This window comes from Pseudarthrobacter sp. PvP090, assembly GCF_040547365.1.
Lineage (GTDB): Bacteria > Actinomycetota > Actinomycetes > Actinomycetales > Micrococcaceae > Arthrobacter.
This window is the reverse complement of the sequence record NZ_JBEPPO010000018.1, coordinates 1-57,671: the sequence shown is the minus strand read 5'-3', so window position 1 is coordinate 57,671 and position 57,671 is coordinate 1. Positions and strand designations below refer to the sequence as shown.

The window sequence follows — 57,671 nt, the reverse complement described above, 5'->3', positions numbered from 1 at the left end:
GGTCAACCTTCCCAAAAGGGTCGTGCGCCGTTGCACTTGCAGTGGCTGGATCGCTGCAACGTTATCTAGGCTGGCCGGGCGGAGGTACACGGCGCCGGCCGCCGCTGCGTCCATGAGAAGTTGATGTCCCTGCTTTGTCCGGGCGATGGCTACAGAGCGTCCCTCCTGGTCTGCAAACACCGGATAGCCATTCTTGTCCGCGTCCCAGTAGTCACCCACCGCGACGTCTGCGTCTTCGCCAACACCGTCTGGGCACAACTTACATCGCCATTGAAGGGTGCGGCCCAGGTGTTGACCCCAGGACTCGTCGTAGGAGATGGACTCGGTGTTGCCGGCACGGTCTTTCACCGCGAAATTCCCGGGCCAGCCGTTGCCCCGGTAGCGCAATTCGGCCACTTCGTCCACCGGGGTACCTAGGGTTTGGGCGAGATGGTCGGTCGCCTTCTGGCTGGGCGTTCCGGCGCAGAAAAAGGACAACATGACAGGAATGGACTCGGCCGCCGCGCCTGTTGACTGTTGCAGCCTCCTCAGGGCGCTGATCTCGCAGGGCTTGCCCACCAAGACGACGTCGCCCTGCTCGTCGTTTATGGCCTGAATATTCGATACCGGCGCATAGCGGGAACCCGCGGAGGCCAGAAACTCCTTTCTGCTCATGATCCGCACGGGCACGGTCCGGGTGGGAGCATCGGGACTGCCCGCGCTGGAAATTGCGGCTTTGATCCTGCCGGACCGCACGAGCCACTCTCCAAGGGCGGTGAGCACCCCGCCGCTGCTGCCGGCGAACCTGATGTCCTCATCGCATGCCCACGCCTCCCAGACAGAGATATACGAGCCAAAGCTCGGATGGTGCTGCGGCCGGTCCGCGGGGCTCGGTGCCCTCAGACGGACGCCAGGACAGACTTCTCTGAAGAGAGAAGCCGCGGGGGAAGTGTCAGGCACATCCCCGGGGGCGTTAGCAAACTCCGGTCGCAAATAGCCTTCCTCGGACAGGACCATGGAGATTCGGTCGCTGATCAGAGCACACGCCCCGCAGCCGCTGCAGTTGTCGTTCGATAGGACTTTGGACACGGCCCGCAGCAGCGAATCCTCTTTCTTGTTCCTCTTCACACGACGCCTTTCCCGTTATTTACATTAGGCGTCGACGCCCGACTTCCACGCTTTCCGGTCGCACGGCGGCTGGGCCGGACCATCCGTCCCGCCAGGTCACGGATTTCCAAAAGGTCGCGTCGAAACGGCGGAATTACCACAGCAATGGCGGTGCAAACGACTAAGGCAGCTCCCACCGCGGCGAGGAGAGCAACCACAGCCGGGAGCTGTCCCAGCGCGGCCGACACACCATAGGAAGTGCCCAACGCCACGCCCGACACGAAGATGATTCGGAGGGCCCCTTGGTAGAGACTCCGCACCGGCAGGGGAGTGCAGCGGGAGAGCCACCAGAAGGACAATGGCCACGTGACGGCCGGGGCGATGGCGTAACCGGCAGCGACGCCGATCACGCCCCACTGGCTGCCCAGGACGATCAACACCACCCTGATAAGGGACGATACAACGGAGTAATGCACCAGGTTCCGGGTCAGTCCCCGGGTGACGTACACCCAGTAGCCAACAAACGCGAGCACTTGGAAGACCCCGGCTACGGCGAGGAGCGAAAGTATCGGAGCCACTCCGCTCCACTCACCTGCGCCCAGGAATACGGCTGTCAACGGGACACTGGCGCCGGCGCCGACGCCCAGCATGAAGCCCAGGCTGTGGCCAAGGGCACTTTGACCTCGGAGCAGGAAAGCTGAGTAGCGTTTCTCATCGTCTTGCAGCCTGGCAAGGATCGGAATCGCTATCCGAGTAGCCGGGGCGCGCACTTGATTCAAAGGGGTCATCAGCAGCTGGAAGGCGCGGTTGTAGTGGCCGAGCGGACCGACGCCGAAACGCAGCCCGATGATCACCGAGTCTGCATTGTTGCTGGCATAGTTGATCAACTGGGTTGCCACGATGTTCCAACCGAACCGGAGCATCCCGTCCATGGACGTCGATTTGGACGGCAGGCCGGGAAACCAGCCCGATCCGGCCGCCACTATAACGAGCATGACGACAAACTGGACCAGTTGCTGCGCCACAAGCGCCCAATAGCCGGCGCCTCCGGCAGCGAGAGCTGCCGCAACGCCGAGCGCAATGGCAGGGGCGATGACGTCTGCCGTTGCAAGCAGGGTAAACCGGAGGTTGCGGTTGAGGTCGGCACGATATTGAGTGGCCATGCCGTTCAGGAGGAAAGTCCATGCCAAGCTTTGCGCGATAGGCACCAAGGCGGGCTGGTGATACATCCAGGCGATCAGCGGGGCAGAAATCCAAACCAGGATGGAGAGCAACAAACCGATGGACGTGTTGATCCAGAACAGATTGTTGCGCTGGCTTCTGGAGAGGGTCTTGGCTTGGATGGCAGCCGTGGACAGGCCGAAATCACGGAAGATGTCCGCGACGCCAATAACTGCTGCGACCATGGCCAGAAGACCGTACTCCGCTGGTGAGAGCAGCCGCGCGAGAATGGCGACGGAGAGGACCTGGACTGCTATTCGTAGGGCTTGTCCGGACATCGTCACGAGGACGCCTCGTGCGGCTTGATTTCCCAGTGATGGCAGGACCTCAGCGTCACTCGTCATACGGTCACCGGGCCTTGTCCCGATGAAAGCTTTCCAGCGAGCGCTGTGCAACGACCAGCAGGTCCTCCGCCTTTGCCAGAACAGAGTCCACCTGCCGCTCGAGGCTGGGAGCGGCACAAGCGGCAAGCGCCACGGCCACGGGATCAGGGTGGCTGCGGAGGTCGACAGTATGGTTCCAACCGAGATCCTGGAACAAGGGAGCAAACTTGCGCGAGTAGGCCAAAGCGACCGCCGGAGTCCCGGATGAGAGCGCGTTCAGGCAGGCATGCATTCGCGATCCAACCACTACGTTTCCGCTAGCCACCAACGTCCTGACGTGAGTGAGCGACGTCGGAATCAGCACCTCGGCCCCGGGAGCGTGCGCGGCTGCAAATTCGCGGATTGCAGGAACGTCATTGTCGGCGACGGGGGAGTCCAGGACATGGGCTAGGAGGCTCACGCTTCTTCCCTCACGCAGCAGCTCCTGATATAGCGAAGCGACGGTCCTTCGGTAGTGGTCGGCGTCCATGTGGGGACCCGGTGCCCACAGGAGCCCCGAGATGTTGAGGATCACGTCACGCTGGGCCGTCCGGAGGGGCTGGGGCAACGCGAACACTACATCTGTGCTTCGCGCATCTACCGGCCGTCCCAGTATTTCAGCCTGGGCGGCACTCGCTGAGTCGCGGGACATGACGGCGGTGGCGGTATTGAGGCTGCGTCGTCCCAGTGCCCGTCCGGCCGTCGAAACAAAGGGGCCTATGGTCTGTGGCCCGAGAACAAGCGGCACGCCGGCTCGACGCACAAGTTCCGCTACCATGCCCATTCCGAAGAGACGCTCCACTCCGTACAGGTCGGCGAAGCTGTCCCCGGACCGAGTATCAATTGCAAGGTCAAAACTTTGTAGCCACTTTTTTAGTCCTCGGTTGCCCGTGACCCACTCCTTGGCAAGGGACTTAGGGCTGCTTAGCGGCATAGGCGCGGTGCCCTTGCCATAGTCCTGGAAGTGGATATCGCAGTCCGGCCATACTCGCTTGACCAAGGCAGCGGTTCCTTCTGCCAGTACGTGCAGCCCAAGGTTGGCAGAGCCTTGATGAGCCCATAGAACTAGGACTCTCATGGCGCAAGGCTCCCTGCCTGGTGAAGGAATGTCCGCCGAATGTCCAATTGTCCCCCTGGCTTAGCACGGCCGCATAAAGCATGGAAGCCGCTGACCGTCTATCAATCCGCACCGGGAATGGAAGACGCCGAGGTAAACCACAATGCTGGTTCAGCGCCCTTTGCCTTGATAAGTCAGCAGACTGCTGGGTCTAATGTAGTTTGTAACTGTGATTTTCACTACAGGTGACGTGGGGGCACTCCGATGTGCGGCCTGCCGGACTCGGGAGAGTGGTAATGACTGATCCGCCCAAGCAGGTATCGCGCCGGAACTTCCTGGCGCTTGCATCGGTTGGTTCACTCCTGTCGGCTTGTACACCCGGCACCGGAACCACAACTGCTCCGCAATCGATTTTCACCATTTCTGACCTGCTCAGTTCGGTCCCCTTCTATATCAGCCACCGCGGATCGGGCGACAACTGGCCCGAACACACCTTGGTTGCGTACGAGAAGTCTCGGGCGCTCGGAGTTGGAGCCCTTGAAATCTCTGTACACGCGACCAAAGACAACGTCTTTGTGTGCCACCACGACTCGAATACTGAGCGTCTCACCGGCGTAAACAGGGAGATCCGGGAGATGACGCTCGATGAGATCGGCCAGTTGCGCAACGATGCCCGGCAGTGGCTCGGTCCTTCCAGTGAGGGGCAGCCGGTTCCCCGGCTTGCGGACGCATTGGAACAGTTTGCCCCCAATTCCGTGATCTTTTTGGAGGATAAATCTGCTATTCATACCCAGCAGCTGCTGGACCTCATGGATTCCTTCCCGGACAGCACCAAGCACTTTGTGTGGAAGCAGCAGGCGACGTCGGACCGGTATAAGGAGGCAGCCGCTCGCGGCTACAAGACGTGGGGCTATTTTTCCCCTGACGACTTCGGCAGCTTCGCCTCACGGGCGGCTTTGTTTGACTATGTCGGCATATTCCACTCGGCCACGGACGAACAGTTTCGGGAGTTGGCCAGCTATGGTAAGCCAGTCGTCTGCTGGGAAGTCCACACCCGCAGGCAGCGGGACCGTTTGCTGGACCTAGGTGTGACGATAATGATGTGCTCGAATGCCCCCTACGTAATGACGGACAAGGCTGCGGCGACGGCGGATCAATTTGCAGGTGGCCTCCGGGCTAACGGCGACCTTCCGTGGACTACGGACCGGGGATGGGCGGCGCAACCTGCCATTTTGCCCGCGAGCCGCTCCCTGAGGCTCGAGGGCGGTGACAACCCCGCCTATCGGATGGGCTCGATGTGCCCCATCGGAGGCAACGCCTACAAACTTAGCTTTGAGATGAGGTGGCCCGACGCTCTGCCCGACGAGTCCCAGCATGCCGGTGTTGCCCTTGCCATGGACACAGACGAACCGTACCGCGTCCTGAGGAGTAGCGGCAGCGCAGGTTACCACGTCATTCTTCGCCGTTCCGGGGACATGGAACTCTTTGTGCGTGAAGCGAACGCGGTGACAGGGAATCAGTTGGCGCGGGTCCGCACGCCGGCGCCCCGGAGCGGGACGTGGATGAGCTTCGAACTTGAGGTTACGCCGGAGCGCCTGAAGCTTACACGAGTCGACGGCGACCCACGGACCCTGACTTCCGACAACCGCGCGCACCGCGGCGGGTACTTTTCCCTTAACAAGAATTACGGGGAGGGCCCGGCGGTGGAATTCCGGTCCATTTCCGTTGTCTCCCAGTCCTGACGCAGCGAGCGCGGACCGGTCCCTGCGGTGTCTGCCTCCCACGGACCTCGAACGCCACCGAAGGCCTGAACCTACTCAACTGTCTTCCTGAACGCCTCCTTGCCCGGTGCCGCCCCGGAAGCTTCGCCCTCTCAGCCGCGACGGGCTCGTGGTCACCGAGATGGAACACCACGCCAACCTGATCCCGTGGCAGCAGCTGGCGGAACGGACCGGCGCCACCCTGCGCCACAGTCCGGTCGACTACGCGGGCGCGCTGGACCTTGACGCCGCCGCCCGCATCGTCGGCAGCCGGACTCGCGACCTTGCCTTCACCCATGCCTCCGACGTCCTCGGCACCATCAACCCGGTGGCCGCACAGGGGCCCTCGCACCATGGGGCGGGCTGGCTTCCTGCCCAGCCCGCAGCGGTTCGAGGCCGGAACGCAGAAGATCTCGAAGGCGGCCGTCGCGCTCGCCGAGGCCGCGGGGGCCAGCGCCGGCGAATGCGCTGCCTATGGAGTGCCCAGAGAAGTGCCCAGAGGCAAAATTCGCGACTCCCAAAGTCCCCGGCGACGGCCAGCGCCGGGTAGCTTTGGTGAAAATGATCCTGGGGAAACTGAATGAGACACCATGCGTTCGGGTTGCAGCCATGACCGCCGCCCTGCTGACGCTAAGGGTGTTGACATCGTGCGGAGTTATGAAAACGGGCGGATCAGGGACGGCCGTACCCACGCCCAGCTCCGCTAGCTCGCTTCCTGATTCCAGTACCTCCCCGCTCACGGAAACATGTGCGGGTTACCTTCCGTCGAGCCCGTGCACGACATACACGGGCATTTCCGGAACGACAGACAGCAAATACCTCCCTTGGGTGGCCGCCGGCGGCATCAAGGCACAGCTGAACTCCGCGAACGGTCAACGTCTCCTGACCGTGACAACCAGATGCGGACCCCTGGGCGGGCCAGCGACAGCCAGCGGTAGCACGCTCACTGTCAGGGACATCGCGACCGGTGCGATGCGGTGCATCGGCGAGGGCGGCGACCAGCGGCTGTGGGTGCTGGCCTTCCTGAAACGGCCCATTGAACAGAGCTTCAGCCAAAGCACGCTCACCTGGAAGAGCGGAACAGACACACTCAGCAAAAGCGAGTGGATCCCTACGCGTCAGGGTTGGATGAGGCCAGCGGCTCATAGCAACTTCGCTTAATCTGTAGGGCGAGAATCAGGAACATCACCAATGTCTGTCTCCACGATTTCCCCGGTGCGGGAAGATGGGTCCTTGAGCAATTCTGGCCCCCGCGCCGGTGGGCCGTCCCCTCGAAGGTCGTTCACCCCGGCACAAAAGCTGGCCCATCTGAATGCGTATCAACAGGCCTGTGACGACGGCACCGGCGGCGGGGCATACCTGCGCCGCGAGGGCCTGTATTTATCCCAAATCACCGAGTGGCGCAAGCTCCGCGACGCCGGCGTCCTGGAGGGCAAGAAGGCCGGGGAAAAGATCGGCAAGCCCACTGCTGAACAGGCAGAAATCGGGCGTCTACGCCGGCAGCTGGAGGTGAGTGAACGCAAGCTGGCACGGACTGAAGCTGCGTTGTCGATTATGGAAAAAGCACGACTGCTTTTGGAGGATATCTCCGAAAGCGGGGAGCAGCAGCCCTGGTACAAGAAACCCTGATGTCCGCCTACACCGCCCTCACCGGCGCGGACATCTAAACCAGGGAAGTGGCCGTGATCGCGGGGGTCCCCCGGGCCACAGCGACCCGCAAAGTCCGGACCCCGGCGGAAGACCCGCTGCCTGCCCCGGCACCGGCAAACAAGCTCTCAGCGGCAGAGCGCGCCCACATCCTGGCGACCGTGAACTCGAAGGATTTCATCGACCTGCCGCCGGTGCAGATCTATGCCCGGCTCCTGGATGAAGGCATCTATCTGTGCTCAATCTCCACGTTCTACCGCGTCCTGGAGGAGAACCGGCAGGTCAAGGAACGCCGCCGACAGTCACGCCACCCGCCCCGGGCCATTCCCGAACTGGTTGCGTCCGGGCCCGGACAGGTTTACAGCTGTTATGCCGATGTTGGTCTGTGATCCCAGGTTCCAGGCGGTGGACGGGGTGAAAGGGTCGGCATAATCACAACATCGCGAGGAAGGCCAGGACGGTGTCGGTGGGCTGGTAGCGCACCCTAGCCGCGATGCCGGGTGGGGTGACTTTTGCGATCGCTTCCTCCTTCACGGTCATGTCGGCGTGGAGGTAGACGTTTGTCGTGCCGATCTGTTAGTGGCCGAGCCAGAGAGCGATGACGGTGGTATCGACGCCGGTGTGCAGCAGCCGCATCGCGGCGGTGTGGCGCAGCGTATGCATGGTCACGTGTTTTCCGACCAGCGAGGGGCAGGACGTTACAGCCGTGGTGATGGTGTGGTGGATGCGGTGCTCGATCGCGTCACGGCTGAGACGTCGGCCAGTGCTGGTGGTGAACAGCGCGGCATCGGAGGGGCCACTGTGTTCGGAGATCCATTCATTCATAACGGTGACGGTCGCTGGCAGCAGCGGTGCGGCGTTCTTTGCGGCCCTTGCCGAGGCAGTGGACGTGCGCGCCGACACCGGTGTGGACGTCTGCGATGGTGAGCCCGATGATCTCGCTGATGCGCAGCCCGGTCTGGATCGCCAGGGTGAACTTCGCATGGTCGCGGCGGCCGGTGCGGGTGTCCTGGTCGCAGGCGCGCAGCAGTGCATCGGCTTCGCTGGGGTCCAGCCAGGTGACGATGTTGCGGTGCATTCTCGCCGCCGGGATCGCCAGGACGCGTTGGATCACTTCGGCATGCTCGTGGTTGCGGAATGCGGCGTAACCGAACAAGGAGTGAATCGCGGCTAGGCGGGCGTTGCGGGTGCTGAGGCTGTTGCCCCGAACTTCCTCCAAATAGTGGAGGAACCCGGTGATGGTGTCGGCATCAGGATCGCTGGTTTCCACCAGTGAGGGCGTCTTGCCTTTCAGACCGCAGACGTAGCCGAGAAGCAACGTGAACGTATCGCGGTAGGCAGCGATTGTATTGCCGCTGGCCTGGCGCTGGGTGACCAGCCGGTCGGTGAAGAACGCTTGCAGCAGCGGGGCGAGACTGTTCATGATTCTGCCTGTTCCCGGGTGTTCGCGGCATCAAGGCGGGCGGCAGCGTGAGCGAGCAATTCGGGAACGGCGCTCAGATACCAGTAGGTATTCGCCGGATCGGAATGGCCCAGATGGATCGACAGGGCGGGCATCTTCGCGGCAACATCGGCCTCGTCGCGATACCAGCCCAGCAGCGTGTTCACCGCGAACGTATGCCGCAGGTCGTGCATCCGTGGCTGCCGCGCCGCAGTGCGTAGTCTTGCGGCAGTAGAAGCGTGCACCCAGTTATCGCGAACAGTTGCGTATTCCACCGTTCGCCGTCTGCGTCGGTGAAGAACGCTGGCCTCCGACCGTGGCGCTGGTCATCGCGCCCGTGTGCATAGCGTCGAGAGCGGCAGTGGCGGTCGGGTGGAGCGGAACCAGCCGTGGGTCGCGCCCCTTTCCCCGACTGATCAGCAGCACTCCGGCATCCAAATCGGCGCTGTCCCTGTCCAGTGCGAGGGCCTCCCCGACCCGTAGTCCTGTGGCCGCCAGCAGCGCAAACAACACCGGGTAAGTCTGTGTTCGCGGCCATGAAAAACTGCCCGTAGGCGGCCATAGAACTCGCCCATGGGCACAAACTATTGGCCATTGACATCCACCGCCTGGAACTTGGGATCATAGACCAACATCGGCATAATCACAACATCGGCATAACAGCTGTAGTGGGTATCCGGTTAGCTCAGGTTGTGACGTTCGGGTTCGAATCATGGGAGACGATTTGGCGGTAAGTGGCGGGAGCCTGCTGGGCCCCCAGACCGAGCAGAAACTGGAACGCCGCCATCGGGGTGCTCCGGCGGTTGTAACGGAACGTGAATTCGTCCAGGTAAACCTGCAGGTGCTCATTGCCCACAGAGCGGTGCGTACCCCGCAACCAGGTCTTGAAGTTGCTGATGGCGCGGTGCACGCGGGAAGGACCGGGTCCGTGTCGTCCGCCTTCTTGGCGGCCCGCTGGGAGCGTCGCCGGTGCTCGTAGCCGGCCTTGGCTAACGGGACGTATCCCATCCAGCCGTCGGTGTGGACGATGGCCCCCGCAGCTACGGTCTCCTTCACAAAAGTGCATAACGTCTCGCCGGATGCATTCGGGATGATCCTCATACGCACGCGTCCGGACCCCTGCCCGCGAACCTCTACCGCGACCACCACCTGCACGGCCTTTGCGGTGAGATTCTTGCCGCCACGGCGCCCGGTCTCGCGGCCTCCGACCTCGCATTCATCAACCTCGACCTCACCCGTCAGCAACGTGCGTTCGGGGTTCACCAGGGCGCGCCGCAGCTTGTGCAGCATGGTCCACGCCGTTTCATAGCGGCTCAGTCCGAGTTGGCGTTGCAACTGCCGCGCGGAGATCCCCGGTGTTCCAGTCGTCATCAGGTAAGCCGCCCAGAACCAAAGGTGTAGGGCGGTGTGCGTCTTGTGCAGCACCGTTCCGGCGGTCAGCGAGACCTGGTAATGGCAGGCAGCGCATTCCCAAAGCCCGCGTGTGGCGATCGGCCATGCCGATTGCCCCCTGCATCGGGACAGACATAGCCCTTAGGCCAGCGACAGTCGAACATGTAGTCCAGGCAAGCCTGTTCGTCGCCAAACCTCGCTTGAAACTCCAGGATCGTCCGCGGAAAGTCTGGTCTGGCCATGTTCCCAAGCTACCTGAGCTAACGGGATACCCACTACAGCCGTTATGCCGACGTCGGCATAACAGCTGGGACATCGCCAAATTAGCTGGCCCGATCAAGGGCAAATACTACGATTGCTACGTCATGATCGACATCTATTCGCGCTACATTGTCGGCGCCTACGTCCATGCCCACGAGTCCGGGGAACTGGCGGTGGAAATGATGAAGGAAATCTTCGGCATCCACGGCATCCCGCAGATCGTCCACGCCGACCGTGGCACCTCCATGATGTCCAAAACAGTCGCAGCCCTGCTCTCGGACCTGGAGGTCACCCGGTCCCATTCCCGGCCGCGGGGCAGCAACGATAATCCGTACAGTGAGGCCTGGTTCAAATCGCTGAAGTTCGCCCCGGCCTTCCCCGAACGCTTCGGTTCCCTGCCCGACGCGAGGGCCTTCAGGGGCTCCTTCGTCGACGGGTATAACCACACCCATTGCCACACCGGAATTGGACTCAACACACCGGCAGACGTGCACTACGCACTGGCCGCCTGCAAAGCCCTTGAACGCGCCAAAACCCTGGCCGCCGCACGGGCAAAACACCCGAACGATTCACCACCAACAACGACCCCAAGATCATCGCCATCCCCGACGCCGCCTGGATCAACAAACCAGCCGATAAAACCGACACAAAGCAGCAGCCTAACTCCCACTGGCCTCATTCACCTTGACAAATTCCGGATCCGTGGGCTAAGCCCATACTGGGGCTTGACTCAACTGCCAAGTTCATCAAAATCCCGATTTGACGCCGGACGGCATTGACGTCCAGGGCGCGCCGGAGACCTTCAGCGTGATGTTGCTTTGTCCGGGCATCCGGTCGGCCGTGATAGTGCGCACCGAGGCGGTGCTGAATGCGCGCCGGCCTGATCGCCGCCGACAAGCCGTCCCCGGGCAGCCGTTTTCCGGCACGGGTCCGTTGCGCCGGAACCAGGCCGGCAATTCCTCCTAAGTTCAAGCGGGACCCGCGTAACACCGGAGGCCCGGCAAGTAGAGACCACGCTGCCCGGGTACGGGGACCGCGTAGCCGGACCCTGCGCGAGCCAACGGGCGGCCGCCGTGGCAAGTACCTTCGATCCCGGTTCCTTTGCAAGCTCCCGCGAATTCGAGTACGGACTACCGGTGCGCGGGTGCCGTCCGGTTCGCTAAATTATATTCAGCACCAGAAACCACCGGACAAAGAATCCCGACGAGGTATCCCGACAAAAGGATCCTCACGAAGAACTTCAGACGGTGGAGCCATGCCAGCGACTGCGGCCCAGGCACCCGATGAAGCTGCCGGGACCGCCAGTGCGGTGAACAATGGTCGGCCCTGATGCAGCTAACAAAAAGATCACTTCCGAAAGGTCTCCCAAAATGGTTCCCGCCCCGTGCGTGAACCCCTTTGACGGAGCCGACGGCGTCGGAACCTTCTGAGACCGAGGTTCCTCCCCCCAGCCGCCGTCGGCTCCCTAAGCTTTCAGTGGCCCCAGTCCTGGCTCGGCCGCCCGGTGGACGGGCGGCCGTGCCAGACCTGTGACGGCGCGGACCAGGATCATGCCGCGATGCGGCAGCCCCCCGGCCTTCGGCCCGAACAACACACGCGTGGCAGGGCACCAGCCACTACGAATGCGGGACGAATCCGACTACTTGGTTTTGAACCCACAGCCACTCGCTAATCCTGAGTACACCTACGTAGCCCAGGTCCCGCAGCCACGACGGTAATCGAGTAGCAGTTACGCATCCAGAAATTTACCGCTGTCAATAAGTTGGACCTATCGGTAGTCATAACTTTGATTGCGAAGGTCTCTCTCATGTTTCAGCAAGAAGCCGGCCTGCCTGCGGGCAGCGGCAGAACAGATGTGATGTCAGCCGCCCAACATCCGGGGAAGGGGCGGCAAGAGAAGAACTATGCCCGGCAAAAAACCGTTGAGGACGTCGTCGCGGCGCTGACATCGGGATCGGGCTGCGGGGCAATAATTGTTGGGGAACACGGGGCTGGAAAGTCCTTTATTGCCCAACGGGCCCTCGAACAGCTGGGGGATGACTACTTGGTGGTTCAGGTCCGGGGCAGTTCCATTTCATCCAAACTCCCCTACGGGGCCCTGAGCGTACTGCTCAACGAACTCGATGCCTCCCACCTTGAGCACCCACTGATGGTGCTGCGGGGCTTGACCCAACTGCTGCACACCCGGGCCCAGGGCCGCAGCGTCGTGCTCTTTGTCGATAACGCCCATGACCTCGACGAGCTTTCCACCATGATGGTTGCCCAGCTCTGCGCCGGCGGACACGTCCTGCTGCTGGCGGCGTGCGTGGACCTGCCCAATCTCGGCAGCGACATCATGGGACTCTGGAAGGACGATCTGCTGCGCCGGGTGGACCTTGGCCCCTTCGATTTCCACGAAACGGCCGACAGCCTTGCCCAGGAGTACGGCGGACATTTCTCCCACACCGCGGCGCGCGCCCTCTGGAACGCCAGCGGCGGCAACGCCCTATTCCTGCACTCACTGGCACGGGAGCAGATCAAGCTCGGAATTATTGTCCGCCACGAGAATTCCTGGGTTTTGGGGGACAGGCCCGTGGCACTGGCCGGTGAAATCCGGGACGTGCTCAAGGCCCGCCTGAACCGGCTCAGCCCGGGCCAGCGCGATGTATTCGAGCTCCTGTCGCTCGCCGGAGCGTTGCCCCTTCAGACCCTGATGAGTGTGTCCCGGGCGCAGGACATCGACACACTGCAGGAGCGGGCGCTGATCCGCGTCAGCCATGACCACCCGCCCATGGTGAGCATCGCCAACCCGGTCACGGCCGGAATCGTTGCCAGCGTAGTCCCGCCGGGCCGCAGTGCGGAGCTTCGCCGCCGGTTGGGAGCGGTCCTCCAGGACCAGGACCTCAGCGACTTCACGGGGTCTACAGCCGTGGCGTGGGCGCTGGACTGCGGGGAAGAGGTGGAGCCCAGACTGGCACTGGCGGCGGCACGCCTCGCTAACAAGGCATCCGACCCGCAGTCCGCCCTGAGGTTTGCCCGGGAAATCGCGGGTGGAGGGACGCTGGCGGACGTAGCCGTCGAATCTGCCCGGGCATTCATCTCCCTGCACAATGACGAAGCAGCCCGACGCGTCCTGACTGACGTCGAGCAGCGGGCGGGTGACGGACTGGCACTGGATGAGTGGGCCTCGCTGCAGCTGCTTTGGGCTGAACTGGACCGACGCAGCCCCGCACCACCGGCGACCGCCCTGGCCAGGTTGCAGGAGATTGAACTGCGGCTCACGGTGTCCGGGGATTCCGTGGCGGGCCATGGTTCGGTGGCTGACAAGGTGCGCCTGGCCTATGCCGAGCTGGCCGCCTTCGAAGGCCGATATGGTGATGTCCTGCAAATGTTCGAGGACACGGACTCCGGCGACCTCGGCAGCGAATCGAAGATCATGGCCGCTAGTCTGCTGTGTGAGGCGAAGGCGGTCACTGGTGACGTCCTGGGCGCTGTAGGTCTCGGCAGGCAAGTCATTCTCGCCGCTGGCGCCCTCGATCTTTCCGACGGGTCGATTCGGGAAATCCGCGGCAGATTCCTGTTGCTCCTGCTGGTGTCGGCGAAGTTCCGGGAGGCAGCGGACTTCCTTGCCGACACCTCGGAATCCTGGGACGAGCAAGCCAGGCTGGGAGGCATGTTCGAGATCGGCCAGGGGGTCGTGGACCTCCATCGCGGTCACCTCACGGGGGCCATTCAGCGGCTGCAGTCCGGGGTATGGCAGCTCCGGGTGCATGATCCGGACGCCGTGGCCGGACTCGCGACCGCTGCCTGCGCTTATGCCTTCGCGCTTCAAGGCGATGAGGAGAAAGCCGGCGCCCTGCTCGTGGAAGTCGAGGTGCAGCAGCCCCGGGCGTCGTGGCTGGTGAAGCGGATGACTCGGTACTTTGAGCTGTCCGCCAAAGCGGAAATCGGCCAGAAGACCGAGGCCCTTCGCGCGCTGAAGCTGGAAGCCGACATAGATACGGACGCGTCGGCGCTTGCCACCGGCCTGCAGTTCCTGTCGGCCGTAGCCCGGCTGGGTGATCGTCAGGCAAGCCAGAAACTCAGTGATCTTGCGGATCAGGTCACGGGGCAATTCGCCAGCTTGTGCTCCCGGCTGGCGGAAGGGTTGGCGGATGCCGACAGCGAGGAGTTACTGGCCACGTCCAAGGATGCCGATGCAGCAGGCCATGCGGTTTTCGCCAGGGATGTGACGAGGAAAGCGGTCAGCTGCGCCAACGACGCCGGGAACCGCATCTCACTCCGGATGGCCCAGCGCACGCAGCAGTCCTTGGAGGACCGGTTCGGCAACCCCAGGAACGGCGTGCTCTCGCTGCTGACCTCGACCTTGACTGCCCGGGAATCTGAGGTAGCAGTCCGGGCGGCCGCGGGAACGTCCAACCGGAAAATCGCTGACGAGATGCACGTTTCCGTCCGTACGGTTGAGGGTCACCTTTATCAGGTGTACGCGAAACTCCACGTCGCGAGCAGGTCGGAACTCAAAGATGTCATCTCCGGTCCAGTGGAACACGCCCGCCTCGGCTAACCGACCCGGTGCCCCAACCTCCGTGTCGTCCGACCGGACCCGGCCTACTCATCTTCGGGCGGTCCGGGAGCCGCCGTGCTGCCGCAGGGAAGGCCGCTGGTGGAAAGCCTGACTGAGTCCGCCACCTTGGTTGGCCGGTCCGGCATCGTCAAGGACATCGTCAGATGCCTGCGCGACGGCGGGACCTCCGGCGCCCTCATCGTCGGCAACCCAGGCACCGGGAAGACCGCCGTTTCGCGGGCGGTTATCCGCGAGCTCCGGCCACACACGGCCGTTATCCGACTCGCAGCAACTCCGGCCCTGTCTGCTGTGCCTTTCGGCGCTCTCTCGCCTTATCTCGGCGAGCTGCCCGCCCACGATCTGGATTCATTTGCTGCCGTCGTCAAGGCCGTGACCGACGGGATCAAGTCCCAGCCCAGCAGGCCGCTCTTCGTGATCGATGACGCCCAGTGCCTGGACCGCGGGACGACGCAGCTTGTGGCGCAGGCCGTAGCGACCGGTGCTGCCAGCGTCCTGGCCACGTGCCGGCCGGGTTTGCTGATCCCCGAGGAATTCCTGGCGCTCTGGGACGACGGGATCCTGGCGAAGTTTGACCTTGAGCCGCTCAGCCGGGCCGAGGTGCACCAGCTCTGCGAGCAGGTGCTCCGTGCCGATGTCTCGCCCTGGGCCAGTGCGCTGTTGGCAGATGCTTCCGCCGGTAACCCGTTTATGCTGCTGTCCCTGATCGAACATGCACGGGACACGGGGACCCTGGCATTGCGCCACGGCACCTGGTTCCTCATCTCATCTCCCGCCCTGGCCGATATTCCGGTGGCCGACCTGATCGGTCACGAACTGCGGTCGATGTCACCCGAGGAAAGGACCGCCGCCGCGATTGTGGCCCTGGCGGGACCGTTGTCGCTGGGCCAGCTGCTGGGGTTCGGCGGACCGAAGGCAGTCGACGCCCTGGAAAGGGCCGGGATTATCAGCGTGTCACGAGGAGCCGACCGGACGGTCCGTCCCGCGAGCCCGCTGATAGGCGAGATCATTCGCCGTTGGGTTCCGGCGGGAAAGAGCGCCGGATTGCGGGCCAGCTTCGTGTCACTTCCTCCGGGTGGGTCAGTGCCCGCGGACGCATTCCTGAACCGGATCCGGTGGGCGCTGGACTGCGGCGCCGCCGTGCCGGCGGACGAGCTCCTCAAAGCGGCTTGTACCGCCAACGTCGCGCTCGACGCCCCGACCGCGTTGAGGACCGCGGAGGCGATCTCCGATGATGCGAAACTTCCCGAGGCCCGGGTGCAGATGGCCTACGCACGGTACCTGCAGGGCGACCGCCAGCACTCGGCACGGCTCCTGGCGCTCGCGGAACCCATTCCCAACGAAAACTCCCGCTATCTGGCGGCCCTGTTGTCCGCCCGGCTGGCGGGACGGACACGGTTGCCGGCGAACGGCGTTGCCTCCGCCCTCAGCCGTGGGGGCGCCGCCGGGCCGGGGCCATCGTGGCTGGACCTGGCCGCGGTTGCCCGGGCGGGAGGCACCGCAGCCAGCCCGCCGAACGGGACTCAGTGGAACGGCGGCCAGGAAGACCGTGAGGGCGGGCTCAGCCGGCTCGTGGTGGCCGCGGGGGAGCGGCAGGAAATTAGGATCCCGGCTGAGTCGCTGCTCGCCGAACTGCTCTGTGCCAAGGGCCGGGTGGTGGACGGTCTTGGGCTAGCCCGCGAGGCCTGGCAGGGTGCGCAAAGCGCCAGCCTGGCACTGCCGCTCGTGTACGAAGACCTCCTCGTGCGGTACAGCCTGAGCCTGAACTGGGCCGGGGAATGGGACGCGCTCGCCGCAGCCCTCGATGAGTACGAGGCTGACTATCCCTCGCGGCTGCTGCTCAGCGGTGGCATCCTGCACTTGATGAGGGGCCTGGCGCGGGTCCGTCAGGGACGCTTTCCCGAGGGAATTGCCGAACTCGTTCTTGGCGTCGAGGATCTCACCATTGCCGACCCCTGGGAATTGCTGCCCTTCGCCCATTCCGTCGCAGCATACGCCGCGTCCGTGGTGGGTCACACACGGGAGGCGGACGAGCACGCTGCCGCCTTCCGGCTGTCCCGCTACCGGGGGCCGGGGGCCATCCCGCTTCTCGCCGAAGCGTACTCGACCGCGGCCGGCGGAGCGCCTGGTGGTGTTTCCGAGGTCGGCAAGAGGCTCGCGGGCCTGGCGGAGGAGGCCAAACGGCAAGGTTTGCGGGGGATCGAGACGGACATCAGAAGGATTGCCGTGCGCCGCGGCGACACACAAGCGGCGGACGGCCTGGCCCGAAGCAGCCTCGCCGTTGAGGGGCGGGAAGCCGGCATGCTGCATGACTATGCGCTCGCGGTGCTTCACGCCGACGACGCCGAACTCGTCAGGATCAGCGACATGGCATTGCGCGCGGGCTATGTCTTGCTGGCGCTCGAAGCAGCGCAACAAGCGGAACGATGCCTCGCCGAAACCACGGACAAGCGGAAATTGCTGGCTGTCCAGCGCAAGATCCACAACCGGATGACGGCCGCCGGAATGTCCGCCCACATTGACCTGGTCCGGCCTGAACAGGATGCGGAACTTACCGCCAGGGAAGCCGAAATCCTGGACCTGGTGTCCGGCGGAGCCACAAATGCTGAGATAGCCCGGCGGCTCTGCGTGTCCCAGCGGACCGTGGAAGGACACCTCTACCGGGTGTTCGCCAAACTGGGCGTCAGCCGGCGCGTCGACCTCATCGATACCGGCGGCGATCCACACCGGCCCTGAGGCCCTCCCAGAGCGACAACACAGGGGGACAACACAGGGGGACAACACGGCGGGACAACACGGCGGGACAACACGGCGGGACAACACGGCGGGACAGCCCGGCGTACCCGCAGAACCGCCGGCAGAATCCGGTGCGCCGTTCCGTGGGATGATGGAAAGTAGTCCATTTCACCCGATCCGAGGAGGCCAGCGTGGCTTTTGTGCCGACGTCAGAGTCCCGGGCCCTGCTCTCGCCTGCCCTGACCGACGACGAGGTGTTGCGGATCCGCAATGACTTCCCCATCCTCGCCAGGCCCATGGGCGGTCACCCCCTGATCTATCTCGATTCCGGGGCGACCTCGCAGAACCCGATCAGTGTGATCGAGGCCGAGCAGGAGTTCTATGAGCAGCGGAACGCTGCCGTGCACCGCGGCGCGCACCTGCTGGCCGTCGAAGCCACGGAGTCCTTCGAGGACGCCCGCGAGACCCTGGCTGCCTTTGTGGGCGCGGGAGCCGAGGAGATCATCTGGACCTCCAACGCCACCGAAGGCCTGAACCTGCTCAGCTACGCGTTCCTGAACTCGTCCTTGCCGGGTGCCGCCGGACCGGCGGCACAATTCGCACTGGGAGCCGGCGACGAGATTGTCGTCACCGAGATGGAGCACCACGCGAACCTCATCCCGTGGCAGCAGCTCGCGGAGCGCACCGGGGCAACCCTTCGCTTCATCCCCGTCGACGACGCCGGTGGGCTGGATCTCGACGCTGCCGCGGCGCTTATCGGCCCCGCCACCAGGGTCCTCGCCTTCAGCCACGCCTCGAATGTCCTGGGCACCATCAACCCGGTCAAGACCCTGGTGGCGATGGCCCGCCAGTTCGGCGCCCTGACCGTGCTGGACGCGTGCCAGTCGGCTCCGCACCTGCCCCTTGACGTGAAGGACCTGGGCGTCGACTTCGCGGTCCTCTCGGGCCACAAGATGCTGGGGCCCACCGGCATCGGCGTGCTGTACGGCCGGTCCGAACTGCTGAACGCGCTGCCCCCGTTCCTCACCGGGGGGTCGATGATCACCACGGTGACGATGGAGCGCGCCGCCTTCCTCCCCGCCCCGCAGCGCTTCGAGGCGGGCACCCAGAAGGTCTCCCAGGCCATCGCACTCGCCGCTGCCGCGAACTACCTCACCGAGACGGGCATGGACCGAGTCCACGCCTGGGAATCCCTGCTCGGGCAGCGCCTCGTCGAAGGCCTCTCATCCATTCCCGGCATCCGGGTCCTCGGGCCGGCCCCCGGAGAGGAACGGATCGGCCTCGCTTCCTTCGACGTCGCCGGTGTGCACGCTCACGACGTCGGGCAGTTCCTGGACAGCAAGGGAATCGCCGTCCGGGTGGGCCACCACTGCGCACAACCGCTTCACCGGCGCCTGGGCCTGACGGCCAGCACCAGGGCCAGCACCTACCTGTACAACACAACGTCTGACGTGGACACGTTCCTCGCGGCTGTCGCCGGGGTCCGTGCCTACTTTGGAGCCTAAGGACTTTTCCGCATGAGCCTCGAACAGCTGTACCAGCAGATCATCCTGGAACACGCGAAACTGCGTACCGGCAGCGGACTGGCGGAGACGCCCGTTCCCGCGGGGGCATCGTCCGGGCAGTCCCACCAGCTCAATCCTGTCTGCGGGGATGAGATCACGGTCCGCGTGGCGGTGTCTGACGGGAAGGTCGCCCAGCTCCGCTGGGACGGCGAGGGTTGTTCGATTTCCATGGCCTCGGCCTCGGTGCTTGCCGAGCTCGCCGAAGGGATGGAGGTCGGCAGCTTCACGGCGGTCATCGACAACTTCCGGGACGTTCTGCGGTCGCGGGGGAAACTCGCCGCGGACCCCGAGGTCCTCGGCGACGCAGCTGCCTTTGAGGGCGTCTCAAAATACGCCGCCCGGGTGAAGTGCGCCATGATCTCCTGGGTTGCGGCCGAGGACGCCCTGGCGCAGGCGCTCGCGCCCAGCACCACGGCCCCTTAGGACCTCGGCCGCTGCCGGCAGGTCAAGCCGGGAGCATTGGCCGCGCACTTAGCCGAGCAGGCCGGCAATCCCGATGGCCGCCGTCGCCGCCCCGAGCAGCATGGAGACGCTGACCAGGACGACGTGAACAGTAAGGAAGCGGGTGGCTTTGCCGTTCGCGTCGCGGGACCGTGGATCCTTCATCACCCGGCGCAGGAATTGCGGCCAGACAGCGAGGGACCAGAGTCCGGCGACGATCAGGACGACGGCCAGGATTGCCGGCAGCTCCATGTACTAGTGGCTTTCGAGCCAGGCCTGGGCCTGGGTGGACTGGATTTTCAAGGCCTTGCCCACCATCGGTTCGGCCGCTTCGGCGATCTTCCCGCCGAGGAACGGCACCGAGGACGTGACGTTGCCCTCGAGCTCGATCCTGGTGCTGCCGCCGTCGGCCACGAGGCGCTGGACTGCGCTGACGTCGAGCGGTGCGCCGGAGACCTTAAGGGTGATGTTGCTGCGCCGGGAGCCGTCGGCGGCCGGGGCATCCCAACTCTCGAGCTGGGTCACCTTGAGGCTTTCGCCGACAAACTTCCGGGCCATCTCCGGCATCCTCGTGGTCGGGACGGTCCGCACGGTCGTCGTGCTGAAGGCTCCGGCCGTGTCGCCATCGACGGCGAAGGATTCAAGAGTGCCACCGACGAGTTCACTCGTGTGGCGCAGGAAGTCCTCATTCACGAAGACTTCGGTGACTCGGTCAACGCTGTGGGGAAGGTTGGTGGATGCGCTCAATGCCATTGGGGTCCTCCGTGGGGTGGAACTAGTCGTTTCGGGCTCCCAACATCTTACGCGGTGTGCCCGGCCGGCTTTGATTCCTGCTCTTGGAGGGTCTTCGCCGCGGCGGTGATATTCCGCGACATGGCAGGAAAGATCAGGCTGTGGAACGGCAGTACCGCCAGCCAGTACAAGCGGCCGCTGAGACCCTTGGGGAAGAAGATTGCCCGCTGGCGGTAGCGGCTGCCCGTTCCCTCCGGCTCCACCGACAGCTCCAGCCAGGCCCGGCCCGGCGCCCGCATTTCGGCTCGCAGCCGGAGCAGCCTGCCGCGATCGATCCGCTCCGCCCGCCACCAGTCCACCACTTCGCCTTCGGCCAGCAGGTGCGGGTGCCGCCGGCCGCGCAGCAGCCCGGCTCCGCCGGTCAGCTTGTCCAGCCAGCCGCGGACGCGCCAGGCCAGGGGCATGGAATACCAGCCGTTCTGCCCGCCAATCCCTTCGATAATGGTCCAGACGTGCTTGGGATCAACGTCGCTGGCGTAGCTGCGCTCGTCCAGGTAGACGAGGTGGCCGGCCCACTCCGGGTCGGAGGGAAGCGGATCGGCGTCCGCCCCGGCACTGGCCCACGTGGTTTCCACCTGGCCGTCGCGCTCCTTGCCCAGGGCGAGGGCGACTGCCCGGCGATACGGGGTGAGTCCTCCTTCGGGCGGGGGGATGTACGCGTCGATGTCGTGCTCCCGGGAGACAGCGTCGTGCTGGAGCGACTCCACAAGCGGCAGGGACATCGACAGCGGAATCGGCGTGGTCAGGGCGACCCACATGCCCGCGAGCTTGGGCGCGGGAATGGGAAGCGCCAGCACCACGCGGTGCGGGAGCCCGGCCTCCGCGGCGTATTCCTGCATCATGCCCGCGTAGCTGAGGACCTGGCGGCAGCCGATGTCGAAGGTGCGGTTGATCGGGCCTTCGAGCGCTGCCGCCCCGACGAGGTAGTGCAACACGTCGCGCACCGCGATCGCCTCGATCTTGTTGCGCACCCAGCTGGGGGCGGGCATCAGCGGCAGCGTCTCGGACAGGTGCCGGATCATTTCGAACGACGCCGAACCGGAGCCGATCACGACGCCGGCCTGGAAAACGATCGCGTCGACCGAACTGTCGAGGAAGACCTTGCCCACGGCTTCTCGCGACCTCATGTGGGTGGAGAGTTCGGCGCCGGCGGGGTGCAGTCCGCCCAGGTAGACGATCCTGTCCACGCCGGCGTCGGCCGCGGCCCGCGCCGCCGTCTCGGCCATCGCCTTTTCCTTGGATTCGAAGCCCGAGCCGGCCGCCATGGAATGGACCAGGTAGTAGAGCACGTCCACACCGTGAAGGGCCTCGCGCAGCGCCCCGCCGTCGTCGAGGCTGCTCTGGACAACCTCGACGTCGGGCAGCCACGGAACGCCGGCAATTTTGGCCGGCGTGCGGACCAGGACCTTCACTGTGTGTCCGGCCTCCAGCAGCCGGGGGACGAGCCTGCCGCCGATATAGCCGGTCGCGCCGGTGACGAGAACCGTCTTCGGCCTGCCGGTCGGTGCCGGGGCGGTTGGTGCGGATTCGGGGGTGCCGGTCATGGTGACTCCTTGTCGTCTATGAGGCATTCGGAGCGCCAGGCCGTTCGGACGGCCGCGTGTCCTGCCAGCCTAGCCCCGGGCCGCCCCGGCCGGGGGGTCCGCGGCCCCGGGGGGCGGACTGATCGCGGTGCGGACCCGTGTCCGGGCTGCGCGGTAGGCTTGGGGTACCCCGGGATTCCCACGAATTTCGGCTATTCGTGTTGCCTGCATCCCCGTGATCCCTTCAGGAGCGACAGCTATGAGCCTCAACGGCCCCTCTCTCACCGGTTTGCGCCGTGTCCTCGCCGAAGACCGGAACTACGCCCGCGTCCGGGCCGAAGCCGCCCGCGGTTTCGCCTCCCGCAGCGAGGACTACCAGATCAGCGCCCCCGCCGGATTGCGCTCGGCGCTGCTCGCGGAAATGGCCGATGGACTGATCGCCCTAGCGGACAACACCGCGACGGCAGCGGGCCGCGGCCCCGCGCCGGTCGTCCTGGCCATCACCGCGACCGGCCGGGAAGCCGAGGATCTCACCGAGGCGCTGCGCGCCTTCCTGCCGGCCGACGCCGTCGCCGAGTTCCCGAGCTGGGAAACGCTCCCTCACGAACGGCTCTCCCCGCGCTCGGACACCGTGGGCCGGCGCCTGTCGGTGCTGCGCCGGCTCGCGCACCCCGAAACCTCCGCGAGCGGGGCGCTGCGCGTTGTCGTGGCCCCGGTGCGCGCCGTCGTCCAGCCCATCGTGGCGGGACTGGGCGAACTGGTCCCGGTCACCCTGAAGGTGGGCCAGGAGGTCCCGTTCAGCAATGTCGTCCGGAGCCTCGCCGACGCCGCCTACGCCCGGGTGGACATGGTGACCCGGCGCGGAGAGTTCGCCGTCCGCGGCGGCATGCTGGACGTCTTCCCGCCCACCGAGGACCACCCCATCCGAGTGGAGTTCTTCGGCGATGAAGTGGACCAGATGCGCTGGTTCGCCGTCGCAGACCAGCGCTCGCTGACCGCGCCCGGGGTGCACCACCCCACCGAACTGCACGCCCCGCCGTGCCGCGAAATCCTGATCACGCCCTCGGTGATGTCCCGCGCGGCGACGCTGAAATCGCAGCTGCCGGCCGCCGCGGACATGCTTGAGAAGATCGCCGGCGGCATCGCCGTGGAAGGCATGGAGTCGCTGGCCCCGGTGCTGGTGGACGCCATGGTGCCGTTCCTGGACCAGTTCCCGGCCGGTTCGATGGCGGTCGTGATCGAACCCGAGAAGGTCCGGACCCGCGCCCATGACCTCGCCGCCACCAACGAGGAATTCCTCGAGGCGGCCTGGTCCACGGCGTCCGACGGCGGCACCGCGCCCCTGGACTTGAGCTCGGCGGCGTCGGCGGCCCTGCACTCGGCCAGCTTCCGTTCCCTCGCCGAAACCCGCGCCGCAGCCCTCGAGCACGAGGTGTCCTGGTGGTCGATCACCTCACTGGCCACCGACGAGGAACTGCTGCCCGACGTCGACGTCCTGAACCTGCACGCCCGCGAACCCCGCGGCTACCAGGGCGACGTCGCCGAAATGATGGCCTTCATCGGCTCGCACGTGCGCGAACAGTGGCGGATCGTCGTCGTCACGGAAGGTCCCGGCCCGGCCCAGCGGCTCGCCGAACTCTTCCACGACAACGACATCCCCTGCGCCCGGGTCGACTCCCTCGACGACGACCCGCAGGCCGGGCTGATCGAGGTGACGACGGCCGCCGTCGGACGCGGTTTTGTCCTGGAACCGCTCAAACTCGCCCTGCTGACCGAGGCTGACCTGCTGGGGCGGACCTCCGCCGGTTCCACCAAGGACATGCGCCGGATGCCGTCGAAGCGGCGGAACGCCGTGGATCCGCTGCAGCTCGTGGCCGGCGACTCCGTGGTCCACGAACAGCACGGCATCGGCCGGTTCGTGGAACTGATCCAGCGCAGGGTGGCAGGTGGCGGGGACGGGGTGCGCGAATACCTCGTGCTGGAGTACGCGCCGTCCAAGCGCGGCGCCCCGGGCGACCGGCTCTTTGTGCCCACCGACCAGCTGGACCAGGTCACCCGCTACGTCGGCGGGGACACCCCGGCGCTGAGCAAGATGGGCGGCGCGGACTGGGCCAGCACCAAGTCCAAGGCCCGCAAGGCCGTCAAGGAAATCGCCGGCGAGCTGATCCGGCTCTACTCGGCCCGGATGGCCTCCCGCGGCTACGCCTTCGGCCCGGACACCCCGTGGCAGCGCGAGCTCGAGGAAGCGTTCCCGTATGTGGAAACCCCGGACCAGCTGACCACCATCAACGAGGTCAAGGCGGACATGGAGCGGGAGATCCCGATGGACCGGCTGATCTCCGGCGACGTCGGCTACGGCAAGACCGAGATCGCCGTCCGGGCCGCGTTCAAGGCCGTCCAGGACGGCAAACAGGTCGCCGTGCTGGTGCCCACCACGCTGCTCGCCCAGCAGCACTACGAGACCTTCACCGAACGCTTCTCCGGCTTCCCGCTCGTGGTCAAGCCGCTGTCCCGCTTCCAGAGCGGCAAGGAGGCCAAGGAAACGGCCGACGGCGTGAAGGCTGGTTCCGTGGACGTCGTGATCGGCACGCACCGGCTGCTGTCCAAGGACTTCGGCTTCAAGGACCTCGGCCTCGTGATCGTGGACGAGGAGCAGCGCTTCGGCGTCGAGCACAAGGAAGCGCTCAAGAAGATGCGCACCAACGTGGACGTCCTGGCCATGAGCGCCACCCCGATTCCCCGGACCCTGGAAATGTCGCTCACCGGCATCCGCGAGACCTCCACGCTGGCCACCCCGCCGGAGGAGCGCCACCCGGTGCTGACCTATGTGGGCCCGTACACGGACAAGCAGACGTCCGCGGCGATCCGCCGTGAACTTATGCGCGAGGGCCAGGTGTTCTTCGTGCACAACCGGGTGTCCACGATCGACCGCACCGCGGCGAAGATCCGCGAACTGGTCCCGGAGGCCCGGGTGGAGGTGGCGCACGGGCAGATGTCCGAGAGCCGGCTCGAGCAGATCATCGTGGATTTCTGGGAGAAGCGCTTCGACGTGCTGGTCTGCACCACCATCATTGAGACGGGCCTGGACATCTCCAACGCGAACACGCTGATCGTGGACGGGGCGGACAAGTACGGGCTGTCCCAGCTGCACCAGCTGCGCGGACGCGTGGGCCGCGGCCGCGAACGCGCCTACGCGTACTTCCTGTACCCCTCGGAGAAGCCACTGGGCGAGGTGGCGCTGGAACGGCTCAAGGCCGTCGCCACCCACAACGAGCTCGGCGCCGGCATGCAGCTGGCCATGAAGGACCTTGAGATCCGCGGCGCCGGCAACCTGCTCGGCGGGGAACAGTCCGGCCACATCCAGGGCGTCGGCTTCGACCTTTACATTCGCCTGGTCGGCGAGGCCGTCGCGGAATACCGCGGCGAGGCCGAGGAGAAGGCCGCGGAGATGAAGATCGAGCTGCCGGTCAACGCGCACCTGCCGCACGACTACGTGCCGGGCGAACGGCTGCGCCTCGAGGCCTACCGCAAGCTCGCCTCGGCCATCACCTACGAGGCGATCGACGAGGTGCTCGCGGAGCTAGTGGACCGCTACGGCGAGCTTCCGCTGCCGGCCAAGAACCTCATCGACGTCGCCCGCTTCCGGGTGGGCGCCCGCGAGGCCGGGCTCAGCGACGTTGCCCTGCAGGGCAACTTCATCAAGTTCTCCCCGGCGCAGCTGCCGGAGTCCAAGCTGATGCGGCTCACCCGGATGTACCCCGGTGCGCAGTCCAAGCCGGCCCTGGTCGCGGTGCTCATCCCGAAGCCCAAGACCGCCCGGATCGGCGGCCGGGACCTGCAGGACGCCGAAATCCTCGAGTGGGCCAACGGCGTCATCCGCAATATCTTCTCCGACGCCCCGCTCACAGTGGCTTAGCCGGTGATGGGAGGACACCACGCCGCGTCGGGGGCCGCGGCGTGGGTGGCTATTGCCTCGACGGGGCCGTACACGCTGGGCTGGTATCCGCTGGACGCGACCGGGATTGTGATCGGCGGGATGGCGACGGCGGGCACGGCCCTCGTCTGCGACTGGGACCACCGCTCCAGCACGGTGGCGCAGTCGCTGCCGCCGCTGTCGAACGTGATCGCCGTCGGCATCGAAAACGTCTCCGGCGGGCACCGGCAGGGCACGCATTCCCTGCTCGGCGCGGCATTCTTTGTGCTGCTCGCGGCGCTGGCCGGGCAGTTCCAGCTGCAGACGGACTGGGGGCTGCTGTCGGTCGGCGCCGGTCTGCTCTGCATGTTCATGATCAACATCGCCGCCAAGGCCCTCAAGCTCTTCCCGAAGTACGGCTGGATCAGCAACTGGGTCGTCGCGCTCGCCATGGCCGGGCTGGTGACGTGGTTCGCGCCGCACCAGTGGACCTGGCTGCCGGTCTCAATGCTGACGGGGGTGCTGGTCCACATCGTCGGGGACATGATCACCACCGGGGGAGTGCCGCTGCTCTGGCCCATCGTGATCAAGCCGCCGAAGCTCCTGCGGAAACTGCCGCTGCTCAGGAACATCTGGAGGTCCAACGGGGCGTTCTCCATCCCCCTGCTGGGCCGCGCCGGCTCGCGGCGGGAATGGTTCGTGCTGATCCCGGTCAGTGCCTACGCCATGATCGGCATGTTCGGCGCGGCGCTGGCCCTGGCCAAGCTGCACTGGCCGGACGCCGTCGCCCTGGGGACCGGCCTGATCCAAAGCCTCTTTGGGGTGCTCGCCGCCGCGTAGCCCCCGGGTTAAACGACTGAAGCTCCGGAAGATCCGGAGCTTCAGTCGTTTAAAGGACGCGGTGTCTAAAATTCGCCCGCGGAATCCGAGCGGCCCGTAATGGTCTGCGGAATCCAGAATGCCAGGGCGAAGAGGCCGAGGCAGACGGCCATCGGCCACGGGTTGCCCAGCGTCAGGAAGCCGAGCGAGTAAATGGAGCCCAGGAAGAGGACCATCATCAGGACGAACATCATGATGCTGGAGCCGAGGCTGTTCTCGTTCTGCGGCGTCGTGGCAGTGGTGGTCTTGCTGGACATTCGTTCCTCCTCGGCCCCGTGGGGCTCAAAACTGTGGCGGCAACTGTTCTTACCGGATAGCGGTCAGTACGCGGAGGAACCCTGTTCACCCTTGACGATCGCGATGCCGGAGCTGGCGCCAATACGTGTTGCACCTGCAGCAATCATAGCCTGTGCGTCGGCGAGCGAACGCACCCCGCCCGAGGCCTTGACGCCCAGGTCCGGGCCCACGCTGCGGCGCATCAGCGCGACGTCCTCGGCGGTGGCCCCGCCGCCGTTGAAACCGGTGGACGTCTTCACGAAGTCCGCGCCCGCCGCGACGGCCGCCTCGCAGGCCAGCACCTTCTGGGCATCGTCCAGCAGCGCCGTTTCGATGATGACCTTCAGGATGGCGCCGCCGTCGTGCACGGCCTCGGCGACGGCCGTGATGTCATCGACCAGGGCGCCCTTGTCGCTTGCCCGGGCAGCGGCGATGTTGATCACCATGTCGACTTCTTCGGCACCGTCCAGCACCGCGCCGCGGGCCTCGAAGGCCTTGACGTCGCTGGGCGTGGCGCCCAGCGGGAAGCCGACGACCGAGCAGGTCAGCACGCCGGAGCCCTTCAGGGCCTTCTTGACCGTCTTGACCCACACCGGGTTGACGCACACGGACTTGAACCGGTACTCGGCGGCCTCCGCGCAGACCTTGAGGATCTCGGCCTCGCTTGCCTCCGGCTTGAGCAGGGTGTGGTCAATGTAGGAGGCGATGTTGGCGGGGGTCGTTTTTCCGGCAGTCGCGGCGGCTTCGTTGCTCATGGTGGTCCCTTCGTGGCTTCTCAGGTGTCCATCTTGCCACAACAGCCACCACTCCTGAGGGGCCTCCGCGCAGGGTTCAGGCAGCGGTTCAGGCAGCGTCGGCGAAGGGCTCCGCCAGTCCGGCCCGGACCAGCTGGGAGGCGCAGACCGAGGCGGCGGAGGACGCGGCCACGAGCAGACCCAGGCGGACGCCGTCGAACACGGCGGCATCCCCGATGGCCCAGATCCCAGAGACGGAGGTGCGGAAGTCCCGGCCTATGACGATCCCGCCCTGGCGTGCCGTCTTCAGCCCGGCGCTGACCGCGAGGGCGTCGCGGGCAATCGGCTCCTCGGCCAGGACCACCAGGTCCCCGGCCATGCTGGAGCCGTCCTCGAACACGATCCCCGCGGCGGCGAGCGTCGAACCGGCGAGCGTGGGAACGACCGAGGCCGGCCGCTGGGTGGTGCGGATGGGGCGGACGCCGCGGGCGCGCAGCACGGCCTCGGCCTGGCCCGCGGCCGTGCCGGTGCCGACCAGGATGCCCAGCGGCCGCCGGCCCAGGACGCGGGTGACGTCCTTGACGGCGTCGCCCAGCCCGGCGGCGTCGTCGATGGTGGAGTAGTTCAGGCACCGGCCTTCCCCTGCCAGCGGCGCGCCGGCGGGGGAGGACCCGGTTGCGATCACCAGCTGGTCGTAGCTGAATTCCAGGCCGTCCGCCGTGGTGACGTAGCGGCTGTCCGGGTCGATGTAGCTCGCCGGCTGGCCGAAGCGGACGGACACCTGCGGCAGGGCGGCGAGTTCCAGGAGCTCCTCGGGGGCGTCATCCCGGTTGCTGAGCACCGTGATCCCGCCGGCGAACGGGGTCCGGGTGAGCTGGCGGACGAGGGCCTGCGCGGCGGGGCCGGCCCCGGCGATGACGATCCGGGGCCGGGTCTGGGAATCGGCGGAAACGGTGGGGGTGGCGGACATGGTGAGGCCCTTTCGCTGGTGGCCCGTGGTGTGGCCTGACTGCTTGATGCACCCAGCGTAGGCGGGTGATCTTTCCGGCGTGTTTCCCCGGTGTTGCAGGATTTTCGCCGCCCGTTCGCCAATGTTTACCCGCCAGTAATGCCGTGGGTCACACCCGGATCCGGTAGCCCCGCTTCACCACGGTTTCCACGAGCCGGCCGTCCGGCAGTGCGGAGCGCAGCCTGCTGACCGTCATGTCCAGGGCATGGACGGAGCCGCGCAGTTCCAGCAGTTCGGACAGCGACTCGCGGGACAGCACCGCGCCGCCGGCGCCCATCAGCGCCCGCAGTAGCAGGAGCGGGGCGGGCGCGAGCTCCACGGCCTCGCCGTCGATCCGGAGCGAGCGGCCGCGGAGTTCCACGCGGCCCGAGACGGTGTCCAGGCGGCGGACGTGGTTGAGGGCAAGGTGCTCGACGACGAGCCGGATCAGGGCGCCCATCCGGAACCGGTCCGGGACCAGCGGCTGCAGCCCGGCATCGATGAGCGGCTGCGCCGTGATCGGGCCGACGACGGCGGTGGCCACGGTGGTCTTCAGGCTCTCCACGAGCTCCTTGTACAGGCCCATCTCGTGCGCGGTGCTCCACATGGCATCCACCGCGGGGGCACTGGTGAAGGTCAGCACGTCCAGGTTGCCGCTGCACGCGGCCTCGATCAGCCGCGGCAGCCGGTCCGCGCCGTCGGGCTTGACCCAGCGGTACGGGGTCACGGTCAGGACAGTCGCGCCGGACATCCGGAGGCGCTCGAGCTGGCGGACATCGGTGTAGCCGTGCAGCTGCACCGCGACGGTCTTGCCGCGGACGCCCTCGGCAAGGAGCATGTCCACCAGCGTGGCGGTGGTTTCGTCGCTGCTGATCCCGACGTCGGCCAGCCCGGCCGCGCGGACGGCGCCGCGGGCCTTGGGCCCGCGGACGAACATCCGGGTGGTGCCGAGGGTCTCCAGCAGCTGCTCGCCGATCCCGAAGGTGTCCGCGGCCTCGCACCAGCGCCGCATGCCGTAGGCGGTGGTGGCGATGCACAGCTCGGGGCGGGCGGCGATGATGGCCCGGGTGTCCTCGATGAGGTTCACGTCCTCCTGGACGGGGGCGATCTTCAGCGCCGGCGCATGCAGCACCTCTGCGCCGCGCCGCTCCAGGGCCTCGATCAGGTCCTGGGACCGGCGGTGCGAGGTCACGCCGATCCGGAAGCCTTCCAGCGGCAGCTCCACAGTCTCCGCGGCAGCCGCCGGCATGGTCTCCGGTGCTGTCGCCGACGTGGCCGCCGGTCTCGGGTCGTCGCCGGTGACGGGCGGCCCGGCCGGTGCGATGGCGTTGAGCGTACTCACGGCCCTCACGCTCCCATCAGGGACGCGGCGAGGCGGTCCAGGTCGGCTTCTGCTTCGGCGCATCCCCGGTTGGCCTCGGCCACGCGGACGACGTCGCCGATCACCAGCACGGCGGGGTTGCTGCACTCCGCAGCCGCCGTTGTGATGGTGCCCAGTTCGGCGATGGTGGTCCGCTGTCCGGGGCGGTATCCGCGCTCGACGACGGCCATCGGCATGTCCGCGCGCATCCCCGCCCGGCGCAGCCCGGCGGCGAGCTGGTGCAGCGTCCCGATGCCCATCAGGACCACGATGGTCCCGCCGAGTCCGGCCAGGTGCATGTGCTCCTTCTCGGTCAGCGGGGCGTGCCCCGAGACGACGGTGAACATGTGGCTGACCTCGCGGTGCGTGACGGGGATTCCGGCCGCGGCCGGGACCGAAATGGCACTCGTCACGCCGGAGATCACCCGGACTGGCACGCCGGCCTTCACGCAGGAGGCCACTTCCTCGCCGCCGCGGCCGAACACGTACGGGTCGCCGCCCTTGAGCCGCACCACGTTCTTCCCGGCCAGGGCAGCTTCCACCATGAGGTCCTCGATGCCGGACTGGCTGACGGGGTGGTGGCCGGGGCGCTTGCCCACATCCACCAGCTCGGCCGTGCTTAGTGCGGGCAGTTCCTGGTACGGGGCCAGCCGGTCGTAGAAGACGACGTCGGCGTCCCGCAGGGCCTTGACCGCGGCGACGGTCAGCAGTTCGGTGGTTCCGGGCCCGCCGCCGACCAGGGTGACTTGGCCGGCGGGGCCGGCGGCAGGCTCCACCGCCACCGGGATGCCGGTTTCGCGGCAGCGGTCCAGCAGCGCGTCCCAGCCGGGCTGGCCGTCGTCGACCGCGGCGACCAGGAAGGGACGCTCCGGCAGGGGGCCGTCATGGCGGGCACCGCCCGGGCTGCTCAGCCGGGAGACGACGGCGCCGGCCGCCCGGTAGCGGCGGACGGCCTGGCGTGCGGCGGTGTCCGAGCCGGTGACAAGGACTTCGCGTCCGCTGAGATCGATGCTGAGCTGCATGGTTAGACCGTACTTTCCTGGGCGGGGGCGGCGGTGTCGGAGGGCCGGACCGGAATGCTGGAGGCGATCACTACAGGTTGCTGGCTGGCCAGTGCCTTCTCCTCCGCCGTGGCGGGGCGCATCTGGCCGCGTTCGTCGGGGACGAAGGTGATGGAATCGTCCTTCTGGTCCGGGGCGTTGACGAAGGAACGGAAGCGGCGCAGGCGCTCGGGATCCTTCAGGGTGTCGGCCCATTCGTCCACGTAGGTGTCGACGTGCTTGGCCATGGCGGCCTCGAGGTCCTCGGCGATGCCCAGGGTGTCGTGCACCACCACGTCCTCGACGTGCTTGATGCCGCCGTCGAGCTCCTCCTGCCACCGCGCCGTGCGCTGCAGGCGGTCGGCAGTGCGGATGTAGTACATGAAGTAGCGGTCGATGTACTTCAGCAGCGTTTCGTCGTCGAGGTCCTTGGCCAGCAGCTGGGCATGCGCCGGGGTGGCACCGCCGTTGCCGCCGACGTAGAGGTTCCAGCCGTCCGCTGTGGCGATGACGCCGACGTCCTTGCCGCGGGCCTCGGCGCATTCCCGGGCGCAGCCGGAGACACCCATCTTGAGCTTGTGCGGGCTGCGGAGGCCGCGATAGCGCAATTCCAGCTGGATGGCCATGGCCACCGAGTCCTGGACCCCGAAGCGGCACCAGGTGGAACCGACGCAGGACTTCACCGTACGCAGGCTCTTGCCGTAGGCCTGGCCGGACTCGAACCCGGCGTCGACCAGTTCCTTCCAGATTTCCGGGAGCTGCTCCAGCCGGGCGCCGAACATGTCGATCCGCTGGCCGCCGGTGATCTTGGTGTAGAGGTTGTACTTCTCGGCCACGGCGGCGATGACGCCGAGCTTCTTCGGCGTGATCTCGCCGCCGGCGATGCGTGGCACCACCGAGTAGGTGCCGTCCTTCTGCATGTTGGCGAGGGCACGGTCGTTGGTGTCCTGCAGGGTGCCGCGGCCGGCGTCCAGGACGTAGGCGCTGTTCTGGCTGGCCAGGATGTTGGCGATGGTCGGCTTGCAGATGTCGCAGCCGTCGCCGGTACCGTACTTGGCCATAACCTGCTCGAAGGAGGTCAGCTCCAGGACCCGGATGGTCTCGAAGAGTTCCTGGCGGGACAGCTCGATGTGCTCGCACAGGGCCTTGGACACCTCGACGCCGGACTTGGTCAGTTCGGTTTCGAGCAGCTTCTTGAGCATCGGCACACAGGAACCGCAGCTGGTCCCGGCGCGGGTGCAGCCCTTGAGCTCGCCGAGCTCCTGGACGGGGGCGTTGCCGTCGCAGGCCCCGCAGCCGTTGACGGTGTCGCGGATGGTGCCGGCGGAGACGTTGTTGCAGGAGCACAGGATGGCGTCGTCCGGGAGTTGGATCTCCAGGGCTTCGTCCCCGGCGTCGCCCCCGCCGGCCGCGGTGAGGTAGGCGCCGGGTTCGGCGGCCAGTTCGCGGCCCAGCATGGGGCGCAGGGACGTGTACGGGGTGGCGTCCCCGACGAAGATGCCGCCCAGCAGGGTCTTGGCATCGTCCGTGGTGACGATCTTCTGGTACACACCGCGGGCCGGGTCGGCGTAGACGATTTCCAGTGCGTGCTCGGTCCTGGCGAAGGCGTCGCCGAAGCTGGCGACGTCGACGCCGGAGAGCTTGAGCTTGGTGGCGGTGTCGAATCCCGGGAAGGTCGCGTCGCCGCCGTGCAGCCGGTCCGCGACGATCTCCGCCATGGTGTTGGCGGGGGCCACGAGGCCCAGGCACATGCCGCCGAAGTTGGCGACCTCGCCGATCGCCCAGATGCCGGGGACCTGCGTTTCGCAGCCGTCGGAGATGACGACGCCGCCGCGCGGGCCGAGGTCGAACAGGGGTGCGGTGCCCTCCGTCTCGGGACCGTTGGCGGCGCGGAACAGCTCGTCACGGGGTTTGACGCCGATCGCGACGATCACGAGGTCGGCGTCGATGATGCGGCCGTCGGCCATCAGCACGCCGGTGACCTGGCCATCGCCGTCGGACAGGACCTCGGAGGGGAACACGCCGCCGTGGACGGTGAATCCCTTGGCTTCGATCAGGCGGCCCAGGGCCTGCCCGGCGCCCTGGTCCAGCTGGGTGTTCATCAGCCACGGTGAGCCGTTGATGACGATCGGCGTGGCGCCGAGCTGCTCGGTGCCGGCCGCGGACTCCAGGCCCAGCAGGCCGCCGCCGATGGTGACGGCGGTGACCTTGCGGCCCAGCTTCTCCGTCAGGTCAGCGATGGCCTTGTTGATGGCCCAGACGTCTTCCAGCGTGCGGTACACGTGGGTGAGTTCGGATCCCGGGATCGGCAGGCGGGCGGCGTCGGAACCGGTGGCGACGACCAGCTCGTCATAGGGGTACACGGTGCCGGCCGCCGTGGTCACGGTCTTGCCCGCGGTGTCGATGCAGGTCACGCGCTCGCCGGTCTGCAGGGTCAGCGCCTCGTGGTCCCACATCGCGGCGCTGCCCAGGGTGAGGTCGACGTCGGCGTCGGTGAGGGCCTTGCTCAGCGCGACGCGGTCGTAGGGGAGGTGTGCTTCCTCGGTGAGGACGGTGACGTCCCAGCCTTCGAGGCCCCGGGCGTGCATGGCGTCGGCGAAGCGGTGGGCGGCAGGGCCGCCGCCGGCAACCACCACGCGGCGCGGTGCTATGGCGCGCTCTGCGCCCTGGTTCTGGGGGCTTGAAGTCTGTCCGGTCACGGTGGGCCTTTCGCATGGGCCGCAGTCGGTGCATTGCGGCCTTCTCAATCGAGGTGTCCATCCAGACTAGGCAAGCGCAGTTTCGCTTCAGTTTCCCTTATGTTTCGTGATCTTAACTTCTGCATCACGGGCACGTTTCCGGCTGGGTGAGGTCTCTTTTACCCGCCGGACACATTCACTGCATTCAGTCGAAACACCCGGGACCTAGCTTGGGTATGTGGCCGCAGGAGCGGCTGAGCCCGGGAGAGATGTATGAGAGAGGGGCCGGAATGACTGCCGTACTTGAGAGCGCAGCACAAAGCTTTGTCGAACACCCCAGCTATGGGACGGGCTGGCACCGTGTGTGCGCCGTGGAGGACCTGGAGCCGGCCTGGGGCGAGGCCGCTTTGATCGCGGGGCGCCAGGTGGCGTTGTTCCGCACCGTGTCCGGTGAGGTTTACGCCGTCGGCCAGGAGGATCCGGCCACCGGCGCGTACGTGATGGCCCGCGGCATCACCGGGTCCCGCGGCTCGTGCCCGACCGTCGCCTCGCCGCTGCACAAGGAGGTCTATGACCTCCGCACGGGGGAGTGCCTGGGCACGCCGGAACTGCGGCTCCCGACCTTCGGTACCCGGATTGTGGGCGGGTACATTGAGGTCGAGCTGTAGCGGCTGACCCGGGCGCTAAAGCCCCAGCGCCTCGCGGACGTCCGCCAGGACGGCGTCGAGGGCCGCGCGTGCCTCATTCCGAGCCTCCGGCAGTTCGGCGGCGGAACCGACGCTGCGGATGACCTCCAGGTAGCACTTGAGCTTGGGCTCGGTCCCGCTGGGGCGGATGATGATGCGGCTGAGATCCCTCGTCAGGTACAGCAGGCCGTCGGTCGGCGGCAGCTGGGCGCTGCCCTCGGCGAGGTCCGTGACGGTTTCGACGGCGGAGCCGCCGAAGGATTCCGGCGGGCTGACACGCAGCCGGTTCATCATGGCGTCCAGGAGGCCCAGGTCCGCGACCCGGATGCTGAGCTGGTCGCTGGCATGCAGCCCGTGCACCAGATACAGCTCATCGAGCGTATCGAAGATGGTCTTGCCGTCGGCCTTCGCCGCCGCCGCGAGCTCCGCGATCAGCACCGCCGCGGAAATCCCGTCCTTGTCCCGGACCAGCGAGGGCGCGACGCAGTAACCCAGCGCCTCCTCGTAGCCGTACAGCAGCCCGGGAACACGGGCAATCCACTTGAAGCCGGTGAGGGTTTCCTCGTGGGCGTAGCCCGCCGCGGCGGCGATCCGGGCGAGCAGCCGCGAGGACACGATCGAATTCGCGAACACTCCTGGTGTGGTTTCGCCGCTGCCGCTGCCGCTGCCGCCGGCGGCCGCCAGCCGCGCTACGATGTGCGCGCCGAGCAGGGCGCCGACCTCGTCACCGCGCAGCATCCGCCAGGCGCCGGTGTCAGGATCCTTCGCGGCCACCGCCGCGCGGTCCGCGTCGGGGTCGTTGGCGATCACGATGTCCGCATCCACCCGGGCCGCGGTTTCGAGGGCCAGGTCCAGGGCGCCGGGCTCCTCGGGGTTGGGGAAGTTCACGGTGGGGAAGTCGGGGTCGGGGTCGGCCTGCTCGCTCACCAGGGTGACGTCGGCAAAACCGGCCTCGTGCAGCACCGCGACGGCAGTCTCCCCGCCCACACCATGCATCGGGGTCAGGACGATCCTGAGGTCGCGGGCCGGGAAGTGCTCCGGCTTGGCCAGCGCGGCGACGGCGGCCTCGTAGTCGGCGGCGACGGACGGATCCAGCACGGTCCAGCCCTCCGTGGCCAGGGCGACGCCGGCGAGCTCGCCGACGGCGTCGATTTCCGCCGCGATCAGGGCATCGTACGGCGCCACGATCTGCGCGCCGCGCCCGCTCTCCTCGACCGCGTGGCGGCCCAGGTACACCTTGTAACCGTTGTCCTGCGGCGGGTTGTGGCTGGCGGTGACCATCACACCGCCGTCGCACTCCAGGGCCCGCACCGCATAGGCGAGCAGCGGGGTGGGCAGCGGGGACGGCATCAGGAAGGTCTCGACGCCGGCGGCGGTGAGGATCGCCGCGGTTTCTTCCGCGAAGATGTCCGAATTGTGCCGGGCGTCGAAGCCGACAACGGCGCGCGGCCTGGTGCCGGGGGCGGCCTGGGCGACGGCGCCCGCCAGGAAGGCAGTGAATCCCGCGGCGGCGCGGCGCACCACGACGCGGTTCATCCGGTTCGGGCCGGGGCCGAGTGCTGCCCGCAGGCCCGCCGTGCCGAACTGCAAGGTGCCGCTGAAACTGTCGGCGAGCTCCTGGCGGGCCGCTGCGGCGCCGTCATCCGCCAGCCGGACAAGTTCGGTCAGGGTGGCAGCGGTAGCGGGATCCGGATCCTGGGCGGCCCAGCTCCGGGCGTCGCTCAGCAGTCGGGTGAGTTCGGCATCAGAAGACGTCATAGGAACCAAACTAGCGGCATTCGCCCCGGATGCCTCCCCCGACAAGCGAGAGTCCGCCTGACAGATCGATCACAGGCGTCCTGGCGCGCAGCCCTTGACAGCCAATTTTCCGGACACGTAGCGTCTGGAATATGAAGATGGGCCGTGGGGTGGAGTGGGCCGTGCACAGCTGCGTGAACATGGCGTGGACACCTGCCGGCGAGGCAGTCAACAGCGCCCGGCTGGCGGAGTACTACAAGCTCCCGGCGGCCTATCTGAACAAGCAGCTCCAGGCGCTGGTCCGCGCCGGGATCCTCGGTTCCGTCTCCGGCCCGCGCGGCGGTTTCCACCTCGCGCGCCGGCCGGAGAACGTTACGGTCCTGGATATCGTCCTGGCCCTGGAAGGCCCCGACCCGGTATTCCGCTGTGAGGGCATCCTCGCCAACGTCCCGGACGCCGACACGGAGCATAACTACGTCCGGAGCTGCCTGATCTCCCAGACCATGCGCCAGGCCGAGCTCGCCTGGCGGCAGGCGCTGGCGCGGCAGACCATCGCCGGGATCGCCGACTCGATGGAACGGCGGTTCCCGCAGGACAAGGTAAAAGCCGTGCGCTACCTGGCCCCGGGGGGATGAAACCTTAGAGCTTCGCGATGATCTCCGCCAGCAGTTTGGAGATGCGCGGGCCCGCGGCCTGGCCGGCTTCGAGGACTTCTTCATGGCTCAGCGGCACCGGGCTGATGCCGGCGGCGAGGTTGGTCACGAGCGAAATGCCGAAGACCTCCATGCCCGCGTGGCGGCCGGCGATCGCCTCGAGCGCGGTGGACATGCCCACCAGGTCCGCGCCGATCCGCTTGGCGTACTGCACCTCCGCCGGGGTTTCGTAGTGCGGGCCGGTGAACTGGGCGTAGATGCCCTCGTCCAGGGTGGGATCCACTTCGCGGGCCAGGCCGCGGATCCGTGCTGAGTAGAGGTCGGTGAGGTCCACGAAGGTGGCGCCTTCGAGCGGGGACGTCGCGGTGAGGTTGATGTGGTCGCTGATCAGCACCGGGGTGCCGGGCGTCCAGTCCTCGTTGAGCCCGCCGCACCCGTTGGTCAGGACGAGGGTCTTGCAACCGGCCGCGGCCGCGGTGCGGACCCCGTGGACGACGGCGCGGACGCCTTTCCCCTCGTAGTAGTGCGTGCGGGCGCCCAGGACCAGGGCACGCTTGCCCTCCTTGGTCAGCACGGACCGGATGGTGCCGACGTGGCCCACCACCGAGGGGGAGGAGAAGCCGGGGACCTCGTCCGCGGAGAGGGTGGCGGTGGTCTCGCCGATCAGTTCGGCGGCGTCGCCCCAGCCCGAGCCGAGCACCAGGGCGACGTCGTGCGCGTCCACGCCTGTCTCTTCGGCAATGTAGTCGGCGGCGGCGCGGGCGGCGTCGAGGGGGTCCGTGGTCAGGAATTCCGTTGTACTCACCGGTACAAGTTATCCTGCCGGCGGCGCGCTGCCCAGCAGGCGGTCCTGCATTCTGGTTCTGCATTCTGGTTCTGCATTCTGCGTGGTGTGATGCAGGCCCGGATTCTTGGTGGTGCCGGTCCGGATGGTGGACAATGGCTGATTGTGACTACGCATCCCGATTTCAGCTCACCCCGCATCGCAATCCTGGGCGGGGGGCCCGGCGGCTACGAAGCTGCCATGGTCGCCGCCTCCCTGGGCGCGAAGGTCACCATCATCGAACGGGCGGGGCTCGGCGGCTCCGCGGTGCTGACCGACGTCGTGCCCTCCAAGACCCTGATCGCGACGGCGGACCTGATGACCCGCGTCGGTGAGGCCGGCGAGCTCGGCGTCAAGTTCGACCTCGACGGCGGCGACTGCACCCCGACGATGCGCGCGGACCTCAAGCACATCAACGACCGCCTGCTGCGGCTGGCCCGGCAGCAGTCCTCGGACATCCAGAAGGGCCTCGAGAACCAGGATGTCCGGATCCTGCTCGGCTCCGGGCGGTTGCTGGACAGCCACACCATTGAGGTCCTCACCGCCGACGGCACGGAAATCATCGAGGCGGACGCGGTCCTGCTGGCCGTCGGTGCGCACCCGCGCGAGCTGCCCACCGCCCGCCCGGACGGCGTCCGGATCCTCAACTGGGCGCAGATCTACAACATGGACGAACTCCCCGAGGACCTGATCGTCGTCGGTTCCGGTGTGACCGGCGCCGAGTTCGCCTCCGCCTACAACGGCCTCGGGTCCAAGGTCACCCTGATTTCCAGCCGCGACCGCGTGCTGCCCGGCTCGGACACCGACGCCGCCGAGGTCCTCGAGGGCGTCTTCGAACGCCGCGGCGTCAAGGTGCTGTCCCGTGCCCGTGCCGAGACCGTGGAACGCACGGGGGACGGCGTCATCGTCACCCTCGGCGACGGCTCCAAGGTCACCGGCAGCCACTGCCTCGTCGCCGTCGGCTCCATCCCGAACACGGCCGGGATCGGCCTCGAGGAAGCCGGCGTGGCGCTCACCGAGAGCGGCCACATCAAGGTCGACGGCGTCTCCCGCACCACCGCGCCGAACATCTACGCCGCCGGCGACTGCACCGGTGTGCTGGCCCTCGCGTCCGTGGCCGCCATGCAGGGCAGGATCGCGATCGCGCACTTCCTGGGCGACAGCGTGACCCCGCTCAAGCTGCACCAGGTGGCGTCCAACATCTTCACCTCGCCCGAGATCGCGAACGTGGGCGTCTCCGAGGCGGAGATCGAGTCCGGCAAGTACCAGGCCGACGTCGTGAAGCTCTCACTCAAGAGCAACGCCCGCGCCAAGATGCGCAACCACAAGGACGGCTTCATCAAGATCTTCGCCCGCAAGGGCTCCGGCACCGTGATCGGCGGTGTGGTGGTGGGTCCGAACGCGTCCGAACTGATCTTCGCGATCTCCCTCGCGGTCACCCAGAAGCTGCACGTCGACGACGTCGCCAGCACCTTCACGGTGTACCCCTCGCTGAGCGGTTCGATCTCCGAAGCGGCCCGGCGCCTGCACGTCCACATGTAGCAAACACAGACAGCACAACGGAGGCCGGCGCCATGCAGAGTCCCCGCACCCTGGTTGAGTCCGTGGAACACAACCCCGCGCTGCCTTCCGGCCCGGAAGAACGGTTTGCCGGCTACGGCGTGATGGGCGTGCCGTTCAGCTCCGGCCACATCCTGGCCCTGCGGCATTTTCCCGCCTCCTCCGTGGGTCCGGGCTACAACTCGGTCTGGATCCGCGACCCTGCCGGCGTCTGGACGATGCACAGCACCACCGCCCCCGGGTCCTCCTGTCCCCGCTACTTCGGCAGCGCCCTCGGATCGGCGTCGACGGGCGGGATCTCCATCCTGTGGCAGGACGACTTCTCCTTCAGCGTGGAGGCCGGAGACGGCGTGGACCTGAGCTGGGACGTGACGCTGGCCGCAACGCCGGTCACCAGGCTCATGTCGGCCGTGGCAGGATCGGTCCCGGAACGGCTGTGGCGCAACCGGACGTTCCTGCGCGCCATGGGGGCCGTCGCCGGCCCGGTGCTGGGGGCCGGGCACATCGGACTGACGGGCAGGGTGCCCAACGGCCAGACCTTCGGTGCGCGCCCGCGGCGGATGTGGTTTGTCCGCAAGAGCACAGCGCACCTGCACGGGCACAGCCTGGGACAGGCCTCGGCGCTCCCCGTCCAGGACAGGCTCGGGGACTTCTGGATCCCGCAGCGCGGCATCTTCATGATCGGCTCGTCAGTGTTCGAGCCCTTCGACCCCGCCACGCACCTCGCCGCGGGGCACTGAACCGCGGCAGGGCCAGGGCACGGGACTTAGAACGGGTACGGCGCGATGTCCGGCCGGACCGTGAGCCACTGGAGTTCGGTGAAAGACTCCATGTTGGCGTGGTGTCCGCCGATCCGGGAGCCGTTGCCCGAGCTCTTCATCCCGCCGAACGGTGAGTTCGCCTCGTCGGACACTGTCTGCTCGTTGATGTGGACCTTGCCGGAGTCCAGCTGGTCCGCGATGGTCATCGCCATGCCCACGTCGCCCAGGATGCCGATCGAGAGCCCGTATTCGTTGCCGTTGGCCAGGGCCACGGCTTCCTCCACGGTGGAGAACTTCATCACCGGGGCCACGGGTCCGAAGATCTCGTCCTTCCACGCCGGGCTGGCGACGTCCAGGTCGGCGAGGACTGTCGGCCGGTAGAACCTGCCGTCGTGCGTGCCGCCGGCGGCCAGCCGGGCCCCGCCCTGCACCGCGTCCTGGATGATCGAGTCGACCCGGTGCAGCTGCTTCTCGTCGATGAGCGGGCCCAGGGCCACGGTCCCGCTCGCCGGATCCCCGACGGGAAGATGGTCGGCCTTCTCCGCGAGGGCGCTGACGTAGTCGTCGTAGATGTCCTCATGGACAATGTGGCGCCCGGCGGCCATGCAGATCTGGCCCTGGTGCATGAACGACCCGAACGCCGCCGCGGAGGCGGCCTTGGGCAGGTCCGCGCCCGGCAGGACGATCAGTGCATTGTTGCCGCCGAGTTCCAGGTGCGCTCGCTTGAGCAGCCGCCCGGCCGTCTCGCCGATCTTCCGGCCGGCCGCCGTCGAACCGGTGAAGGCGATGACGCTGACCTCCGGGGCCTCGACGACGGCGGCGCCGATCCCGGCCCCGCCGGGCAGCAGCGCCAGGAGCCCGGGCGGCAGCCCGGCCTCCTCGAAGATCCGCACCAGCGTGACGCCGCCGCAGACCGCCGTGCGGGGGTCGGGCTTGAGCAGCACGGCGTTGCCAAGGGCCAGCGCGGGGGCCACGGCGCGGATGGAGAGGATCAGCGGGAAGTTGAACGGCGCAATCACGGACACGACGCCGACCGGACGCCGGCGCGCGAAGGACCAGCGGTTTTCGTTCGAGGTCAGCACATCCCCGGCCGGGAGGGAGGGCAGCGCCGAGGCGTCGTAGCATTCGTTGGCGGCGATGTGAATCTCCAGTCCGGCCTTGGGCGGAATGCCGCCGGACTCGCGGACGATCCAGTCCTTAATCTCGGCAGCGTGTTCCTCCCAGAGCAGCCCGGCGCGGCGCAGCACGGCTGCGCGGTCCTCGGGGTTGAGTTTCGCCCACTCCCTTTGGGCGGCCGCCGCCGTAGTGGCGGCTTCGCGGACATCGTCGACGGAGGCCACACCATAGTGGCCCAGCGTCGCGCCGGTGGCAGGCTCGACGGCGTCTGCCGTGCCGCCGGCGCCGGGCCGCCAGCCGTTGAGGTAGATCTTGCCCTCCCAGAGGGAGGCATCGAGCAGGGACATGTCCGGTTCCTTTCGTGGGAAGAAAAACGTCGTACCGCACCGGCCGGCCGGCTGCGCACCGGACCGGGGCCTTCGTACATCACATGCCGCGAGGCCGCAGCCGTCAAGGGCGCAATGCGCTTTTCGGGGTGACGGTGACGTTCGGCCCTACCTCTTCACCGCGATGCGGGGCCACTGTGGAGCATGGCCAACATCTATGTCCCCTATGGAACCGTTGAAGGGCAGACAGCCCAGATCGCGGAGTACATCGCCGAGCTGATCCGCGCCCACGGGCACCGGGCAGAGGCGGCGGACCTCCAACGCTCCGGGGACACGTTGCCGGGCGGCTACGACGCCGTCATTGTGGCGGCGTCGGTGCATATGGGCAAACACGAGGGGCACGTCACGGACTTCGTGAAGAAGAACCGCGGAGAGCTCGAGCGCCTGCCGTCAGCCCTGGTTTCGGTCAGCTTGGCGGCCCATGGGGACGAGGAGAACGCGGAGGGCTACGTGGAGAAGTTCGAGGAGGAGACCGGCTGGCGGCCCGCACACGTCGGGTTGTTCGCCGGCGCCCTGCTCTACACCCACTACGGCTTCATCAAAAAGCACATCATGAAGAAGATCGCCTCGGACAAGGGGTCTCCGGACACCGACACCACCCGCGATTACGTCTACACGGAGTGGGACGGCGTGCAGCGGTTCACCGAGGACTTCCTGGCCGGGCTGGCTGCCCGGCCGCGTTAGGAGCGGGCAGCCTTTCGATGAGACCCAGGGCTCAGGAGCAGGCGTACGGCGGGACCGTGTCGCCGGGTGCAAAGGGCTTGAACCAGTGCTCGAAGCCCAGCCTGTCGGCGTCGTCCTCGAGGACATCGAGGCTGTCCGAGAACAGCGCCTCGCTGTCCGCGTCCTCCAGCAGGACTTCCTCAACCTGGGCCCGCCACTCCTCCGGGAGGTCGAGTTCGTAGATGTCCTCGGTGATTTCAGCCTGGTCGAGCAGGCACCGGACGGCGAGTTCGGCGGCGAGGCATCCGGGGGCCGTCCAGCCGCGGGCCAGGGACGCCGTGACGTCGGCGGCGACGACGATGAACTTCTGGGTGAACGTCGTGTCGTAGCCGGCGGCGAACTGCGGCGGCAGGGAGGACAAGACTGAGGTGCCGGCGATGCCGGACGGGGTGACGGTCTCGAGTTTGCTGAGGGTGCCCAGGTCGCGGAAGAGCTGGTCGATCAGGATGCTCGACGAGTTCCACAGCAGCCCTGCCAGCAGGCGGGTCTGGCGCACGGCGTCCCGGCGCTCTTCCGCCGGGACGGCGGCCATCTCGTCCAGGTCCTCCGGGTCGAACAGGAGCCGCTGCTCCGGCGTCATGTCATCCGGATGCGGGTCTAGGCCCAGGAGCTCGAGGCTCAGCCCGGTCAGCCTCCCGGCGTCGGCCAGGAGTTCTTCGGTGATGTCGTCGTCGTCGGCGCTCATGGCCCCGATGCTACCCGCCATCCGTTCCCCGCCCGATTCCTGTTACGCGGAGGCGCGCGGGCCAATTCAGGCCGCAGCCGCCCGCGCAGTGCCCGACGCCTGGCTGCCACTCGCCATCCGCACGGACACGAGATAGACGACCCCACAGATCAGGGGGACCACGCTGGCCGCCGTGAGCGATGCGATGGGGCCTGACCTTCCGATGATCGTGATCAGGAGCGGCAGCACGCCCAGGGCCACAAGCAGCCAGCCGGCCAGCGCGGTCCGTTTCAGGCCGAGCACGGCGGCCGGGAATGACAGGGCTACGACGCTGACGGCTATCACCGGTCCGTTTTCGCTGATGAATTCGCGCAGGGCGGCGGGGTCGAAGGCGAGCCAGACACACGCTGCGATGAAGGCGGACGCGAGGGCGAGCAGCAGGGGAGCGGTCGGGGCAGGCCAGAACCAGGCTCCGACGGCGAGGATAAGCATCGGCAGCACCCAGGCGAGGGTGATCAGCAGTCCGGCATTGCCGCCGGGATCCTGCATGGCGTAGCCGCCGATGAAGATGGCGGCAAGGACGGTGAACGCAGCCATGATAGCCGCCCCGGTGCGCTGCAGCGCCGTGGCCCGCCGCTGCGGGTCCTTCTCCCGCACAAAGACAATACCCAGTACGACGGCGACCACAACGATCGCCCCAAGGGCCAGAATGATGGGGACGTCCATGGGGTGCCTCCTGCGGATGAACAAACCTAGGTTCAGTACACGCCTGCGGTGCGGGCCGGCCAAGGGGAGAAAGACCCGCTTCGCGTTGGGCGGAGTTCTCTTGGTCGTCCTCAACTCCGGGCTATCAGGGATTAGACCCCATGATGAGGCTCATGTACTCCGGTGCGCCGTGAGCACGTCGCAGGCGCGTGATAAAGCCGAATTGTCGATGAAGCAAGACCGCGCAACTGTCGGGATCTTGTTCTATCTTTTTGAAGTAGCGCAGAACCCGGGCAATATCCGCGTCCGTTATTCGTTCAACTTTGAAGAGTGCGAGTCGCGGTGCATCTTTCTTAGAAAGATTAAGAATACGAATGGAAAATTTCTGGCTTGGCAGCTGATTGCGTAAGGCTTCATCAAGTGCGGGCACCAGCCTTAGGAGGCTGTTCAAGGACCGCGAGCTTTCTCCAGTTGAACTCAAGTCCGTGCCCTTGGTACGCGCGCCGATTTCGAGAACAATCGAAGGCATATGCCTGTCAAGCACTTTGTTGTCGAGTTGCTTCCTGAAGCTCTTCCACTTGGTGGTAGCCCCGATGGCGAAGCCTATGGCCGCAGAGGTGATCGTCTGCATGGACTCCCAATTCTCCTTAACCCACAGGTAGACGTCCATCCAAGGGCCACCCACAGCCGCACCTAAACCCCCTACAGCACAGCGACGAGTCGGCAGCCCCCGCGTCTCAAAGAAGTCCTCAACGACTTTGGCGACTTGATCCTCAACTTTTCGCTCGTCGTAGATCTGAGCAGCGCAAACGTACGTCGCGAAATCGACTCCAGAAAAGTCGTCGGGAGAACTGCCATCCAATGGATACATTCCTTGAATGTATTAGAAGTATGGGTGCATCAACGACTCGACACGAAATCTGCTCGTCCCAACGGTCGCCCTCCCGACAGATCGTGGCCATCTTGCACTGCTTGAAGGAGATTCTGCCTGCCGGATAAGCGAGCGCGGGAGCTTCCAATTAAGAGCCTTTGACATTCGGCGTTAGGCTCTGCGTCATGAAGACGATCAAGCGTCAAAAGGTGAACTATGGGAAGCCTGCGTTTTTCCCGGAGCTTAGTACGACGCCGCGCCGCTGCGTCGGACAGGGCTATTACCTAAGCGAGCGTGAACGGAGTGCACTCGACATGCATCTCGCGTTCCTGGTCAGGGACAGGCGCAACAACGCGGATCCAAACGCTGTTGCCGTGATTCGGGAAGACTTTCGGAAAGTCGGGTATCTTTCGGAGGCGCAAGCCCGGACACTTGCACCGATCTTGGACGGGCTGGAATCCCTGCAGGTCTTCTGTCGCGTAGATGGATCCCGGCTATGGCTCGACCTACCTGCTCCAGCAGCGCTAAGGAAGGCACTGGATCTGAGTGGCTACCAAAGTGACCAGATACTTGCCGCCGTCGCACATACGATGCCGCCGCCGACGTAGGAAAGGTCTCCCTTAAGCTTTGTATAGGTACCGAAGCTATTTGCCGTGTAACTGTCAAAGCCCAGGAAAGCATCACTTTGGTCGTAGGGAGAGCCCCAAGGGTCGGATTTTTTCAGTTCAGCCCGGTGCCAGCTTTCGGCCTCTGCTTCCGTGTAGCGAGGGGATCGTGGCTCCGTGGCAGCCACCAACCTTGCCCGTTTAGCCCTCAGAAATGCCATGTGCTTTTGCCGATGCTCGAACTGCTTGGCAGGGAGGCGCACCTCGGTGAGGAGACGAAATAACCCAACGATAGGGAGGACCCCTCCCGCGCGATACAAGAGGGTAATTAGGCTTTTTTGCAGATCCACCCTCTTACCGTAACTTCGGGCGCAAGTTTCCGCCTTCGCTCGTTGTGTCTGAGAGATGTCCGGGCTGGCGAACATCGATGCGATTAGGCATCACGACGCCTATCGTAATATGCAGGCTTACATTGAGGGCCAGGGCACGGTGTACCTTTTGTGTTCCTCGTTGTCTTTGGATAGTCGAGGTGGGCGGCATTGCCGCCAAAATGTCTACTAACAACTATCGAAGGCGACTAGCCTCTGCATTCGGCCTTGCCGAAATCGACTCCCTGGTCAGTGAAACGAGTCTTCAGCCAGTAATTGGGCGCGGATCCTTTGCTGACTACGTGAAACCCCCTGTCAGCGGTAAAGTTAGCAGTCGTTGACCGGGTATTTTCGGTGTAAGTGAAAATGTATTCGTTGCCTTGATTACCAATACCTTTTCCTGAAATTGTAAGGAATTGGTTGAATGTCCCGTTCCCATTTATCGTTGTCCGCGTCAAGGGCACATTGGGGAACCAGGTTAGCTATCGGTTCAGCAGGATGTTCGTCGTCCGCTAACCACCAAGCACAGAGTTACCCCCGCCAGTCACCACGACTGGCGGGGGATTCTGCGTTCTGGTCATGGCCGCGTCCAACGCCTCAAAAGCACGCTGGCAACGCTCGCAGACGAAGTAGACGTCCCCTGTCGTCCGGGCAACGGGGCAGTTCCCGCGCCCGCTGCGGCGGCCGCTTTGAACTGTGTCTGAGTAATGTTCGGACTTACCTCTTGCAGGCATTCTTAGTGCTTACCGCCTGAGCCCAAGGAAAACCAAAGCACGGTAGACGAAGATGCGAGGCACGGCCTGTGCATGGGCCGGGAGAAGAGGGCATCGTGAAGGTGTGGGTGATCATCACACTTATCTCAGCCGTTCTGATCGCATTACTTCTGGCGATCTCCGGCCCGGCACTGGTGGCCCTGTTGAGCCAGGTTTTGGACAAATTCGGATAGAAACCAGAAATCTCGCTTTAATTGCGGGGTTTCTCGGACTGGCTACGCCGTGCGGTTGGGCTGGGCCAGTCCCTCGGCCGGAGGATCCCTTGGGCATGTCCCGTTTTCAGTGCAGCCCAGCCGTTACGCTACGGCCCCCTGAAAGTGTTTTTCGATGAGTCCCTTGATGTCGTCATGGCAGCCGCCGCAGCCTGTCCCGGCGCGGGTGGCGCCTGAAACTTCGGCCACCGTTCCGCAGCCGTCGGTCACCGCGGCGGCGATCTTGGTCCCGCTGACCCCCGCGCACCGGCACACGGTGGCCTCCGGGTCGGCGGCGCCGGCTGCGGCGGCCTGGTCCGGGCCGTCGAGGCGCAGCAGCAGTGACCGGTCCGCCGGGAGTTCGGCGCCGCGCTCGAAGAGCTGCACCAGCTCGGCCGCGGTGCGGGGCATGCCCACGGCCACCAGGCCCTCGAGCACCCCGGCCCGGGTGGTCATTTTCACATAGCGGCCGTGCTCGGGATCGGCCCACTGGGCGATCTGCAGCCGGGCCCGGCCATTCACGGCACCGGCCGTCAAAGCGTCCTCGTCCCACGGTTCGGCGGCGTTGTCCCCGGCCACGGCCATGTTCAGGCCGCGCGCCTTGAGTACCACCACGCCCGGCAGTTCCGTCGGGAGCGCCGGAAGCAACTCAGCGTCCGGAGCCCCGGAAGCCAGCAGCGTCAGGTACTCGGCCAGCCATTCGGCCTGCCGCCAGCCCGGGCCCACCAGTCCGGACGGGCCGCGCGCCGTCCGGCACTCAGCGCAGTCAGGTTCGGGGCAGCGGACTTCGGCGCAGTCGCCGATCGCGAAAATGTGCGGCTCGTGGTGCGCCCGGAGCTTGTGGTCCACCAGGATCCCGGCGCCGGTGGAGAGCCCGCAGCCTTCCGCGAGTTCGGTCCGCGGACGGACCCCGCAGGAGAGCACCAGCAGGTCGCCGTCGATCGCGGAACCGTCGTCGAGCAGCAGCGCCGAGAAGCCGCCGTCGGGCGCGTTGTGCTCCACACCGGTGGAGCGGGCGTTGCCGGCCACCCGCACGCCGCAGTTCCGCAGCGAAGCGGCGAGCACCGCGCCGCCGCCGCGGTCGATGTTGCGGCCCAGCGGATGCGGGCCGTTGTGCACCACGGTCACTGTGGCACCTTCCTCGGCCGCGGCGAGGGCCGTCTCCAGGCCCAGCACTCCGCCGCCGAGGACCACCACGCGCTTGCCGCCGGCCACCGCCGCCTGCAGCACCGCTGCGTCGCGCAGGTCCCGGAGGGCGGTCACGCCGGCCGGCAGCACGGGGGCGGCCGGGTCCGGGTTGAGCCCGGTGAGGTTGGGGATCACCGGGCGGGAGCCCGTGGCGAAGACCAGCCGGTCGTAACCGGGGGAGGTGCCGTCGCTGAGGAGCAGCTGCTGCCGCGCGCGGTCCACACGGCGGACGCGGACGCCCAGCCGGACGTCGACGCCGTCGGCAATCAGCGCGGCGGCGTCGGAGAGCGCCAGGGCCGGCGCCGTGGTCCGGCCGACGCCGAGGTCCGCCACGAGCACGCGGTTGTAAGCGGCCTCTGCCTCCTCGCCGATCACTGTCAGGTGCACGAGCCCGCTGCGGACCGCCGGCAGCAGCTCGTCGACCAGCCGCGCGGCCACCGGCCCGAAGCCCACAACAACAATGCGCTCAGTCATGACGCACCTTCCTTCTGCAGTTCATTGGCGCGGAGATTGGCAGCGCCGGGCCGGACCCAGACGTGGCTGAACTTGAACTCCGGCATCCCGGAGATCGGATCCGTGGCGGCCTCCGTGAGGCGGTTGGCGCTCTCCAGTTCCGGGAAGTGGAACGGCAGGAACACCGTTTCGGGCCGGATGTCCGTGCTCAGCGCGGCGCGGCAGGACACCACGCCGCGCCCGTTGGAAATCGAGACGACGTCGCCGTCGGCGATGCCCTGCGCGGCGGCGGCCGCCGGGTGGATCTGCAGCCGGGCTTCCGGCTGGGCATCGGCCAGCGCGGCCACCCGCCGGGTCTGCGCTCCGGACTGGTAGTGCTCCATCAGCCGGCCGGTGATCAGGGTCATCGCCGTTCCGGCATAACCGGCGCCGGCCAGGTCCGCTGAGTTCGCGTCGGCGGACGCCGGAGCAGCCGCACGACGGCGGGGCGTCACCGCGGTGAACACGGCCCGCCCGTCCGCGTGGGCAAAGGAGTCCAGGAACAGCCGCGGGGTGCCCGTGCTGCCGGCAGGGTACGGCCAGTAGGCGGCCTCGCCGCGGTCCAGCATGGCGTAGTCGATCCCGGAGTAGTCGGCCAGGCCGCCGGAGGACGCGAGCCGGAGTTCCTCGAACACGGTCTCCGGGTCTTCGCTGAAGGTCGAGGGGGCGTCCAGGGCCTCGGCCAGCCGGGTCATGATCCACAGCTCGCTGCGCACCCCGGGCGGGGGAGCGAGGGCCCGGCGGCGGCGGAGCACCCGGCCCTCGAGGTTGGTCAGGGTGCCTTCCTCCTCGGCCCACTGGGTGACCGGCAGAATCAGGTCCGCCTCCGCGGCGGTCTCGGAGAGGAAGAAGTCGCAGACCACCAGGAAGTCCAGGCTCCGCAGGCCGGCGATCACGGCGTTGGCGTCCGGCGCGGACACGGCCACGTTGGCACCGTGCACGAAGAGGCAGCGGACGCCGTCGGGCTGTCCCAGGGACTTCAGCAGCTGGACGGCGGGGAGGCCGGGGCCCGGGATCAGGCTTTCCGGCACGCCCCAGACCGCGGCCATGTGGGCGCGCGCGGCGGGGTCGGTGATCTTGCGGTAGCCGGGGAGCTGGTCCGCCTTCTGGCCGTGTTCGCGGCCGCCCTGGCCGTTGCCCTGGCCGGTGAGCGTGCCGCAGCCGCTGCGTGCGGAGCCGGGCAGGCCCAGCAGCAGGGAGAGGTTGATGGCGGCGGTGGCGGTGTCCGTGCCGTCGACGTGTTGTTCCACGCCGCGGCCGGTGAGGATGTAGCTGCCGCCCCGGCGGGAGCCGTCGGCGAGCCGGCGGGCAGTGTCGCGGATCAGTCCGGCCGGGACGCCGGTGAGGGACTGCACGCGTTCGGGCCAGTAGGAGGCGACGCTGCGGACCAGGGCGTCGTAGCCGGTTGTGCGGGCGGCGAGATAGCCGGCGTCGGCCAGTCCCTCGTGGATCACGACGTGGGAGAGGCCCAGCAGCAGGGCGAGGTCGGTGCCGGGCAGCGGCTGCAGGTGCAGGCCGCCGCCGTCGGACGTGAATGCCGCGGTGGCGGAGCGGCGGGGGTCCACCACGATCAGGCCGCCGGCGTCGCGGGCACCCTGCAGGTGCTGCACAAACGGGGGCATGGTCTCGGCGACGTTGGAGCCGAGCATCAGGATGGTGCTGGCGGAATCGAGGTCCTCCAGCGGGAAGGGCAGCCCGCGGTCCAGGCCGAAGGCGCGCATCCCGGCCGCGGCGGCGGAGGACATGCAGAACCGGCCGTTGTAGTCGATCCGCGAGGTGCCCAGGGCCAGCCGGGCGAACTTGCCGAGCTGGTATGCCTTCTCGTTGGTGAGCCCGCCACCGCCGAAGACTCCGACGGCGTCCGCCCCGTACCGGGCGCGGGTGGACTTCACCGCGGTGGTGATGCGTTCCAGCGCCTCGTCCCAGCCGATGGGGCGGTGGACGCCGTCGGCGCCCTTGAGCAGTGGTTCGGTGACACGGCCGGGGTGGTTCAGCAGCGACGCCGAGGTCCAGCCCTTGCGGCAGAGTCCGCCGCGGTTGGTGGGGAAGTCCCGTCCGGTGACGTCCAGGAGGGCGGTGTCCGCGGCGGGCTGCTCCGGCACGGGGACTGACCCCGGCTGGGAAGCCGGGGTCAGCGCCGCTGGGGTGGTGAGCGTCATGGCGCACTGCAGAGCGCAGTAGGGGCAGTGCGTGTCGGCGCCGTTGGTCATGTTAGACGTGTCCCATCGCGTTTCGGTTGGCGTTGCGGATGTAGCAGAACCAGCACACGGCCAGCATCACGACGTAGGCCCCGACGAAGCCGTAGAACGCGGGGGTGTAGGAGCCGCTGGCGCTGTTGGAGGCGTTGAGCACCTGCGGGATGACGAATCCGCCGTAGGCGCCGATGGCCGAGATCAGGCCCAGGGCCGAGGAGGCGAGGCGCTGCGTGGTGACGGAGCTGGCGCCCGACTTGGCGGCCCGGCTGGAGGTGGCGAAGATAATCGGGATCATCCGGTACGTGGCACCGTTTCCGAAGCCGCTGGCGGTGAAGAGCAGCAGGAACAGGCCCAGGAAGAGCCAGAAGTTCTTCAGCGGCAGGGTCCAGACCATGGTCAGGGTGATGACGGCCATCGCGGCGAAGGCGGCGACGGTCATCCGGGCGCCGCCCATGCGGTCGGCCATGCGTCCGCCGTATGGGCGGGCCAGCGAGCCGACCAGCGGGCCCAGGAAGGCGAGGGACAGGGCCACAGTGCCGACTCCGATGGAGGAGAACGCCGGGAAGTAGTCCTTGATGAGCTTGGGGAACACGCCGGCGAAGCCGATGAAGGAGCCGAAGGTGCCGATGTACAGCAGCGCCATGATCCACAGGTGCGGTTCCTTGAGCGCGGCGAGCGAGCCTGCGACGTCGCCCTTGGCGCTGGTGAGGTTGTCCATGTACTTCCAGGCACCGAACGCGGCGATCAGGATGAAGGGGACCCACATCCAGCCGGCCATGGGCAGGTTCACGGTGCCGGCGGCGAGCAGGGTGATGGCGATCGGGACGGCAAGCTGTGCGACGGCGGCGCCGAGGTTTCCGCCGGCGGCGTTCAGTCCCAGCGCCCAGCCCTTCTCGCGGGCCGGGTAGAAGAAGGTGATGTTGGCCATCGAGCTGGCGAAGTTGCCGCCGCCGAAGCCGGCGAGGGCGGCCACGAACAGCATGGTGCCGAACGGGGTGTCCGGGTTGGAGACGCACAGGGCCAGGCCGATCGAGGGGATCAGCAGCAGCAGGGCCGAGACGATGGTCCAGTTGCGGCCGCCGAAGCGGGGGACCATAAAGGTGTAGGGGATCCGCAGGGTGGCGCCGACCAGGCTGGGCATCGAGATGAGCCAGAAGATTTCCGAGGTGGTGAAGGTGAAGCCGGCCGCGGGCAGCTGGACGACCACGATCGACCAGAGCTGCCAGACGACGAAGCCGAGGAACTCGGCGAAGATGGACCAGTTCAGGTTGCGCCGGGCAATGGTGCGTCCCTGGGACTCCCACTGCTCCTTGTTCTCGGCGTCCCAGCTGGCAATCCAGCGGCCGGGACGGTATTCAAGGGCGGGACCGCCGAGGGCGGTGCCGGCGTTAAGTGTGGGGGAAATGCCGGCTGGGGCATCTGCAGTGCGTTCAGCAGTCACGGGGACCTCCTTGGGGGATGTTGTCCTTCCAAGTTAGGGAAGCCGCGTTTCCGGGACCCTCGCCGTTTGTTAACGTGCTGTGACGTTTGCCTATCGGCGCGTTTGTGACGGTGTGAGGGGCCCTGTGGGGCATAGTGTGATGACCACCACGTGAGACAACTTTTGATGTCCAAATAGTGGAACATTTGTCCATTGACTGGACGCCGGATTCTATTATGTAAGCATACGTATCCTCTTCCGGACGCCCTCAAGCGGGCCCGGTCCGGTCCTCATGAAAGCGCTACTACATGTCATCCACTGCCACCTCCACGGAGCATGGGTCCGCCCAGCCGGTGAACTCGCGCGGCCGCGTGATCGTCGCCAGCCTGGTCGGCACCACCGTTGAGTTCTACGACTTCTACGTGTACGCCACCGCCGCTGTGCTCGTTTTCCCCCGGCTGTTCTTCCCCGGCCAGAACGAGACCACCCAGCTGCTGAGCTCCTTCGCCGTGTTTGGCGTTGCGTTCATCGCCCGTCCGCTCGGGTCCATCATTTTCGGCCACTTCGGTGACAAATTCGGCCGCAAGGGCACCCTCGTGGCGTCCCTGCTGACCATGGGTATTGCCACGTTCCTCATCGGCTGCCTCCCGACGGCGCTCGTCCCGGGCTGGGAGTTCTGGGCGCCGGCCTTGCTGGTCGTCATGCGCTTCGCCCAGGGCCTCGCCCTCGGCGGCGAATGGAGCGGCGCGGCCCTGCTGGCCACCGAAAACGCCCCGGCGAACAAGCGCGCCATCTACGGCACCTTCCCGCAGCTGGGTGCGCCGATTGGCTTCATCATCGCCAACGTGATCTTCCTGGTCTTCAGCTACGCACTGTCGCCGGAGGCCTTCATGGCATGGGGCTGGCGTGTGCCGTTCCTGCTCAGTGCCGTGATGGTCATCATCGGCCTCTACGTCCGCCTCAAGCTGATCGAGACCCCGGCCTTCACCAAGGTCCTGGAGTCCAATGAGGTCGCCAAGCTGCCGCTGGCCCGGGTCTTCAAGTCCAGCTGGCGCCAGCTGATCCTGGGCACGTTCATCATGCTCGCCACGTACGTGCTGTTCTACCTGATGACCACGTTCACGCTGACGTACGGCACCCGCGCCTCCAGCCTGGACGCCGCGAAAGCCGCAGCGGAGAAGGCCGGCAAGCCGATGACCGAGGCCGCGGCCGCGGCGTTCGTCCCCGGCCTGGGCTACACCCGCAACGACTTCCTCTGGATGCTGATTGCCGGCGTCGTGTTCTTCGGTATCTTCACCCTGGTCTCCGGCCCGCTGGCCGAAAAGTACGGCCGCCGCAAGATGCTGATCGCCGTGACCCTGGGCATCTTCGCCTTCGGACTGCTCTTTGTCCCGCTGTTCAGCGCCGGTTTCGTCGGCACGATGGCCCTGCTGATCATCGGCTTCTCCCTGATGGGGCTGACCTTCGGGCCCATGGGTGCGCTGCTGCCGGAGCTGTTCCCGACGAACGTCCGCTACACCGGCTCCGCCATCAGCTACAACTTCTCCAGCATCCTCGGTGCGGCCGTGGCTCCGTTCATCGCCGTCTGGCTCTGGGAAATGGGCAAGGGCAGCCCCGCGCTGGTCGGCGTCTACCTCGCCTCCATGGCGGTGCTGACGCTGATCGCCCTGTTCGTCAGCAAGGAAACCCGCGACCTGGAGTACACCAACAACGTCGCCTGACGCCCGGTCCCGGGCGGGGCTGACGCTCCAGCCCGGTTACTGATGGAAATGCCCGGTGTGTTCACTGAACACACCGGGCATTTCCATGTCCGCGGGAGGGGCCGGGAAAGTCACCGGGCAGGAGCGTCGGAACGCCTCCCGGCAGGTCCTCCTTAGCGCGCGTAGTGCTCCACGAAGTTCCGCAGGATCTTCATCGGTTCCGTGGCGGTGAACCGCCGGGCGTCCTCCATCAGCATTTCGGCCGATTCGGGCGGGAAGTAGCCGGCGTGGCGGTAGATGTCGATCCTGGTCACCAGACCCTGCGCATCGAGCTCGGGGTGGAACTGGGTGGCGTACAGGTTGGTCTTGATCCGGAACATGTGCACCGGGCAGGCGGCGGAGCTGGCCAGCAGCACGGCGTGGGAGGGGAGCAGGGTGCAGGCTTCCTTGTGCCCGGTGAAGGCTGTGAAGCTCTCCGGCAGCCCGCGCAGGAGGGGATCCACCAGCCCCTCTTCCGTCAGCTTGATGGCCACGCCGCCCAGCCCTTCGCCGTAGGTCCGGTCGATCACGGCGCCCTGGTGCCGGCCCAGCGTGCCGACCCCGTAGCAGGCGCCGAGGAAGGGGAAGTCCTCCGGGACGATCCGGTCAAGCAGCGCCGCGAGTTCATGCTCCACGCGGTGCTGGACATCGCTTTTTTGCTCGTCCGGGTCGCTGGACGTGAAGGGGCTCCCGCCCACAATCACCCCGGAGTACTCGGAGAGGTCCAGCTTGGGCAGCGGAGCGGCTTCCATCCGGATGCGCCTCAGCTGCGAGGGTTCGAGCCCGCCGTAGCGCAGGTAGGCTTCATATTCGTCCTCGGCGGCGGCGTCCTCGGCCCGGGAGGCGAGGAGCAGGAATGGCTTCACAGACCAAGTCTGCATGGGCGGGACACGGGGGCGCCAGAGGCGCGCCCGCGTTCCGCCGTCAGGCCGCTACTCGGCGGCCTCGTCCTGGATCAGCGCGATAATGGCGCCGGCGGAGACGGTCTCGCCGGCCGAGGCGGACAGTCCGATCACGATTCCGGCGCGGTGCGCGGTGAGCGGCTGCTCCATCTTCATGGCCTCCAGGACCACCACAAGATCACCCTCGGCAACCAGGTCACCCTCGCCGACAGCCACCTTCACGATGGTGCCCTGCATCGGTGAGGTCAGGGCGTTGCCGCTGGCGGCCGCCACAGCGCCGCCGGTGCGGGACCGCTTCTTCGCCTTGGCCGGCTTCGCGGCGCCCGCGCCGCCTCCGGTGCCCAGCGACGCCGGGAGGACGACCTCAAGGCGCTTTCCGCCGACCTCGACGACGACGCGCTGGCGTTCGCCGGCGTCGGGCGTTTCAGCCTCGGTGCCGGTCGGCGTCCAGGCGGGGATGTTGTTGACGAAGGCCGTCTCGATCCAGCGGGTGTGGACCTTGAACGGGCCCTCGGCGGGGGCAAAATCGGGGTTGGTGACGACGGCGAGGTCGAACGGAATGACGGTGGGGATGCCCTCCACCACCATCTCCTCGAGGGCGCGGCGGGCGCGCTGCAGGGCCTGCGGGCGGGTGGCCCCGGTGACGATCAGCTTGGAGAGCATCGAGTCGAAGTTGCCGCTGATGACGTCGCCCTGCTCCACGCCGGAGTCGATCCGGACGCCGGGGCCGGTCGGGTTCTTGAGCAGGGTGATGGTGCCGGGGGCGGGCATGAAGTTGCGGCCCGGGTCCTCGCCGGTAATGCGGAATTCGATCGAGTGGCCGCGGACCTCGGGGTCCCCGTAGCCGAGCTCCTCGCCGCGGGCCAGCCGGAACTGTTCGCGGACGAGGTCGATTCCGGTGACTTCCTCGGACACGCAGTGCTCCACCTGGAGGCGGGTGTTGACCTCGAGGAAGGAGATGGTGCCGTCCTGGCCCACCAGGAATTCGCAGGTGCCGGCGCCGAGGTAGCCGGCCTCCTTGAGGATGGCCTTGGAGGATTCGTAGAGCCGGCGGTTCTGTTCCTCGGTGAGGAACGGGGCCGGCGCTTCCTCGACGAGCTTCTGGTTGCGGCGCTGCAGCGAGCAGTCGCGGGTGGAGACCACCACAACGTTGCCGTAGGCGTCGGCGAGGCACTGGGTCTCGACGTGGCGCGGGGCATCCAAGAAGCGCTCGATGAAGCACTCACCGCGGCCGAAGGCGGCGACGGCTTCACGGACGGCGGATTCGAACAGTTCGGGGATTTCCTCGCGGGTGCGGGCCACCTTGATGCCGCGGCCGCCGCCGCCGAAGGCTGCCTTGATGGCGACCGGCAGGCCGAACTTGTCCACGAACTCGAGGATTTCCTCGGCGGATTCGACCGGGTCGGCGGTGCCGGGAACCTGCGGGGCGCCGACCTTTTCGGCGATGTGGCGTGCCTGGACCTTGTCGCCCAGGGCGGAGATCGCGGCGGGGGAGGGCCCGATCCAGGTGATGCCGGCGTCGATCACCTTGGCGGCGAACTCGGCGTTCTCGGCCAGGAAGCCATAGCCGGGGTGGATGGCGTCGGCACCGGAGCGGTGCGCCACCTCAATCAGCTTGTCCATCACGAGGTAGGACTCGGCGGCGGTGTTGCCGCCCAGGGCGTAGGCCTCGTCAGCGAGCTTGACGTGCAAAGCGTCGCGGTCCGGATCCGCGTAGACCGCCACGGAGGCGATGCCCTCATCGCGTGCGGCGCGGATGATGCGCACGGCAATTTCGCCGCGGTTGGCGATCAGCACCTTGCTCAGCGGATGGGTGACTGCGGCGGTGCCTTCATTGGCTGATCGCTGCACGGGATTTGCGGACTGCTCCGAATTTGCTGACAAGGCGTCTCCTTCTTTCCTTCAGGGAGCCTAGCGCGGTTTTGAGGGTTCCGCCGATATTACTTGCGGATTCCGCGGGTAAAGCGCCCCACCTTTGTAGGGTTCATACAAATGTCTGCGAATTAGCTCACTCGGCCCGGAGCAGTGCGGGATCCGCGGCGCCGGTGGTCCACAGTTCCGTGATGCCCACCTGCGCCTGGCCCAGCAGCCCGCGGAGGGTGGAAATGGACAGCCCGACGACGGCGTGCGGGTCGCCGTCGACCTTGCGGATGAAGGCCCCGCCGTAGCCGTCGATCGTGAAGGATCCGGCGCACTGCAGCGGCTCACCGGTGGCGATGTAGGCGTCGATTTCCGCAACGCTCATCTCCATGAAGTGGACCTCGGCGGACGTGACATGTCCCAGGGTTGCGCCGGAGCCGGCCGTACCGGATTCGTCGGTGTCGTCGGTGTCTTCGGTGTCCCGGCAGTCGACGAGCCAGTGGCCGGTGTGCAGCACGCCTTTGCTGCCGCTCATCCGGAGCATCCGTTCTTTGGCGACCTCGGCCGTGTAGGGCTTGCCGTGGGCCTCGCCGTCGAACTCGAAGACCGAATCGCAGCCGATCACCAGCGCGCCGTCGGCCTCGGGCAGGGAGGCGACGGCCTCGGCCTTGGCGCGGGCCAGCAGCAGGGCGGTGTCGTGCGGGTCGGTGACGCCGTAACGGGCCTGGACGGCGTCCTCATCTACATCGGAGACGAGGATCTCGTGCCGGATGCCGGCGTCGGTGAGCAGCTTGGTGCGGGCGGGGGACTGGGAGGCAAGAATAAGGCGGGTCACCGCTCCAGCCTAGTTCCTGGGGCTGGTCGTCGGCGTGCCCCTTTTTTGTCGGCGGTCGCTGGGAGAGTTGGTTCATGGACGGGAACCAAGGACCGGCAGATAAACTCCGCAGCGTTCTAGCGATGTGCGACCGCGCGCTTGAGGAGGTTCCGATGCCCGAGCGCAGCGCAGGGCTGATTGAAATGTGGCGGCGGTTGGAGGAGCTGAGCTCCGCGATGGCCGTTGCCAGGACCCGTCTCGAGGTGGCGCTAATCCTTTGCCGTGCGCCGACATACGCGTCCGGCATGGGGACTTCCCCAATGGCTACCGAAGCGGCTGACCGCCTTCTGTTGGCCGTCAATAATGTCTTAGCCCTCCGGGACACTTGAGCCATGGACGGTAATCCGACGGGCGGGGCCGCAACGGCAGCAGTGGCGTGCGACTGCCTGCCGTCAGCCGGACTGCTGTTTTCGCGAACAGCCGGATGGCTCTTCTCGCGCGCCGCCGGTCCGTCCAGAGCGGCTCCGTTTAATGTCAGAGCTCATAAGTAGAGTTTGAGCATGGACGGCAAGCAGGAGCCCGACGCATTTCAGCCAGCTGGAGCAATCCATCCAGCAGGCGTGGCGGTCACGGACGTGGCCCGGGCACTCGCCGCTGTCCGGCCCGCCCGGGACAGTGCCGGACTGATCCGCCAGCTCCGGGAAATGGAAGATGTGAAGTCCGCTG

General features: G+C 66.8%; 44 protein-coding genes and 3 pseudogenes (1 of these 47 running past the window's edge). 19 read left to right on the top strand and 28 right to left on the bottom strand.

What is annotated here, in order from left to right; genetic code table 11:
- The 3 genes in view from ABIC21_RS18330 to ABIC21_RS18320 are tightly spaced (at most 4 nt apart) and all read right to left on the bottom strand, a layout consistent with a single transcriptional unit that may run on beyond the window.
- Positions 1-1,107, bottom strand: the 5' portion of a protein-coding gene (locus ABIC21_RS18330; protein ID WP_354351805.1) for a Coenzyme F420 hydrogenase/dehydrogenase, beta subunit C-terminal domain. 129 nt of this gene lie to the left of the window's left edge; only the first 1,107 of its 1,236 coding nucleotides appear in the window; it begins with the start codon at positions 1,105-1,107; the stop codon falls past the left edge of the window.
- The gene (locus ABIC21_RS18325) at positions 1,104-2,651 is read right to left on the bottom strand and encodes a lipopolysaccharide biosynthesis protein (RefSeq protein ID WP_354351804.1); all 1,548 of its coding nucleotides are present in this window, start codon (positions 2,649-2,651) and stop codon (positions 1,104-1,106) included. The genes ABIC21_RS18330 and ABIC21_RS18325 overlap by 4 nt, the downstream gene beginning before the upstream one ends.
- A gap of 4 nt (positions 2,652-2,655) precedes the next feature.
- A complete protein-coding gene (locus tag ABIC21_RS18320) occupies positions 2,656-3,747 on the bottom strand; it encodes a polysaccharide pyruvyl transferase family protein (RefSeq protein ID WP_354351803.1) in 1,092 nt (363 codons plus the stop codon).
- Between the two features lie 275 nt (positions 3,748-4,022).
- Between ABIC21_RS18320 and ABIC21_RS18315 the strand changes: the two genes are divergently transcribed.
- The 4 genes from ABIC21_RS18315 (at position 4,023) to ABIC21_RS18300 (ending at position 7,522) form a co-directional block, all read left to right on the top strand.
- Positions 4,023-5,468, top strand: coding sequence for a glycerophosphodiester phosphodiesterase (locus ABIC21_RS18315; protein WP_354351802.1), 1,446 nt, complete (start codon positions 4,023-4,025; stop codon positions 5,466-5,468).
- Positions 5,469-5,574: 106 nt separating this feature from the next.
- Positions 5,575-6,036 carry an aminotransferase class V-fold PLP-dependent enzyme gene (locus ABIC21_RS18310; protein ID WP_354351801.1) on the top strand — a complete coding sequence of 154 codons (462 nt, stop codon included), beginning with the start codon at positions 5,575-5,577 and terminating at the stop codon, positions 6,034-6,036.
- Between the two features lie 641 nt (positions 6,037-6,677).
- Positions 6,678-7,115 (top strand): hypothetical protein, encoded by a 438-nt coding sequence (locus ABIC21_RS18305; RefSeq protein WP_354351800.1) that lies wholly within the window; start codon positions 6,678-6,680, stop codon positions 7,113-7,115.
- 47 nt (positions 7,116-7,162) lie between these two features.
- Entirely contained in the window at positions 7,163-7,522 is a 360-nt protein-coding gene (locus ABIC21_RS18300; RefSeq protein ID WP_354351799.1) for a helix-turn-helix domain-containing protein, read from the top strand.
- A 187-nt stretch (positions 7,523-7,709) separates the two neighbouring features.
- Here ABIC21_RS18300 and ABIC21_RS18295 read toward each other — a convergent pair.
- The 4 genes and pseudogenes from ABIC21_RS18295 to ABIC21_RS18280 all read right to left on the bottom strand — a co-directional run bounded on the left by ABIC21_RS18295 (position 7,710) and on the right by ABIC21_RS18280 (position 10,208).
- A pseudogene (locus tag ABIC21_RS18295) lies at positions 7,710-8,211 on the bottom strand (tyrosine-type recombinase/integrase).
- A gap of 341 nt (positions 8,212-8,552) precedes the next feature.
- The gene (locus ABIC21_RS18290) at positions 8,553-8,849 is read right to left on the bottom strand and encodes a site-specific integrase (RefSeq protein WP_354351798.1); all 297 of its coding nucleotides are present in this window, start codon (positions 8,847-8,849) and stop codon (positions 8,553-8,555) included.
- Positions 8,824-9,087, bottom strand: a complete 264-nt coding sequence (locus ABIC21_RS18285; protein WP_354351797.1) for a tyrosine-type recombinase/integrase — start codon at positions 9,085-9,087, stop codon at positions 8,824-8,826. Before ABIC21_RS18285 ends, ABIC21_RS18290 begins: the two co-directional genes overlap by 26 nt.
- 172 nt (positions 9,088-9,259) lie before the next feature.
- Positions 9,260-10,208: pseudogene (locus ABIC21_RS18280) on the bottom strand (IS1595 family transposase).
- Between the two features lie 63 nt (positions 10,209-10,271).
- Between ABIC21_RS18280 and ABIC21_RS18275 the strand changes: the two are divergent.
- The 6 genes and pseudogenes from ABIC21_RS18275 to sufU all read left to right on the top strand — a co-directional run.
- Positions 10,272-10,915, top strand: a pseudogene (locus tag ABIC21_RS18275) (transposase); the annotation flags it as partial.
- A gap of 71 nt (positions 10,916-10,986) precedes the next feature.
- Positions 10,987-11,193 carry a hypothetical protein gene (locus tag ABIC21_RS18270; protein ID WP_354351796.1) on the top strand — a complete coding sequence of 69 codons (207 nt, stop codon included), beginning with the start codon at positions 10,987-10,989 and terminating at the stop codon, positions 11,191-11,193.
- Positions 11,194-12,085: 892 nt separating this feature from the next.
- Positions 12,086-14,770, top strand: a complete 2,685-nt coding sequence (locus ABIC21_RS18265) for a LuxR C-terminal-related transcriptional regulator (RefSeq protein ID WP_354351795.1) — start codon at positions 12,086-12,088, stop codon at positions 14,768-14,770.
- A 99-nt stretch (positions 14,771-14,869) separates the two neighbouring features.
- Positions 14,870-17,524: a LuxR C-terminal-related transcriptional regulator gene (locus tag ABIC21_RS18260; RefSeq protein WP_354351794.1), complete on the top strand. Its 2,655-nt coding sequence runs from the start codon at positions 14,870-14,872 to the stop codon at positions 17,522-17,524.
- A 200-nt stretch (positions 17,525-17,724) separates the two neighbouring features.
- Positions 17,725-19,029 (top strand): aminotransferase class V-fold PLP-dependent enzyme, encoded by a 1,305-nt coding sequence (locus ABIC21_RS18255; RefSeq protein ID WP_502936026.1) that lies wholly within the window; start codon positions 17,725-17,727, stop codon positions 19,027-19,029.
- A 12-nt stretch (positions 19,030-19,041) separates the two neighbouring features.
- Positions 19,042-19,512 carry a Fe-S cluster assembly sulfur transfer protein SufU gene (gene sufU, locus ABIC21_RS18250; protein WP_354351792.1) on the top strand — a complete coding sequence of 157 codons (471 nt, stop codon included), beginning with the start codon at positions 19,042-19,044 and terminating at the stop codon, positions 19,510-19,512.
- A gap of 48 nt (positions 19,513-19,560) precedes the next feature.
- On the opposite strand, the gene ABIC21_RS18245 is transcribed toward sufU, so the two are convergent.
- From ABIC21_RS18245 to ABIC21_RS18235, 3 genes are read right to left on the bottom strand one after another with little or no spacing between them, the layout of a single operon-like run.
- Positions 19,561-19,782, bottom strand: coding sequence for an SCO4848 family membrane protein (locus ABIC21_RS18245; protein ID WP_346924959.1), 222 nt, complete (start codon positions 19,780-19,782; stop codon positions 19,561-19,563).
- A 3-nt stretch (positions 19,783-19,785) separates the two neighbouring features.
- Positions 19,786-20,283 carry a DUF2505 domain-containing protein gene (locus tag ABIC21_RS18240; RefSeq protein WP_354351791.1) on the bottom strand — a complete coding sequence of 166 codons (498 nt, stop codon included), beginning with the start codon at positions 20,281-20,283 and terminating at the stop codon, positions 19,786-19,788.
- A gap of 47 nt (positions 20,284-20,330) precedes the next feature.
- The gene (locus ABIC21_RS18235) at positions 20,331-21,866 is read right to left on the bottom strand and encodes an SDR family oxidoreductase (protein ID WP_354351790.1); all 1,536 of its coding nucleotides are present in this window, start codon (positions 21,864-21,866) and stop codon (positions 20,331-20,333) included.
- A gap of 238 nt (positions 21,867-22,104) precedes the next feature.
- Between ABIC21_RS18235 and mfd the strand changes: the two genes are divergently transcribed.
- Positions 22,105-25,761 carry a transcription-repair coupling factor gene (gene mfd, locus ABIC21_RS18230; RefSeq protein ID WP_354351789.1) on the top strand — a complete coding sequence of 1,219 codons (3,657 nt, stop codon included), beginning with the start codon at positions 22,105-22,107 and terminating at the stop codon, positions 25,759-25,761.
- 6 nt (positions 25,762-25,767) lie between these two features.
- The gene (locus tag ABIC21_RS18225; RefSeq protein WP_354351815.1) at positions 25,768-26,598 is read left to right on the top strand and encodes a metal-dependent hydrolase; all 831 of its coding nucleotides are present in this window, start codon (positions 25,768-25,770) and stop codon (positions 26,596-26,598) included.
- A 65-nt stretch (positions 26,599-26,663) separates the two neighbouring features.
- On the opposite strand, the gene ABIC21_RS18220 is transcribed toward ABIC21_RS18225, so the two are convergent.
- The 6 genes from ABIC21_RS18220 to nirB all read right to left on the bottom strand — a co-directional run bounded on the left by ABIC21_RS18220 (position 26,664) and on the right by nirB (position 33,734).
- Entirely contained in the window at positions 26,664-26,894 is a 231-nt protein-coding gene (locus tag ABIC21_RS18220) for a hypothetical protein (RefSeq protein ID WP_354351788.1), read from the bottom strand.
- Positions 26,895-26,957: 63 nt separating this feature from the next.
- Complete coding sequence (gene deoC, locus ABIC21_RS18215; RefSeq protein WP_354351787.1) at positions 26,958-27,668, bottom strand: deoxyribose-phosphate aldolase; 711 nt, start codon at positions 27,666-27,668, stop codon at positions 26,958-26,960.
- Between the two features lie 88 nt (positions 27,669-27,756).
- Positions 27,757-28,617: an FAD-dependent oxidoreductase gene (locus tag ABIC21_RS18210; protein ID WP_354351786.1), complete on the bottom strand. Its 861-nt coding sequence runs from the start codon at positions 28,615-28,617 to the stop codon at positions 27,757-27,759.
- A gap of 148 nt (positions 28,618-28,765) precedes the next feature.
- On the bottom strand, positions 28,766-29,884 hold the full coding sequence (locus ABIC21_RS18205) for a uroporphyrinogen-III synthase (protein ID WP_354351814.1): 1,119 nt from the start codon (positions 29,882-29,884) through the stop codon (positions 28,766-28,768).
- A gap of 98 nt (positions 29,885-29,982) precedes the next feature.
- Positions 29,983-31,017: a uroporphyrinogen-III C-methyltransferase gene (cobA, locus tag ABIC21_RS18200; protein WP_354351785.1), complete on the bottom strand. Its 1,035-nt coding sequence runs from the start codon at positions 31,015-31,017 to the stop codon at positions 29,983-29,985.
- 2 nt (positions 31,018-31,019) lie between these two features.
- On the bottom strand, positions 31,020-33,734 hold the full coding sequence (nirB, locus tag ABIC21_RS18195) for a nitrite reductase large subunit NirB (protein ID WP_354351784.1): 2,715 nt from the start codon (positions 33,732-33,734) through the stop codon (positions 31,020-31,022).
- A 269-nt stretch (positions 33,735-34,003) separates the two neighbouring features.
- Between nirB and nirD the strand changes: the two genes are divergently transcribed.
- Positions 34,004-34,381 carry a nitrite reductase small subunit NirD gene (gene nirD / locus ABIC21_RS18190; RefSeq protein WP_354351783.1) on the top strand — a complete coding sequence of 126 codons (378 nt, stop codon included), beginning with the start codon at positions 34,004-34,006 and terminating at the stop codon, positions 34,379-34,381.
- 15 nt (positions 34,382-34,396) lie between these two features.
- Here nirD and ABIC21_RS18185 read toward each other — a convergent pair whose 3' ends face one another.
- Entirely contained in the window at positions 34,397-36,157 is a 1,761-nt protein-coding gene (locus tag ABIC21_RS18185; protein WP_354351782.1) for a phospho-sugar mutase, read from the bottom strand.
- Positions 36,158-36,288: 131 nt separating this feature from the next.
- Here ABIC21_RS18185 and ABIC21_RS18180 point away from each other — a divergent pair, with 131 nt between their 5' ends.
- Positions 36,289-36,771 (top strand): RrF2 family transcriptional regulator, encoded by a 483-nt coding sequence (locus ABIC21_RS18180; protein WP_354351781.1) that lies wholly within the window; start codon positions 36,289-36,291, stop codon positions 36,769-36,771.
- A 4-nt stretch (positions 36,772-36,775) separates the two neighbouring features.
- Here the strand turns inward: ABIC21_RS18180 and ABIC21_RS18175 are convergent, their stop codons facing one another.
- A complete protein-coding gene (locus ABIC21_RS18175; protein WP_354351780.1) occupies positions 36,776-37,594 on the bottom strand; it encodes a purine-nucleoside phosphorylase in 819 nt (272 codons plus the stop codon).
- A 144-nt stretch (positions 37,595-37,738) separates the two neighbouring features.
- Here ABIC21_RS18175 and ABIC21_RS18170 point away from each other — a divergent pair, with 144 nt between their 5' ends.
- The gene (locus ABIC21_RS18170) at positions 37,739-39,154 is read left to right on the top strand and encodes an NAD(P)H-quinone dehydrogenase (protein WP_354351779.1); all 1,416 of its coding nucleotides are present in this window, start codon (positions 37,739-37,741) and stop codon (positions 39,152-39,154) included.
- Positions 39,155-39,186: 32 nt separating this feature from the next.
- Positions 39,187-39,912: a hypothetical protein gene (locus tag ABIC21_RS18165; protein WP_354351778.1), complete on the top strand. Its 726-nt coding sequence runs from the start codon at positions 39,187-39,189 to the stop codon at positions 39,910-39,912.
- A 26-nt stretch (positions 39,913-39,938) separates the two neighbouring features.
- Here the strand turns inward: ABIC21_RS18165 and ABIC21_RS18160 are convergent, their stop codons facing one another.
- The gene (locus tag ABIC21_RS18160) at positions 39,939-41,396 is read right to left on the bottom strand and encodes a benzaldehyde dehydrogenase (RefSeq protein WP_354351777.1); all 1,458 of its coding nucleotides are present in this window, start codon (positions 41,394-41,396) and stop codon (positions 39,939-39,941) included.
- 183 nt (positions 41,397-41,579) lie between these two features.
- On the opposite strand from ABIC21_RS18160, the gene ABIC21_RS18155 reads away from it, so the two are divergent.
- Complete coding sequence (locus ABIC21_RS18155) at positions 41,580-42,119, top strand: flavodoxin domain-containing protein (RefSeq protein WP_354351776.1); 540 nt, start codon at positions 41,580-41,582, stop codon at positions 42,117-42,119.
- A 31-nt stretch (positions 42,120-42,150) separates the two neighbouring features.
- Here the strand turns inward: ABIC21_RS18155 and ABIC21_RS18150 are convergent, their stop codons facing one another.
- From ABIC21_RS18150 to ABIC21_RS18140, 3 genes are all read right to left on the bottom strand, one after another.
- The gene (locus ABIC21_RS18150) at positions 42,151-42,843 is read right to left on the bottom strand and encodes a hypothetical protein (RefSeq protein ID WP_354351775.1); all 693 of its coding nucleotides are present in this window, start codon (positions 42,841-42,843) and stop codon (positions 42,151-42,153) included.
- Between the two features lie 66 nt (positions 42,844-42,909).
- A complete protein-coding gene (locus tag ABIC21_RS18145) occupies positions 42,910-43,548 on the bottom strand; it encodes a hypothetical protein (RefSeq protein ID WP_354351774.1) in 639 nt (212 codons plus the stop codon).
- 124 nt (positions 43,549-43,672) lie between these two features.
- Positions 43,673-44,398 (bottom strand): hypothetical protein, encoded by a 726-nt coding sequence (locus tag ABIC21_RS18140; RefSeq protein ID WP_354351773.1) that lies wholly within the window; start codon positions 44,396-44,398, stop codon positions 43,673-43,675.
- A gap of 185 nt (positions 44,399-44,583) precedes the next feature.
- Between ABIC21_RS18140 and ABIC21_RS18135 the strand changes: the two genes are divergently transcribed.
- Positions 44,584-45,006: an HIRAN domain-containing protein gene (locus ABIC21_RS18135; protein WP_354351772.1), complete on the top strand. Its 423-nt coding sequence runs from the start codon at positions 44,584-44,586 to the stop codon at positions 45,004-45,006.
- A 1,434-nt stretch (positions 45,007-46,440) separates the two neighbouring features.
- On the opposite strand, the gene ABIC21_RS18130 is transcribed toward ABIC21_RS18135, so the two are convergent.
- Genes ABIC21_RS18130 through ABIC21_RS18120 form a run of 3 tightly spaced genes read right to left on the bottom strand, consistent with a single transcriptional unit; the run spans position 46,441 to position 51,651 of the window.
- Entirely contained in the window at positions 46,441-47,997 is a 1,557-nt protein-coding gene (locus ABIC21_RS18130; RefSeq protein ID WP_354351771.1) for an FAD-dependent oxidoreductase, read from the bottom strand.
- On the bottom strand, positions 47,994-50,225 hold the full coding sequence (locus ABIC21_RS18125) for a molybdopterin oxidoreductase family protein (protein ID WP_354351770.1): 2,232 nt from the start codon (positions 50,223-50,225) through the stop codon (positions 47,994-47,996). The genes ABIC21_RS18130 and ABIC21_RS18125 overlap by 4 nt, the downstream gene beginning before the upstream one ends.
- Before the next feature lies 1 nt (position 50,226).
- Complete coding sequence (locus tag ABIC21_RS18120; protein WP_354351769.1) at positions 50,227-51,651, bottom strand: MFS transporter; 1,425 nt, start codon at positions 51,649-51,651, stop codon at positions 50,227-50,229.
- Positions 51,652-51,938: 287 nt separating this feature from the next.
- Between ABIC21_RS18120 and ABIC21_RS18115 the strand changes: the two genes are divergently transcribed.
- Entirely contained in the window at positions 51,939-53,351 is a 1,413-nt protein-coding gene (locus tag ABIC21_RS18115; protein WP_354351768.1) for an MFS transporter, read from the top strand.
- Between the two features lie 152 nt (positions 53,352-53,503).
- Here the strand turns inward: ABIC21_RS18115 and ABIC21_RS18110 are convergent, their stop codons facing one another.
- From ABIC21_RS18110 to ABIC21_RS18100, 3 genes are all read right to left on the bottom strand, one after another.
- Positions 53,504-54,235 carry a glutamine amidotransferase gene (locus tag ABIC21_RS18110; RefSeq protein ID WP_354351767.1) on the bottom strand — a complete coding sequence of 244 codons (732 nt, stop codon included), beginning with the start codon at positions 54,233-54,235 and terminating at the stop codon, positions 53,504-53,506.
- Between the two features lie 66 nt (positions 54,236-54,301).
- Positions 54,302-56,155, bottom strand: a complete 1,854-nt coding sequence (locus tag ABIC21_RS18105) for an acetyl/propionyl/methylcrotonyl-CoA carboxylase subunit alpha (RefSeq protein ID WP_502936024.1) — start codon at positions 56,153-56,155, stop codon at positions 54,302-54,304.
- A 124-nt stretch (positions 56,156-56,279) separates the two neighbouring features.
- Positions 56,280-56,966, bottom strand: a complete 687-nt coding sequence (locus ABIC21_RS18100; protein WP_354351766.1) for a Maf family protein — start codon at positions 56,964-56,966, stop codon at positions 56,280-56,282.
- Positions 56,967-57,671: the final 705 nt, after the last annotated feature.

Coding starts and splice junctions, on each gene's coding strand:
- ABIC21_RS18315 (WP_354351802.1), top strand. CDS start 4,023: ATGACTGATCCGCCCAAGCAGGTATCGCGCCGGAACTTCCTGGCGCTT.
- ABIC21_RS18325 (WP_354351804.1), bottom strand. CDS start 2,651: ATGACGAGTGACGCTGAGGTCCTGCCATCACTGGGAAATCAAGCCGCA.
- ABIC21_RS18265 (WP_354351795.1), top strand. CDS start 12,086: ATGTCAGCCGCCCAACATCCGGGGAAGGGGCGGCAAGAGAAGAACTAT.
- ABIC21_RS18225 (WP_354351815.1), top strand. CDS start 25,768: ATGGGAGGACACCACGCCGCGTCGGGGGCCGCGGCGTGGGTGGCTATT.
- ABIC21_RS18135 (WP_354351772.1), top strand. CDS start 44,584: ATGAAGACGATCAAGCGTCAAAAGGTGAACTATGGGAAGCCTGCGTTT.
- mfd (WP_354351789.1), top strand. CDS start 22,105: ATGAGCCTCAACGGCCCCTCTCTCACCGGTTTGCGCCGTGTCCTCGCC.
- ABIC21_RS18220 (WP_354351788.1), bottom strand. CDS start 26,894: ATGTCCAGCAAGACCACCACTGCCACGACGCCGCAGAACGAGAACAGC.
- ABIC21_RS18140 (WP_354351773.1), bottom strand. CDS start 44,398: ATGTATCCATTGGATGGCAGTTCTCCCGACGACTTTTCTGGAGTCGAT.
- nirD (WP_354351783.1), top strand. CDS start 34,004: ATGACTGCCGTACTTGAGAGCGCAGCACAAAGCTTTGTCGAACACCCC.
- ABIC21_RS18320 (WP_354351803.1), bottom strand. CDS start 3,747: ATGAGAGTCCTAGTTCTATGGGCTCATCAAGGCTCTGCCAACCTTGGG.
- ABIC21_RS18130 (WP_354351771.1), bottom strand. CDS start 47,997: ATGACTGAGCGCATTGTTGTTGTGGGCTTCGGGCCGGTGGCCGCGCGG.
- ABIC21_RS18150 (WP_354351775.1), bottom strand. CDS start 42,843: ATGAGCGCCGACGACGACGACATCACCGAAGAACTCCTGGCCGACGCC.
- ABIC21_RS18160 (WP_354351777.1), bottom strand. CDS start 41,396: ATGTCCCTGCTCGATGCCTCCCTCTGGGAGGGCAAGATCTACCTCAAC.
- ABIC21_RS18240 (WP_354351791.1), bottom strand. CDS start 20,283: ATGGCATTGAGCGCATCCACCAACCTTCCCCACAGCGTTGACCGAGTC.
- ABIC21_RS18145 (WP_354351774.1), bottom strand. CDS start 43,548: ATGGACGTCCCCATCATTCTGGCCCTTGGGGCGATCGTTGTGGTCGCC.
- ABIC21_RS18165 (WP_354351778.1), top strand. CDS start 39,187: ATGCAGAGTCCCCGCACCCTGGTTGAGTCCGTGGAACACAACCCCGCG.
- ABIC21_RS18180 (WP_354351781.1), top strand. CDS start 36,289: ATGAAGATGGGCCGTGGGGTGGAGTGGGCCGTGCACAGCTGCGTGAAC.
- ABIC21_RS18245 (WP_346924959.1), bottom strand. CDS start 19,782: ATGGAGCTGCCGGCAATCCTGGCCGTCGTCCTGATCGTCGCCGGACTC.
- ABIC21_RS18205 (WP_354351814.1), bottom strand. CDS start 29,884: ATGCCGGCGGCTGCCGCGGAGACTGTGGAGCTGCCGCTGGAAGGCTTC.
- deoC (WP_354351787.1), bottom strand. CDS start 27,668: ATGAGCAACGAAGCCGCCGCGACTGCCGGAAAAACGACCCCCGCCAAC.
- sufU (WP_354351792.1), top strand. CDS start 19,042: ATGAGCCTCGAACAGCTGTACCAGCAGATCATCCTGGAACACGCGAAA.
- ABIC21_RS18185 (WP_354351782.1), bottom strand. CDS start 36,157: ATGACGTCTTCTGATGCCGAACTCACCCGACTGCTGAGCGACGCCCGG.
- ABIC21_RS18115 (WP_354351768.1), top strand. CDS start 51,939: ATGTCATCCACTGCCACCTCCACGGAGCATGGGTCCGCCCAGCCGGTG.
- cobA (WP_354351785.1), bottom strand. CDS start 31,017: ATGCAGCTCAGCATCGATCTCAGCGGACGCGAAGTCCTTGTCACCGGC.
- ABIC21_RS18305 (WP_354351800.1), top strand. CDS start 6,678: ATGTCTGTCTCCACGATTTCCCCGGTGCGGGAAGATGGGTCCTTGAGC.
- ABIC21_RS18235 (WP_354351790.1), bottom strand. CDS start 21,866: ATGACCGGCACCCCCGAATCCGCACCAACCGCCCCGGCACCGACCGGC.
- ABIC21_RS18125 (WP_354351770.1), bottom strand. CDS start 50,225: ATGACCAACGGCGCCGACACGCACTGCCCCTACTGCGCTCTGCAGTGC.
- ABIC21_RS18155 (WP_354351776.1), top strand. CDS start 41,580: ATGGCCAACATCTATGTCCCCTATGGAACCGTTGAAGGGCAGACAGCC.
- ABIC21_RS18210 (WP_354351786.1), bottom strand. CDS start 28,617: ATGTCCGCCACCCCCACCGTTTCCGCCGATTCCCAGACCCGGCCCCGG.